The following is a 57671-nucleotide window of genomic DNA, read 5'->3' as shown; positions in this document are numbered from 1 at the left end:
GTCATCGGTATTGGTGCCATCCGAAACAAATCGGACCTCCTCTCGGCAGGCCATCTCTGACAGGAGTGTGTAAAGGTCATTCTTGCAGAGGTAACATCGATTTTGACTGTTTTCGGTATAACCGGGGATGGTCAGTTCATCTGAGCGCACAAAAAGATGTCGAATCCCGACCGAAGCGGCAACCGCCTTCGCCTCTTCCAACTGGGAACCGGCAAAGGTGGGAGAAATCGAGGTCCCCGCAACCGCGGCCGAACCCAGGGCGTCAAACGCAACCTTCATGACAAGGGTCGAATCAACCCCCCCCGAATAGGCCACCAGGACGGAACCCATTTCCTTCATGATCCCATAAAGACGGTTGTAGTCATTATCCGTTTCCATAGGCTCTACTCTTCCAATCTGATTTCTTTCTGCTTTCCGACAAGAACCAGGACATATTGGTCTGGATGTAGGTACTTTTTTGCCACACGCCGGACATCCGCTACGGTAACACGATTGATCAATTCCGCATACTCCTTGAGGTAATGAAGGCCCAGGTTGTGAAATTCGATTTGTGGAAGGAGCGATGCGACCTTCCGTGTCGTATCAATCCGGAGGGGGAAACTTCCCACCATGTAGGCCTTCGCTTCGGAAAGCTCCTTCTTGCTGACATCTTTTTCTCGAATCTGATTGATTTCAGACAGAACCCCCTCAATGGCCTTCGGGGCATTGCCGTTTTCTGTCTGAAAGGTCACAGAAAAAGGACCGGGATCCTGATTGCCTGAAAACCTGGAATAGATGGAGTAGACCAGACCCTGATTATCACGGATCTCACTCATCAACCGGGAAGAGAAACCACCTCCACCCAGGATGTAGTTCATCACACGGACGGCGTAATAGTCGTCATTGCTGCGTTTGATACCAACATGTCCCAAAATCACGGTCGCCTGACTCAGATTCTTCTCAATCTTCCTGATCTTTTTTGATCGAAGCGGTTTCGACGGCTTAAATTCCAGCGAGGGAACCGTCCCCTTCTCCCATTTCCCGAAATACTTTTTAACCAGAGTCTCGGCCTCTTGAACCGTGACATCCCCCACAATTGAAATAATGGCATTGTTCGGACGATAGTATTTACGATGGAAGGCAACAAGATTGCTCTGCTTGATCTCATGCAAGCTCTCCTTAAACCCTTTTACGGGATGATGATAAGGGTGGCTCCCAAATGTTATTTCTCGAAAGGCCTGGCGGGCAATTGCGTGGGGTTGATCTTTTTCGGCCAGAATTTCTCCAAGGATGATGGTCCGAACCCGTTTTACTTCTTTGACGTCAAAGACCGGATGAATCAATATATCGGAAAGAAGATCAAAACCGGTCTCGACATCCTTTTTCAAAACCCGTAGACCCGTCGTGACATAATCGTAGCTTGTACGGACGGAAAGACGTGCCCCGACGGCAGCGATCGCATCAGAGATCTCCACGGCGCTTCGCCCCGCCGTTCCCTCATCCAGCAGACCCGCGGTGAGGTTGGCCAGGCCGGCTTGTGCGGTCGGATCATAAATCGACCCGGAACGCACAAGGACCTCCACACTCACGATCGGAAGTGAGTGCTGCGTCACAACGAGCAAGGTCATCCCATTTGGAGTGACCACCCGAATCGGCTTCAGTTCAGCCCTGAAGGACTCATGGGGAAAAGAGAGAGACAGGAAAGAATAAAAGACCAGTATAAAAAAGAGACCCGCGGGAGAATATTTTTTCCAAGGCTGCATCAGGACCCCCCATTCGATTTAACAGCAGGGGTAAGGGAATTCAAGGGGAGAAGAATTCCGACGTTTCGGGTGTCTCCTTTGAGGTATTTTCGTGCAATCCGCCGGACATCGTCTGAGGTGACTTTCCGGATGTTGTCGACATAGTCCAGGACATACTGATACCCGGCACCCACCGTTTCAGCCGTCCCGATCTGCATCGCCCTGAAAAAGTTGGAATCAGAACCCATAATGTATTCCGCCTCGATCTGGTTTCTGACCTTCGCCATTTCAGATTCCGGAACCAGATCCGATTGAAGCCGCGCAATTTCATGGTCAAGCGCCTTCTCCACGATCTCTGGTTTTTCCCCAGCCTGGGCCGTTGCATAGAGATAAAAGATCTCCGGATCAGTCGTCAGGCCATCGTAATACCCGCCGGCTTCAAGTGCAATCTCTTGCTCGTACACAAGGCTACGGTAGAGGCGGGAACTCTTTCCGGAGGAGAGAATTCTGGAAAGAACCGTCAAGGCATATGTATCCGGGCTCCGGTAGTTCGGAGCGTGGAAGCCGATGAAAACAAAAGGGAGCTGGGCCTCACGCTTCACGACGATACGCCGCTCCCCCTGCTGAGTGGGTTCTTGTGAAACCGCCTGAGGCGGATCCGGACCCTCTGGAATCTTTCCGAAGGCCTCGCGGATCTGCTTGATGAGTCTCTCCGACTCAAAATCTCCCACCATAACGATGGTTGCATTGTTGGGGACATAATACCGTTTATAGTGCTGAACAACATCTTCCCAGACCAGGGCGTCCAGGTCGCTCATCCAGCCGATTATAGGGAACCGGTATGGATGGACCAGAAATGAGACGGCATAGAGGCTTTCCATCAGATACGAATAGGGATCGTCGTCGGTGCGTGTCCGCCGTTCCTCTTTTACAACGGCACGCTCCATTTGAAATTCTTGCGGGTCGATCAGCAGGTTCTGCATCCGGTCTGACTCCAGCTTGAAGGAAAGCGCGATGCGATCGGCAGAAAAATTCTCAAAATAGGCCGTAAAATCGTTTCCGGTAAAGGCATTCTCCGTCCCGCCGTTCTTTGCGACGATCCGGGAGAATTCCCCCTTTCCGACCTGGGAGGTCCCTTTGAACATCATATGTTCTGTGAGATGAGAAAGGCCGGTTTTTCCATTCGTTTCATTCCGGGAACCGACCTTGTACCAGATCTGAAAGGTGACAACCGGGGCCTTATGTTCCTCCAAGAGAATCACAGTCAAGCCATTGTCCAATTGAAACTTCTGGATCTGGGCAGCGCCCAACGCAGGGGTGATGCCCCCAAAAAGAGCGAACAGGACAAAAAGATAAATAAAACGATGGCAAGATTTCAGTTTAAGACGCATGGCTGATCTAAAAAATAAGGTGTTCATATTATCAGATGGTGAAAAAAAGTGTCAAGAAAATCGGGCTGCTTGCTCCCTTCGGTTGTTTTGGATATTTTGTGAGATTTGACATCATTATTCGGGAAAACTTATAATTTCACACAATGAAAACAAGAATTACAGGAACCGGAGTCGCCTTCCCGAAACGGGCCGTATCAAACGCCGAACTCTCAAAGCGGCTTGGACTGAGTGAAGGGGAGATTGTCAGGCTTACCGGGATAGAAACCCGGTACTGGGTCGGAGAAGGAGAGACCGCTGCGACGCTTGCAGTAGAGGCAGCAAGGTCAGCCCTCGACGCGGCAGCATGCTCCATAGATCAGATCGACCTGATTGTCGTCTCGACAACATCACCCAATATGTTCTTCCCTTCAACCGCCTGTCTGGTTCAGAGAGATCTTTCCGCCAGACCCATTCCGGCCTTTGATATCAATGCCTCCTGCACCGGCTTTCTCTATGCGTTGTCCGTCGGAGACAACGCGATCCAGAGCGGTTCAGCCGCTCATGTCTTGATTATCTCGACCGAGGTAAAATCCCCCTTTCTGGACCTGGATGATCCTTCGACCTCCATCTTATTCGGTGATGGGGCCGGGGCGGTCGTCTTGTCGCCCGGGAAAGGGGGTATCCGCACCATTCGACTCTTTTCCGACGGATCGAGACACAAACTGATCCACCTGCCCGCCGGAGGTTCGCGCCAGCCGGCAACACAGGATTCACTTCGACAGGGATTGCACACCATGAAAATGGAGGGAAAAGCACTCTTCCGGATGGCTGTCAAGAAAATGGAGTCAGCGCTGACAGGCCTTTCCGAAGAATGCGCACTTCCCTTATCAGACATCGACTTTTTTATTTTTCATCAGGCCAATTTAAGAATTCTGGAGGCCCTGCTCAAAAGGAAGAAAATTCCTCTGAATAAAACCGAGATCACCATTCCCCGATTTGGAAACACCTCTTCTTCTTCTCTTCCGATCGCTCTGGACAGTGCAGTGCGTCAAGGACGATTGAAGAAGGGCGACACCCTGGTTCTCTGCGCTTTTGGCGGAGGAATGACCTGGGGAATCGCCTTGCTGGATTGGGAATGAAGGCAGATTGCCGCAACCAAAGCGGCAAGTCGCATTGTGACCTGCTGATTCGTCCGTGGTCCTGATACGAGACCCCATTCGAGGAACGTGGAATTTAGGGGGCTTTACCAATGATCCGTTTTCCAATATGAATCTATTGGTGATATAACTATGTGAGTGAGTCTTATCGCTGTCCAAAAGGCTTTGGATTTTTGACTCTAGCAAACAAAAAAGAACCCCTCTCTCTTTAAAACCTCAAGTAGGAGAACTGAATCAAATGCAAAAAGAAGAACAGATCTCTGGCGAATGCTGCTGGTGCAAACAGACGCTAAGTACAACGATTTATGGAATTGGATCCAGTTACTCAGAGACGGTCCCATCGGGTGAAACTTTCCATGAAGTTCCCCTCCCCAAGTCAGACCGCTCCATTTACGGTGCAATACTCAATAAGCGTTCTCAGGCCTTCACCGCAGGTTTTCACTTGATGTTCGCCACGTGCTCAGAGGCTTGTACGCAAGAATTGAATAAGGCGTTGACTCTTGAAAAGAGCCGTTTCCCAAGGCGTACTCCGTTGAATGTCGACAGCTAAATAAAAGTCACCTCTCGCGAACACCCCCTAAAAAGGACGGAGATTACGTTCACTCGCGGAAAAATCCTGGAGAATTACGTGCTGAATCGTTACGGTCAGGCGAGAAAAATTTTGTCCCGTCCCATCACCTTGGCTCGATACATCGCCTGGTCTGCAAGACAAACCAGATCGGTCTTATTCTTGGCCTGGTCCGGGAATCCTGCAATACCAAAACTCGCGGTGAGGTGAAGGGATAATCCTTCCTTCTTCAGAAACTCATACGAATGGATGGCGTTTCGAATACGGCGGGCAATACGGCCAGCGATTTCCACGCTGGTCTCGGGGAGAACAACCACGAACTCATCGCCGCCATATCGGGCAACGATGTCGATTTCTCGTAGGCTGTTGTTCAGAATATTGGCAACTTCAACCAGAACCTGGCTTCCCATGAGGTGGCCATGTTGATCATTGACCAGCTTAAAAAAGTCCATGTCCAGAAATATGAGAGAAAGCCGAATGGAATATCGTCTACACCGCTTGATTTCCAAATCCAGGATATGGTCCAGGTAGCGAATGTTATAGAGGTGAGTCAGATCATCCGTTGACGCAAGATCCGCCATTTTTTTGTAAAGGTCCGAACGCTCAATTGCCAAAGTAGCCTGGTCGCCCAGTTTAGACAATAGACTCAGATCGTTTTCATCGAATGGCGTCTCATCCGCACGATTGACCATCTGAATAACACCGATCACCTTTTTCTTGCTGATAATCGGCAGACAAAGGGCCGTCCTGGCCCCGACGTGGGGATAAAACTCCTTGGGCTGGAACTGCCATTGGCTCGAAAAATCGGAGATAAGAAGCGGCTTCCCTTGTTCTGCAACCCAGCCTGCAGGACCTTCTCCCATTTTGTAGCGAAGCTTTTTTGCCACTTTCATCGTCGGCCCTTTGACCATCTTAAAATAGAGCTCTTTTTTTGACTCATCGACCAGGATTAGAGACCAGGACTCGCACCTGAGTATCTTGCGAGCCGTATCCATAATGACCCGAAGGACCTTCTCAAACTCAAGGACCGAGGAAAGGGCCTTCCCAAACACGATAAAGGAGGAAAGTTCCTTGGTTCTCCGACGAAGTTCTTGCTTAAGACGCGTGTTTTCTTTGCGAAGATGACTCAGGTCGCTACCTTTACGCGCCGGTTTTCGCTCGTTCTCCGTTTTGATCTTTTTCATTTCTTATCTTCCACAGCATTTCTTATATTTCTTACCGCTCCCGCAAGTGCAGGGATCATTCCTGCCAACCTTTTTCCCTTCACGATGCACCGTCCGGGGCGGCGTTGACTCACCGCGATTCATCTGCATCTCCTGCTCACCCGGAAAAAAGGCCGCGATCGGCTTCCTTTCCTCTCGGACAATCTGAACACGGAAGAGTTGTTCTATCGTGTCTCCTTTTATCCGGTCAATCATTGCGGTGAACATCTCAAAACCTTCCTTCTTATACTCGCTGAGAGGCTCCTTTTGACCGTATCCGCGTAAACCAATCCCTTCTTTTAAGGAATCCATCGCAAGAAGATGATCCTTCCAGTGGGAATCGATCATACGAAGAAAGATCTGCTTCTCCAGTTGATGCATTAATTCTTTGCCAAATCCAGCTTCCTTCTGACGAAAAACCTCCTGAACATTCTGGAGAATCCCCTCTTTTAGGGCATCCCTGCCGATATCGGGAAAGCCGAGCGCCTCTTTTGTAACACTCAAAGAGAAGTGATGCGATAGGGCCTCTGTCAAACCCGCTCCGTCCCATGCCTCGGAATAGGCCTCTTCCGGGCAATATGCCATCAGGAGATTGTCGATCAATTCATCGATTAGTTCTTGAATATCTTCTTCAATCCCCTCATCGGAAAGGACCTCTCTGCGTCGGGCATAAATGGCGGTACGCTGCATATTCATTACATCATCATATTCAAGAAGTTGTTTCCGAATATCGAAGTTATGAGACTCCACTCGTTTCTGAGCGTTTTCAATGGCACGGCTAACCATGCGATGCTCAATCGGAACCCCCTCTTCCATACCGAGACGGTTCATGAGTTTTGCAATACGGTCCGACCCGAAAATTCGGAGGAGATCATCTTCCAGAGAGAGGTAAAAGCGTGAAGACCCCGGATCTCCCTGACGACCTGAACGGCCTCTTAATTGATTATCAACCCGCCGGGATTCGTGCCGCTCCGTTCCGATAATATGGAGCCCCCCCAGCTCGATGACCTCTTTCTTCCCACGCCCAACCTCCTCGATGATCTTCCCTTCTGCATTTTGGAGGTCCTCTTCAGATGTGTCAGGATGCTGTTTTTTGTATTGGTCGAATAAAAACTCTGCATTGCCTCCCAAGAGGATATCGGTCCCACGGCCAGCCATATTGGTGGCAATCGTCACGGCCCCTTTGCTTCCGGCCTGGGCAATAATAGCGGCTTCCTTATCATGATGCTTCGCATTGAGGACAGAATGTATGATCCCTTTACGCTTTAAAAGGGCAGAGATTAGTTCGGAGTCTTCGATCGAGATCGTCCCAACCAGAGTCGGATGTCCGACCTCATTGAGTTCAATAATCTCCTGAACGATCGCCTCAAACTTTTCCTTCTGAGTGCGATAAATCACATCTGAAAGATCTTCCCGGATCATGCTGCGATTCGGTGGAATAACAAGGACTTCCAGGTTATAGGTCTTTGCAAATTCGGCCGCCTCGGTATCCGCGGTACCGGTCATTCCCCCCAATTTATGATACAGCCTGAAATAATTCTGAAAGGTAATCGACGCCAGGGTTTGATTTTCGTTGGCGATTTTCACTCCCTCTTTTGCTTCCACGGCCTGGTGAAGACCGTCACTCCATCTCCGGCCCGCCATCATCCGCCCGGTAAACTCGTCGACGATGACCACCTCTCCGTCCTTGACTACATAATCAATATCCCGTTTGAACATGACATGGGCCTTTAAGGCCTGAAGCACATGGTGAACCAGGGAGATATTGGCAAGATCATATAGGTTATCGACCTCCAATAAGGCCTCTACCTTGACGTTTCCCTCCTCTGTCAGTGTGACCGTCTTAGACTTCTCTTCGAGCGTGTAGTCAACCTCTTTCTTTAGGGATGGGATGATCTGATTGACCCGGTAATAGAGTGCCGTTGATTTCTCGGCAGGGCCTGATATGATGAGCGGGGTACGCGCCTCGTCAATTAAGATACTGTCGACCTCGTCAATAATGGCATAGTGGGGATCGCGCTGGACAAAGCTCTTTGGATCAAACTTCATGTTGTCGCGAAGATAATCAAAACCAAACTCGTTATTCGTCCCATAGGTCACATCCGAACCATAGGCGGCTTGCCGTTCCTCATCCGTGGCATCATGCCGAATGCTTCCAACCGTCAGGCCAAGAAATCGATAAACCTTTCCCATCCATTCGGCATCCCGTGTGGCCAGATAATCATTGACGGTAACAACATGCACCCCATTTCCAGCCAAGGCGTTCAAATAAACCGGAAGCGTCGCGGCCAAGGTTTTCCCCTCACCCGTCCTCATCTCGGCAATTTTCCCTTCATGCAGAATAATCCCGCCTAAAATCTGGACATCAAAATGGCGCATACCGAGAACTCGCTTTGACGCTTCCCTGACAAGCGCAAAGGCCTCCGGGAGGATGGCATCAAGTCGTCTCGCAAGTTCCTTCGATCGCTCAACCGCCGCCCCCTCTTCTCGACCCTCTTCTTCCGCATCACTGGCAGTTTCCTTGTCCTCTGTAGAGATAAGAATCTGCGCCTTAAAAAGATCAGTTTTCTCCCGCAACTGTTGATCAGTCAGTTTTAAGAAGGATTCCTCCAGGGCATTGACTTGAGAGACAAGGGGCTGTAAGCGCTTCAATTCCCTGTCATTGCGGCTCCCAATAACTTTTCTTACAAGATTCCTTAACATCCCGGCTCCATAAAATTCTTATTTCTCATTCGACCCTGATCTTGAAGAACCCCACCCCAGAAGAAGGAGGATTACACTCACTAGGAGTATTCATCCCTTGTAGCGAAAACAAGCTGATTTTATCATAAAACTGTCATCCCTGCCATTGCAAAAACCCCGGCAAGAAGATCCTTGTCGGGGTTTTTGCAATTCCACATTCAATTAATTGTTACATCGATTTCTGAATATCAGAGGCCTGAGGACCCTTCTCTCCCTGGGTCACTTCAAACTCAACGGCATCCCCTTCAGCCAAAGTCTTAAAACCATCCCCCGCAATCGCTGAGAAGTGGACAAAAACATCTCCACCGTCTTCCCTTTCAATAAATCCATACCCTTTTTTTTCGTTAAACCATTTCACCTTACCTTTTACCGCCATCGGACCTGTAAACCTCCTCCTACCCGGTAAGACCGACCGCGTGGGCGGCCATACCAGCGTTGATAATCCGGGAGAGAAAATGGTGAACCGCCCTTTGCTCTCCTCCTTATTGCAGGAAAGAACCAACCGCTCCTGCAAACTGACCCCCACCGTCCCTCATTATTAATTGGATAAGTTTGAAGCGACTGATCGTGAGACCCTTATTTAGTAATTTGAACGAAGTTGCTGGAAAGTCCACATAGGCATAGAATCAGTTCAGGATGTATTTCATCGGATCAACGGGTATTGAATTTACGAAAACTTCATAGTGAAGGTGTGGACCGGTCGAGAGGCCTGTGTTACCAACATAACCAATGATCTCCCCCCGTTTCACCTTTTGACCGACCTTCACCGATGCTTTTGAGAGATGACCATAGTGTGTAACATACCCATAGCCATGATTCAGTTTTAAAAACTTACCGAAACCCCCATTAAATCTGGAATAGGAAACAACCCCCCCCGCCGGAGCAATAATAGCCGTTCCCGGCCGTGCGGCAATATCAATCCCCTTATGCCGTTGAAATCGCCCGGTAAAAGGAGAAATTCGCTTTCCAAACGAAGAGCTGACCCATCCGTCTGTCGGCCAAACTGAGGGGGTGGAAGCCCATAGGGCCTGGCGGCTGCGGACCGCCTCGGCAAGCTCCTGGAAACTTTTCTCTTGCCGAATCGACTTTTCCCTGAGTTCCCCCAAGTCTGACCGGATGGAAGATGTTGTCCTCAACATAGAATCAGATCCAAGCATTGCATCGCGTGGATCCTCTCCGCTTTCGGGCCCACCACGCCCAAGAGAACTCCGACTCTCCTGACCAAAGCCGATATCCGTAATCACACGTAACTTACGGTCAAACTCAACCAAACGGGTCATCTGCTTCTTCAGGGCATCGATGGTTCCGACAAAACTTTGGATTTGTATTTTCTGAGCTTTGGTTTCTCTTCGAAGGTCTTTAAGGTCAGAAAGCTGGTCCAACATCAAGAAGTATCGTGCAAAGAATAAAACCAAAAGGAGGACAAAAACAGAGGTAAATCCAAGGAGGGCTTTTAATATCGTTTTTCTTAAAGTAAACCGGTAGGGTTCCGACGTCGGACTCGGGAGGACGACAACCGTGTACACTTCTCGCTTCTTCCCCATCCACTAACTCCTAACGCCGGAGGCATGGTAGCATATGACTCCCACGCTGTCAAGCTTCTTATACCGAACAGCCATCTTCAATGATTGCAAAACAAGACCTCTTTTATAAGGTACGAAACCACCTCGATTTTCCTAAATCCTAACAGGTTTCTTCACATTGTCAAGTCCCACAATACCGACAAGGAAACATTATTTAAATTCTGGAGGACTGACCTCACAGGACCATCTTTACAGTAGAATTAAGGGCGATTCGGAACAGGCGGGCCAGGCGACATCTGTGGAGGCATTGAGATCTTGCGATACCCTTCGGGAACTTCGAAGAGGGCCGGATCAAGTTTTTTTACCGTAATGTTGGCCAATTGTACCAGAACATGCTCATTTTTATTGAAAAACTCCTGGCGGATCGGGGCATTGTTGAGGTCAATCAACTCCCAGGCAAAACCGCTTAAGCGGCTGCCATCCTTGTCTTTCCAGACGAGCTTAAACTTGTTCGTCATTCGGCCAGCAACATGTTCCTTCGTGACAAAGATCTTTTCAATGCCCATCCTTGATCCAGGGTCCATCGGGTTTCCTTCCCCCTCTTTTCCCAGGGTTTCCATGTACATCTTTTCATTCGGCATCAATACCCACATGACGGGAGGGCTCTTGTCGCCACGAGAGATATTGATCGACTTCCGCCCTCCAATCGTCGTTTCCATGCGCAACTTCTTGCCCTGGGAGTAGATCTTGGCTTCCATGATCCGCCGATCTCCCCCAAACTCACCGTGAGAGATCGTAATATACTGATCGGCCATATAATCAGCCCAGACGCTCGAAACCGCGAGTGAGGCGACGAACAAGGCAACCAAAATGATGAAGGTTGCACTCCGGGGCGTATCTCGTTTCAACATTATTTCTCCTCTTATCAGGTAATCATTCAGCGTGCCTGGATAAGCCTTCAGGGCAAGGCACGAGGAACACAGAACCGCAACGTATGTCCATACGTGAGGATTCGAGTACCGCAGCAACACAGCCATGGGGGCTTAGATGGGTATGCTGATGGTTACCTTGGAACCATAGCATTTTCAACCTTACGACGCAACGGGGTCAGCATGCTCTTCAGGAACGGTCGAGGAGTCAACAGGCTTCTTCCACTGAAGATAGCCCAGGAAAAGGGTTTCAAAAGTCATCCACCCGGAACAGGCGGCCATAAGGAGTCCAAAATCGATTGAAGGGCTTAGGTTCACCAGAAAAACCTTTCGGAGGAGGTAGGCCCATATCAAAAAATAGGTCAAGGCCATCGTGAAACCCGGCCAGATGAAAAACCGAATCAGCACCGGAAAACCGGGGGGTTCTTCGAGTGACCAGGTATAGGCAAAGGTCGCGACGATGCCGACGATGGTCCCGATGGCCACCGCCTGATGAAGCGTGTTTGGGAGAAGCGGTCCAAGAAAGGCGCCTGTCACTCCCCCTCCGATTATAACGGTAGACAGCAGGGCAAAGATTTTCGCCGGAGCAACCGGAAAGAGCTCTGCGATCGAACGGTTATCCGGGAAGATCGAGATCTGATCCTGTGCTACCGCTTTGGCCCTATAGTAGCCGATTTCAAACCCATCTCTCGCTGCCGCACTCGCAACAAAACTAATCAGCGCCGCCCGGAAGGTGTCATAACCGAAGAGAAACTCAACAATCCCCAGAATCATCCAGTAGAGGGCAAACCCGTAGAGAAAGCCTATCTTGATGGCCAGGTATTTCATCTCATTGGGGCGTTCCCGCCAGAGGTCCGCCAGGGGACGACCGTATCCTTTCGCATAAGCATAGAGCACAACGGGAACACAAGATAGAGACGACAGAAAACCGATCAAGACCAGCTCCATCACACCAGGGTCAGTCAGCAGAAAATAGGTAATACCCATAAATGGAATCAGTACGGCAAACCCGGCTTGTAAGATTATTTTCAATTTGAGCCGTCGTGCGACTTTGTCTTTTGCGATGTCGCCTCCATAAACAACCCGTAATTTCATTCTGTGAAGCATTTAATTTCGATCTCCCTATTGATTCTGTTTAGAGAGTGCCTTTCCCCAGGCCACAACCATGGCCCGGAGGACATCCACCAGGATAATTTTTTGAATCGCATTTCCCTGAAAAGCCGTCATCTCATCGATCATGGCCTTGGCAGCGGCGTCCGGAGAAACCCTTCCGACACCGGTCCCCAATCCGGGAAACCCGAGACAAGAGATCTGTCCTTTTTCTGCAAGATCCAGCGCAGCACGGGTCACTTTTCTCACATTCTTAACTGGAATCGCCTCCGCTGGCCGAACCATGGTCGGCGCATGAATGATCCCCTTGAACTGGCACTTACCCCCACCCGTCAAGACGGCCATTCCCACTAAAATTGGTGCCTGCTTCATCGCCTCAAGCTCGACCACCTCTCCAGCCGCCCGGCGGATGACACCTGCAACCCCGCCGCCCATCTGTCCCCGGCAATTCGCCGGATTGACAATAACATCGGCCCCGCAATCCAGAAGATTCCCTTCAATGATTTCTATCTTTATTGATCTTCCAATAGCGTCCAAGCCCCTTTTCTACGGACCCACTTCAATCTGCTCTACCTTCCCCAGAGTCGACAGGGCCTGATCAAATTGAGTCTCGTCGCCAACCGCCAGGATCACCAGTCGGTCGGGATGAAGATATTCCCTGGCAACCCGCAAGACATCCGATTTTGTGACCTTTGCGACATTGTCCCGGTATTGTTCCAGATAATCTGACGGGAGACCGTAATATTCCAGCGACATCTGCTGACCCACAATCTGTGCCGGACTCGAGAAAGAAAAAATAAAAGAGTTAAGAAAGGCATCCTTGGCTCGCTTCAGCTCTTCGTCCGAAACAGGTTCCTTTCGAATCTTTTCGATGTGCTCTATGATGGTCGAAATGGCTTGATACGTCGACTCGACCCGCGTCCCGCTATACGCGAGGAAGACCCCCCGTTCCAACTTTCCGGGCCGAAAAATAGATCCGACAGAATAGGCCAGGCCCTGACGGCTTCTGATGTCTGAAAAGAGCCGGCTGGCCATCCCCCCGCCCCCGAGCACATCGTTCATGATCGACAGAGCGAAAGAATCGGGGTTTACCTGCTTGATCCCGAGATGGCCGATGCGGACCTGAGTCTGTGTAATCGGTCGTTGAATGTGGTAGACACCCCCTGCCTTCCGTGTACGCACCGGCAGAACTTTCGGTAAAAGGACCTCTCTCTTTGGCCAGCCCGCAAAGGCTTTCTCAATTTTTTCGATCATCACTCTTTTATCAAAATCACCGGTAACCCCAACCATGATATTGTTCGGCACAAAATATTTTTCATGGAAGGCAATGAGATCCTCCCGATGAATCGCGTTGACCGTCTCTTCCGTCGATTCTCTGGCATAGGGATTGTCCTCACCGTAGAGCTGTTTCCAAAACTCCCGGCTCGCTATCGAAGAGGGGCGGTCATTGCGTCTACGGATTCCCTCCAAGGCCCTGTTCTTTACAAGAGTAAGTTTTTCTTCCTCAAAGGCGGGATGCATCAGGATGTCGGCCAGCAATTGAAGTCCGAAGTCAAAATCCTTCTTCAGAACATCCAGGGAGGCCCCTCCTGAATCCGTCCCGATCCAGACCGACAAACCGGCGGCAATCTGGTCCAGCGCCTCATCAATCTCATCTCCGCGAAGTTGGCGGGTTCCTCCGGTCCGCATGACGGTTCCCGTCATGCCCGCTAGGGCGATCTTGTCCGCAGGTTCGTAGAGATCCCCGGTCCGTATCTTCATCTGAAGATTGATCAGGGGAAGTTCATGGTCCTCCAACAAGTAGAGAACCATGCCGTTTGAGAGGGTCATCCGCTCCGCCTTGGGAGGCTGGAAGGGTTGGGGAGGGAAAACCAAAGTTCTCGGGTCGGATAATCCTTCGGCCCCCGAATGCTGCACCTGATGAAGCGGGAGACAGGCCGAATAGAGGAAAACAACCAGGGTGAGCAAAACCATCTTTTTCATCTTTGCCCAACTCATTGCGCTATCTCCTTGTCATTTGATTTTTTTTCCTGTTGAACCAGGGTAGCAACGGTCCGGCTTTTTTTTATGAAGTAGGTCCGGGCGACACGCATCACATCCTCGCCGGTCACCTTTGCGATGGCATCCCGGTTTCGAAGGGTATACCGCCAATCATCGGCCACCGCTTCAAAATAGGAAAGCTGGGCCGCCAGACCGCTATTCGACCGGAGAGAGCGGATCAGGGAGGCGTCGATGTTTGTGATGACCTTTTGAAGCTCTTTTTCAGTGGGCGGTTCTGTTTTCAAGCGTTCCAGCACGGCATAAATCGCCTCCTCTAATTCCAGGGTGGTGTGCGGAGCGCGAGGAGTCGCGGAAATCGTAAAAAGACTCGGATAACGCGCGCCAGGGCTTCCGGCCCTGCTCGATACGCTGACCGCAACCTTTTCTTCCTTGACCAGTTTTTTATAAAGCCGGGAAGTCCGCCCCATGGAGAGGAGGGAATCGATCACATCAAAAACGGCATCATCCGGGTGATGCAGGTTGGGTTTGTGGTAACCGATGAGCAGTCTGGGGTTTGACTCATCCTCGACCTCTACCCGCCGTTCACCCCGCTGCGGGGGCTCTACCGTCACCACCTTTGGAGGGAGAGGACCGGAAGGGATTGTTCCGAAAGAAGCCTCTAGAAGGGGAAGAACTTCCGCCGCCTTAAAATCACCGACCAATGCAATAATCGTATTGTTTGGCGCATAATAGGTCTTGAAAAAGAGGGCCGTTTTCGTGGCAGAAAGAGAGCCGACATCTGAAGGCCAGCCAAGTGTAGGATAGCCGTAGGGATGGGCAACAAAGGCCGTTGAGAGAAAGGTCTCATACAACTTTCCGATCGGGCTTGTCTCGACGCTCATTCGGCGTTCTTCCAGAACGACATCTCTCTCCTTGTAAAATTCACGCAGGACCGGATTGGCCATCCGGTCCGATTCTATCGCGATCCAGAGAGGAACCCGGTTTGCCGGGAGGCTGACAATATAAGAGGTTACATCACGGCTGGTGGAGGCATTAAAACCAACCGCCCCATTCCGATCGTAGATCTCTCCGACTTCATTTGGTACAACCCATTGTCCTGCCTCTTCTTGGAGCAAAGTAAATTTTTCCTTCAATACCTCTAGCCGTCCCGGCTCTGCATTGCTTCCCTTCCTTTCTTCCAATACAATCATATCGTTCAGCTTTTCAATTTTGGCCAGAACCTTCTCTTCTTTCTCAAAATCAGATGTGCCGAGCGTCCGGGTCCCTTTAAATGCCATATGTTCATAGAGATGGGCCACGCCGGTTATCCCACTGACTTCATCCGTAGAACCAACGTTGTAAACAATACGGAAGGAGACCGTTGGCACCTGATGCCGCTCGACCATCAGGACCCTTAGGCCGTTTGAGAGCGTATACTCAATGACACGATCAGCCAAGGTCTGGGCCCCAACCCCGCTTGTTGTCAAAATCAACCATGGAACAAAAAATAAAAGTTTCTTCACATCGGCTCCTTTATACCTGCGCCAATATGTATTAGCGCAAATGGCAGTACATGAGAGATTATGTCCCTTCTGAAAAGAGGGTCATTAAGGCCTCGCCCGTTTCTACAAAGAAGTCGGGGCTTTCAGAAAGAAGTTCATCGGCATTCCCAAAACCGTAGGCGACGGCACACGATCTCACCCCGGCGGAACGGGCGGCATAGATATCGTTAAGCGAGTCGCCGATCATGACGGCATCCGATGTCGGCGTGTCGAGTACCCCCAATGTTTTCAGGATCATTTCGGGGTGAGGCTTCAACTGTGTATCCGGCTCACTTCCGATAATAAAGTCAAATGCCTTGTCCACTCCCAGCCCTTCCAGAATTTTTTTTGCATAGACATGAGGCTTGTTGGTCACAAGGGCTATTTTCATCTGGTTGTAATGGTTAAGGACCTCACGGATACCCGGATAAAGCCTTGTTTCGTCGAGAAGATGTTCCAGGTAATGCCCCCTGAATATTTCGAGTGCCCGGTCAATCAGATGCGCATCCGTACTTTCTACCGCATCCAGGATGAGTTTCCGGACCCCGTTCCCCACATAGCCGTAGATAGTTTCATTTGGCTTTTCGGGAAGACCAAGATCCCGAAAGGTGAGATTGACCGACTTGGCAATGTCCCGCTTCGAGTCAATCAAGGTCCCGTCAAGATCAAAGATCAGAAGCCCCGCGTCAACCACAATGCTCATCCTCACCATTAGCACCCAAGCTTGCACACATGGTGGCTACTATAAGAGATACAGAGAGGATTTTCAATCCCTGAAACCGCAGATTCACCTCCTTATACTGAGTGATGAGGTCTTGAAGAAGGGTAGAATCCTTGACATGGCAGTGGAAAACGGATACGCTTTAATCGGTTCACTTCATAGGATAATCCATTGGAACAAAAGACCTTTTCCATGCACACCCCTCCCCAAAAAAGACAGACCGGCCTGAATTTCTGGGTAAAATGGAGCCTCCTTACTTTCCTTTTCTTCCTGCTGGTCGGCGCAGGTGCTGTCGGGGGGACGATATACTATTTTTCCAGGAATCTTCCCTCTTTAGGAAATCTCGGCACCTACGAGCCGAGTCTCGCGACCCGGATCTATTCAGATGACAACAAGGTCATCGGTCAGTTTTTTATCGAAAAACGGGTCTTCGTCCCCCTATCACAAATGCCGAAGGTTCTCATCAATGCCTTCCTGGCCGTAGAAGATTCCCGTTTCTATCAGCACAAGGGCTTTGATACGCTTCGGATTATGAAAGCCTTTATCAGAAATGTTGAGAGCATGAAGATCCGTCAGGGGGCGAGCACGATCACACAACAACTGGCCCGTTCTCTTTTTCTGACCCCTGAACGGACGCTAACACGGAAACTCAAAGAACTCCTCATGGCCCGAAAAATGGAAAAAGCCATTGAAAAAGATCGTATCCTCGAGATTTACCTGAACCAGATCTACTTTGGACATGGTTCCTATGGCGTTCAGATCGCCGCCAAGACTTACTTCGGAAAGAATGTGAGAGAAATCAATCTGGCTGAGGCGGCCTTCCTCGCGGGCCTTCCCAAAGCCCCGAATCATTATTCGCCCTACCGGCATCCCGAAAAAGCCAAGTTTCGTCAGAGAGTGGTCTTAAAAAGGATGGAGAGCGAAGGCTACATTACAAAACAAGAGTATCGCGAAATCTATGCGGAAGATCTTTACTTCCAGAAACGACATTCCAGAAAAGATGATATTGCTCTTTATTTCAAGGAACATATCCGACAATATTTGATCGGAAAGTACGGGGATGAGGTCCTTTACAGAGGAGGGCTGAACGTCTATACCACACTCAATGTACCCTTTCAGCGCATGGCCGAACGCGCTCTTCGCGATGGACTTGAGCAACTGGACAAACGGCAGGGCTACCGCGGAGCGATAGGAACATATAGCGCGGAGACAGAAGAAGCCTCCCTTACGAAAAAGAAGCCCCAGTCCTTAAAAGTCGGGGAAATTGTCAATGGTCGGGTCTTATCACGAACCGACCATTACGCAAAAGTCGAAGTCGGTGATGTTGTTGGAAAGATCCTATTGAAGGACATGCTCTGGGCCGCGCGGCAGTTGAAGGGAGAACATTTGCGCGATGACAGGGTCATCATCAAAAATCCAAAACCATACGACATCGTCAATCTAAATGACATCATTCTGGTCAAAGTGAAGCAAGTCGGCTTAGAGGGTGAAGACATCTTGTTCGGTCTTGAACAGAAACCTCTTGTTCAAGGGGCCTTCATCGCCCTTGATCCGTCGACCGGAGCGGTCAAGGCACTCGTGGGGGGCTATGATTTCAGGAAAAGCGAATTTAACCGCGCCCTCATGGCCCGACGACAACCCGGCTCAGCGTTCAAACCCATTATCTATGGAACGGCCATCGAACAGGGATTCACGCCGGCGACACTCTTGGTGGACAATCCCGTCATTTTTACAGACAGCGAGACGAACAAAGTCTGGAAACCTGAGAATTACGAAAAGAAATTTTATGGGCAAATCACAATGCGCGATGCACTCACGCACTCAAGAAATCTGGCAACCGTCAGGTTGCTCAAACAGGTTGGTATTCCCAACGTGGTTAACTTTGCACAGCGCGTCGGGATTGACACCCCCTTAACCCGCGATCTCTCTCTTGCGCTCGGGTCTTCGGGCATCAGTCTGATGGAGATCACCTCCGCACTCGGCGTCTATGCCAATCAGGGGGTTCGACTTAAACCGACACTGATCCTCTCAGTGACCGATAAAGACGGTCGTGTCCTGGAATCCCACGAGTTCTCGCCGGAGCAGGCCATCTCCAAGGAAACCGCTTATGTGGTGACCAATATCCTTGAAGATGTAATCCAACGCGGAACCGGAAGACGAGCGCGCGTCATCGGCCGCCCCATTGCCGGAAAGACGGGGACAACAAATGAATTTACGGATGCCTGGTTCGTAGGATTCACGCCGAATCTGGCGGCCGGCGTTTGGGTCGGATTTGACGACAACCGCTCTCTCGGAAACCGGGAATCCGGCGGTCGCGCCGCCCTGCCTGTCTGGGTCTCATTTATGAAGAATTCCCTCTCTCTCCTGCCGGTTGTATCTTTCTCTATCCCTGAGAAGATTGTTTATGCTAGAATTGACCGCGATACGGGACTCTTGGTCTCTGAAGATGAGGACGGTGAGGTCGAGATCTTTGTAAAAGGGACAGAACCGAGAGAATTTAAAATGGCCGCTTCATCCCCGAATCAGTTCTTCAGATTTGACGGAGGCGGTGCTTTTTAGGGGGTTCAGTTGGCAGTACGTGTTGGAATAAATGGATTCGGCCGGATAGGGCGGAATCTCTTTCGAGTTGCGTTTAGCGACCCTGATATCGATATTGTCTGCATCAATGATTTGGCCGACGCCGGGACCCTGGCGCACCTGCTCAAATATGATTCAGTCCATGGGACGTTTCCACATGAGGTTGAATCCAAGGAAGATGCCCTCCTCGTCGGGGATCGATCGATCCGGATGACCCAGGAGAAGGATCCCGCTCATCTCCCCTGGAAAGAGATGGATGTCGATATCGTTGTGGAAGCGACCGGTCGCTTTGTTGACCGCAGCTCGGCCCAAAAGCATATCGCGGCAGGCAGCCGAAAGGTGATCATCTCAGCCCCTGGAAAATCACCAGATGTCACGGTGGTTCTGGGGGTCAATGAAGATCACTATAATCCCAAAAAACACCATGTCGTTTCCAATGCCTCATGCACAACCAATTGCCTGGCGCCGCTTGTAAAAGTTCTCTCCGATCACTTTGGGATCAAACGTGGGCTGATGACCACCGTCCATTCTTACACCAACGACCAGCAGCTTCTCGATCTTCCCCACAAAGATTTAAGAAGGGCACGCTCAGCCAATCTTTCAATGATCCCGACAACAACCGGTGCGGCAAAGGCACTCTCCATCGTTCTTCCGGAGCTCGAAGGCAAGTTGGACGGGATGGCCATCCGGGTCCCGACACCAAATGTCTCGCTCATCGATCTCGTTGTCGAGCTAGAGACAGACGTCACTGAAGACTCGGTCCGGGCCTTACTTTCCTCCGCTGCTCAAGGAAAAATGACCGGTATCCTTCAATATACAGAACTGCCCTTGGTCTCGGTCGATTTAAGAGGAAACCCCCACTCATGTATCGTGGATGGAACCCTGACCAAGGTGATCGGCGATCGAATGGCGAAAGTCATCGCATGGTATGACAACGAATGGGGCTATTCCTGTCGCGTTCGCGACCTGATCCGATTCATTACCGGGAAACAATAACCCCCCCTTCGCTTTACCCATTTAAAGAGGATTTCCCTTCATGTTCCTGAACAAAATGACGATTGAGGACACCCCAATTAAAGGGAAACGTCTCTTTATTCGGGCCGACTTTAATGTCCCGCTCGACCGCGACCTGAATATTACGGATGATTCGAGAATCCGCTCAACGCTCCGGACCATCAATTATGCTATTGACGAAGGTGCCTCAGTCATCCTCGCCTCCCATCTCGGCCGACCAAAAGGGGCAGACCTGCGTTTTTCACTTGCACCCATTGCGAAGCGACTCCAACGCCGCTTGGGCAAGGAGGTTAAGTTTGCACCCGACTGTATCGGGCCGGAGGCGAAGAAGATGGCGGAAAGACTTAAGCCGGGAGATGTCCTTCTTTTAGAAAACCTTCGTTTTCATCCGGGAGAAGAAAAAAATGACGACACATTCTCAGAGGCCCTGGCCGGTCTTGGAATCGATGTCTATATCAATGACGCCTTCGGAACCGCCCATCGAGACCATGCCTCGACAACGGGTATTACTAAATTTGTCAAGGTCAAGGCCTGTGGGCTCCTGATGAAAAAAGAGATCACCTATCTGGAAGGAGCGGTCGCAAATCCTGCACGCCCTTTCGTCGCAATATTGGGTGGAACAAAGGTCTCCGGAAAAATTGGTGTGATTGAAAATCTCGGGAAAAAAGTCGACAAGGTAATCATCGGCGGAGGAATGGCCTTTACCTTTTTGAAGGCCACTGGAATCGATGTCGGGAACTCACCTGTCGAAGATGCCATGATCCCCATTGCGAGAGAGATCAGAAAGAATGCCATCGCGCGCGGCATCAAATTTTACCTCCCGGTTGATTGCGTCGCCGCACCGAACAAAGATCCTTCCGCAGAAGCCAAGAATGTCCCCATACAGGAAATTCCGCAGGGCTGGCTCGGACTCGATATCGGACCAGCCTCCGTTCGGCTCTTTATGGAGGTCCTGGCAAATGCCAAGACGATTCTCTGGAATGGCCCGATGGGTCTTTTTGAAATGGACGCCTATTCACGCGGAACCTCCGCCGTCGCCCAAGCCGTTGCGAATGCCTATGCCCTCACGATTGTCGGGGGGGGGGAGACCGCCATGGCGGTTCATCAGGCAGGTGAATCTGAAAGCATTTCCTTCATCTCCACAGGTGGCGGGGCAGCCCTCCAGCTACTGGAGGGAGAAAAGCTTCCCGGCTTGAGTGTATTGCCGGACAAACCCTTTTAGGAACTGGAACAGTCGGATGTCAACACCCTGTTTTGTAGCAAACTGGAAGATGTATAAGGGGATCGCCGAGGCCCAGTCTTATCTGCAAACCCTTGAGAAACGCTCAGCGCAAGGAACCGCCTATGCCTCTCTTTTTGAAACGGACCGTGCCGAGATAATACTCGCACCTCCCTTTACGGCCCTCTCTTTCGTATCTGAATTTCTGAAGCGGTCTTCTTTAAGGGTTGACCTTGCCGCACAAAATGTTCATTATGAGGGGGAAGGGGCCTTCACGGGGGAGGTTTCTCCATCGATGTTGCGTGATGTGGGGTGTCGATATGTCATCATTGGCCACTCAGAGAGACGTCAATTCTTTGGAGAAACGGATGCTGAGATCCATCGTAAGCTTAACGCAATTATTAAATGCGGCCTCAGGCCGATCCTTTGTATCGGAGAAACCCTCCAGGAACGGCAAGATGGAAAGACTGGGTCCGTTCTGGAGCACCAACTGAAACAAGCCTTCGGGAAGTTTCTTCAAGGTGACGAGGAGGCGGCAGGTGTCCCGGAGTGGATCATCGCCTATGAGCCGGTCTGGGCGATTGGAACAGGTCAGACCCCGACGCCGGGAGAGGTCGGGTCGGTTCTGCAACAAATCGGGAAGTCTCTTTTTGAAGGCTTGAAAAGTAGAAGACCCCGCGTTCTTTACGGCGGAAGCGTAAATGAGGGCAATATCGAAATCTTCATGAAAGAACAAGCACTTGACGGAGTATTGGTCGGCGGAGCAAGCCTGTCGGCGGATAAATTCCTCGAGATTATTAAACGAGGCACCTCGGTCAAGAAGGACTAAGGTACCAGCGCACGCCATCATAGTGGAGGAGAAAGAAAAAAATGTTTACCTTTGTTGTCGTTATTCATCTTATTGTATGTTTTGTCCTGATCGCAATCGTCATGCTTCAATCCGGTAAGGGTGCCGAAATGGGAGCCGCTTTCGGGGGATCCAGCCAAACCATTTTTGGAAGCCGCGGGGCGACAACTTTCCTGAGCAAGGTCACAATCGGGGCAGCCGTTTTATTCTTCGTAACCTCCATGACCCTTTCTATCATGGGTCGGGAGCGCTCAGTCGTCTCAAGGGTCGTCATCCCCAGCCCAATAGAAGAAGTGGAGACAACAGAGGAGTCCGCCCCTTCGGCAGGAGAGCCTGAAGAAAAATAGTCACATGCTGAACCATTACAAACCCGTCTATCTTGTTGTCCTCTTGTTCCTAAGCAGCCTCAGCGGGTGTTCCGGTTCATCTCTCAATAATCCTTATCCCAAAGAGGATGAGGCCCTTACCATCTTATACAGTTCTTTCAACCAGCGGCCGAAGCATCTCGACCCGGCACAATCCTATTCTTCGAATGAGATCACCTTCACTGGCCAGATTTACGAGCCCCCCTTTCAATATCATTACCTGAAAAGGCCCTACACCCTGATTCCGCTGACGGCAGAGGATGTCCCGTCCCCGGTCTACTTCGATCAAGACGGAACAGAAATCACAGGGGAAAATCCAAGTGAAACGGTCGCCTTAAGTGTCTACACCATCAGGATTCAAGAAGGGATACGCTATCAGCCCCACCCCAGCTTCGCCCAGGATGCCGGGGGCAAGTTCCTCTACCATAACCTGAGCGATCGGGCCATGGAAGAGATCAATACCCTCTCAGATTTTCCGGAAACCGGAAGCCGTGAGTTGATCGCTGAAGATTATGTTTACCAGATCAAACGCCTCACCCATCCGAAAATACATTCTCCAATCTATGGCTTTATGTCGGAGTATATCCTTGAATTAAAGGCCTTTGGAACACAATTGAGAGAAGCCCAAAAGAAGGGATCGGCCTTCCTGGATCTCCGAGACTTCCCCCTTGCGGGCGCGGAAGCGGTCGATAAATACACCTACCGGATCAAGATTCACGGCAAGTATCCACAATTTCTCTACTGGCTGGCCATGCCCTTCTTCGCGCCCGTCCCCTACGAGGTGGACCGTTTCTATTCACAAACCGGCCTGGCAAAAAAAAATATCACCCTCGATTGGTATCCGGTCGGCACCGGCCCCTACATGCTGACCACCAACAACCCCAATCTTCGGATGGTCCTGGAACGTAACCCAAACTTCCACGGAGAACAATATCCCCTCGACGGGGAACCGGGAGATCGGGCTTCGGGGATCCTCGAAGACGCGGGGAAGCCGCTCCCCTTTATTGAAAAGGTCGTCTACAGTCTTGAAAAAGAAGATATCCCCATATGGAACAAATTTCTCCAGGGGTATTACGATAGCTCCGGCATCTCTTCAGACAGCTTTGACCAGGCCGTGCGGATCTCAGAGGGGGGAAACACCGACCTGACCGATGGGATGAAGGCCAAAGGGATACGCCTGCTCACCAGCACGGCAGCCAGCACCTATTACATGGGCTTTAATATGCTTGATCCCGTCGTCGGCGGAGACCGCCCCTCGGCTCGCAAGCTGAGACAGGCCATCGCTATTGCGATCGATCAGGAAGAATCGATCTCCATCTTCCAGAACGGCCGCGGCATGGCCATGCAGGGACCACTCCCTCCGGGAATATTTGGATTTAAAGAAGGTGAGGCGGGGATTAACCGCCATGTCTATGACTGGATCGATGGAAAACCAAAACGCAAATCCATCGCGGTCGCCCGTCAACTGCTGGCGGAGGCAGGCTACCCTCAAGGACGCGATGCGGAAACAGGCCAGCCGCTTATTCTCCACTTTGATACGACCGGAACCGGACCGGAGGCCAAGGCAACCTTCGACTGGCTGCGAAAACAATTTGAAAAAATACAGGTTCAGCTGGTCATACGCAATACAGATTATAATCGCTTCCAGGACAAGATGCTTAAAGGAACCGCGCAGATCTTTCAATGGGGCTGGAACGCCGACTATCCCGATCCGGAAAACTTTCTATTTCTCTTATATGGTCCCAACGCCAAGGCGGGAAAGAATGGTGAAAACGCAGCGAACTATTCAAACAAGAAGTTTGATGCCCTCTTTGAGCAGATGAAGAATATGGAAAATGGGCCCGAGCGTCAGGGGATCATCGATGAGATGGTCGAGGTCTTTCGGCGGGATGTCCCCTGGGTCTCCGGTTTTCATCCGCAGCGCTTCGGTCTTTATCATGCCTGGTATCAAAATATCAAACCGAATCTCATGGCCAACAATACCTTGAAATATACCAGGGTCGATTCCGGCCTCCGCGCCCGGTCGCAAGGAGAGTGGAACAGGGCCGTCTGGTGGCCGCTCTGGGTGGGTGGGACGGTCCTTCTTTTGGGAACCCTGCCGGCCATCCGGTCCTACCGACGCAAAGAGCGGGGAATCGGACAACCTTCCTCGCAAAGGGATCTGTGATGACCGCCTATATTGTCCGCCGACTCCTTTACGCCGTCCCGATATTGGTTGGGGTCAACCTCCTGACCTTTCTTCTTTTTTTTGTGATTAATACCCCTGAGGACATGGCGCGTCTTCACCTCGGGGGAAAACGGGTCACCCAGGAAGCCATTGAAAAGTGGAAAGAGGACCACGGGTATAATAAACCCCTTGCGATTAATCTTTCCGCGCAGGGCTCCGGAAAACTAACAGAAACGATCTTCTTTGAGAAGTCTCTTCGGCTTTTTCTCTTTGATTTCGGACGCGCCGACGACGGCCGGAACATCGGGGCCGACATCCGTGAACGCATGTGGCCGAGTCTGGCCATCGCGATCCCCGGACTCATTGTCGGGCTCTTTGTCAATGTAACCGTCGCAATGCTCATCGCCTTCTTTCGCGCCTCCTATCTCGATACATGGGGGGTCATCGTTGCCGTGGCAATGATGTCGATCTCATCCCTCTTTTATATCATCGGCGGGCAATTCATTTTCAGCAAGATGCTTCGCCTTGTCCCCATCTCCGGCTATGACGGCGGTCTCAATGCAACAAAATTTCTGATCCTACCGGTCATCATTGGTCTGATCGCGGGGGTCGGCTCGGGAACGCGCTGGTACCGGACCATTTTCCTGGAGGAGATCGGAAAGGATTATGTCCGAACCGCACGGGCGAAAGGACTCTCTGAACTCAAGGTCCTCTTCGGCCACGTCCTTCGAAATGCCTTGGTCCCGATTTTGACCGGGGTCGTGGTTGTGATTCCCCTTCTCTTCCTTGGGAGCCTCATCACGGAATCTTTTTTCAGCATTCCCGGTCTAGGAAGCTATACCATTGATGCCATTAACAGCCAGGACTTCGCGATCGTGAGGGCCATGGTCTTCCTCGGGTCCTTTCTCTACATTATCGGCCTGTTATTGACCGATATTTCCTATACATGGGTCGATCCCCGGGTCAGGTTGGACTAATGCCAGATTTCCTCGCGAAGTTCATCTCCTTCAAACCGGTCCTCCTGTGGACCGATATACTCGTGCTTCTCCTGGCGGCGTCCATATTCTTTTTGGGACGGTACGCCTCCGGGAAAGAACATCTTCTCGCACCCTTGCGGCAGGTCCGTCGCCGCGCACTCGCCATGGCGGCCCTCACGGTCCTGCTCTCCTATATCGGGATCGGGCTTCTGGATTCACTCCATTTCAGGCAACAACTTCCCCAGACAGAGGCCGGACAGAAAATACAGTATTCCCCGGAGGTCCTCTCCCTGCTGGATGTAGTCGTCTGGCGACTCCGAAAAAATGTGGAACGGACCTACTCCGCACCTTTGGCAACGCACTCCTTCGCCAAAGAGATGGTTGAATTTCCGGGCGGCGTAAAAAAGAGGGTCTTTCCCCCGCTGGCCTATGGCGGCGCCCACCTGACAGACCCACTGACCCAAAAAGCGGATATACTGCAGACCCTTCTTCTCGGGGGTCTGTTTGGCATCTTCCTGGCATTTATCCTTTGCCTTACATTTTTGTTCCTCTTGAGTCGCTATCACCGTTGTTCGTGGAACGAGACGTTCCACGCCATCCGGCGAGGTCAGTATGAAACGGCCTGGGGAGCCATCCTCATCACCTTGAGTTTGATCACCGTCTTGGTTTCCATCGCCGTCCTGCTCAGCGGTAAATACCATCTTTTCGGAACCGACAAGGTGGGCCAGGATGTCCTTTATCTCGCCATCAAGGGCATCCGCACCGGGCTGGTCATCGGAGGACTGACCACACTGGTCATGCTCCCTTTTGCCATCTTCCTCGGGATCGCCGCCGGCTACTTCAGGGGATGGGTTGATGATGTTATACAATACCTCTATACCACCCTCAGCTCTGTTCCGGGGGTATTATTGATCGCCGCTGCAATCCTGATTCTCCAAGTATATATGGACAAACATGCCGATTCCTTCTCCAGCATCACAGAACGGGCCGACATCCGCCTCCTCTTCCTTTGCCTGATTCTCGGGATGACCAGCTGGATTGGCCTCTGCCGCCTCTTACGCGGTGAAACACTCAAGCTGCGTGAATCTGAGTACGTCCAGGCCGCGATCGCTCTTGGAGTCAGTCGGCCCCGAATTCTCATCCGGCATATTCTCCCGAATGTCATGCATATCGTCTTGATCTCGGTCGTTCTCGATTTTAGCGGCCTAGTCCTGGCCGAAGCAGTCCTGTCCTACGTCGGAGTCGGCGTCGATCCGGCAATGATCTCCTGGGGGAATATGATCAACAGCGCTAGGATGGAGATGGCACGTGAACCCATTGTCTGGTGGTCGCTCAGTGCCGCCTTTATTTTCATGTTTGGCCTGGTCCTGACAGCCAATATTTTTTCTGATGCCGTCCGGGATGCCTTTGATCCACGCTTGAGGAGCCGATGATGAACGATCCGACGGAAGCGCTCCTTCAGGTACAGGACCTAAGAACCTGGTTCTACACCGAAGAAGGGGTTGTCCGTGCAATAGACGGGGTGTCTTTTGAGGTCCACCGGGGAGAGACTTTTGCCCTCGTCGGAGAATCCGGCTCCGGAAAATCGATGACGGCCCTGTCCATCATGAAGCTTGTTCCGGAACCGGCCGGGCGAATCATCTCAGGAAAAATCCTCCTGGAAGGCGAGGACCTCTGCCAGTTTCCTGAGATGGGGATGCGCCGGCTTAGAGGACGACGAATCTCTATGATCTTTCAGGAACCGATGACCAGCCTGAATCCCGTCATGACCGTCGGTGCTCAAATCACGGAGACATTGCAACACCATTTTTCCATGAAGAGCACTGAGGCCAGGAGGCGGGCCTGTGAACTTCTTGACCTTGTCGGCATCCCCGACCCCATCGCCCGTTACAGTGAATACCCCCATCAGATGTCGGGGGGGATGAAACAACGAATCATGATCGCGATGGCCCTTTCCGGAGAGCCGGATCTTTTGATCGCCGATGAACCCACCACGGCACTCGATGTCACCATCCAGGCCCAGATCCTTGAACTCTTGAAAAAACTGCAAAAAGAGCGGGGAATGGCTCTCTTGCTCATTACGCATGACCTGGCCGTTGTCTCTGAAATCGCCGAGAAGGTTGCCGTGATGTATGCCGGACAGATTGTCGAGATGTCTGATCGCGATCCATTTTTCGACCACCCGCAGCACCCTTATTCGCAGAAATTATTCAACGCCCTTCCCCTTAAGAAAAAAAGGGGGGAACGCCTGGAGATCATTCGAGGAAACGTTCCCGCTTTAAATAAACCCTTTTCCGGCTGCCGCTTTGCCAATCGTTGCGATGCGGCCTGGGATCACTGTGAACAAGTGGTCCCACAATGGATATCTCTTGAAACCGGCGGGGTCCGATGTCATCTGGCATCGCCCAGAGACGCGGCAACCCGACCGATTGCATCAAAAGTGGTCCGAGAGTCTGAAGCGATTGAAACCCAGGTCTCAATAAAAAACGAGACCCTTCTTAACATATCAGACCTCAAGGTCCATTTTCCCATTCAGAAGGGACTCTTTAAAAAGACCGTCGGCTACGTCAAGGCGGTTGACGGGGTTTCACTGGCGATTGACGCGGGAAAGACGCTTGCTCTGGTCGGAGAATCGGGGTGCGGAAAAACCACGACGGGGAAGGCCATCCTCCAATTGATCCAGCCAAGCGCCGGTTCTATTTTCTTTGACGATGTCGATCTCACACAACTGACGGGGGAAGATCTTCGTAAAAAAAGAAAGGATTTTCAGATCATATTCCAGGACCCTTATTCTTCACTCAATCCACGGATGATGGTCCGCGACATCATAAAAGAGGGGATGGACGCACAGAAGATCAACCGTGAACACGCAGGGCCTCCCATGAGCCGCGACGAAGAAGAGACCACCATCGATCGCTTACTAGATGCGGTGGGTTTGCCCTCCGAGGTAAAAAACCGCTATCCACACGAGTTCTCAGGAGGACAGCGTCAACGAATTTGCATTGCGCGCGTCCTCGCGGTGAATCCGAAATTAATCGTCTGCGACGAACCCACCAGCGCGCTTGATGTCTCCGTCCAGGCCCAGATACTCAATCTCCTAAAGAGTTTGCAGGAGAAACTCGGCCTGGCCTACCTCTTCATTACCCACAATATCTCCGTCGTTGAATATTTCGCCCATGAAATTGCCGTGATGTATCTTGGACGCATTGTTGAATACGGATTGGTCGAGGAGGTCCTGGAAAATCCGAAACATCCCTATACCCGGGCCCTCCTTTCGGCCGTTCCCCAGGTTGATCTCGAACAAAAAAGAAGCATCATCCGCCTCGAGGGGGATCTCCCCTCTCCGATTTCACCCCCGCAAGGCTGTCATTTTCACCCCCGCTGTCCCGAGGCCCTGCCCATCTGTCGGGAAAACTACCCTTCCCAATCCTCTTTCAGTGCCAGCCACAACACCTGCTGCCACCTTTATGAGACCCCCCCCTCAAGTCGATTAGACATATCACTATATCCATACTTGTATCATAATTGAACGTTTAGATTGAATACCCATGTTCCATTCAGACGCTAACGTTTCATTCATGAACGTTTATTTGTTCAACTATGAAACAGTTTTATTATTCATAAAACAAAATAAACACTAACTCATTGATATTATAATAAATATTAAATTGGCACACAGTTTGCTATAGGCTAAGACAACATCAACAGTTTGTCCAGGGAGGTGAAGCATGATCAACCTAATTTTAGTATTTGGCATCGGGATCCCAGCCGCCTTTGTGCTGGTCAATTTCATCCTGTTTCGCACCTATACAGCCTTTAATTTACGGTATACGGGCGAGTTCAGGGAAATCACAGCCGATTGGCAGAACTTTATGGAACGAGGCATTCCAGTTCCTACGGATTATGTCAGAATTGAACAACCCTTTGAGGCACAGCCGGTTCTGATCCAGCCCAATTTTGAGATCGAAAAGGTGGAGACTGCGGTATAATGAACCGTCTGGGAATTTTCACATCCATTTCGACGACCTGTTCTCATTCCTTATCGCGTCACTACTTGTCTCTCCTCTATCCGTGTCTGGAGTCAGACTCGAAGAAATCATCATGAGCAGATTCAGCCTGTCTCCCCTTGAACTTTTCCCGGAAATGTTGTCCCGGCTCCCACAGCATCCCTGCCTAAAATTTAGTCTGTATAAGAATACCTCTGACCTGTCCCTCAGATTACGATAATCACCGTAAATACCGTCCTTGGAACATCGAAATAATACTCTCCGTTGTCATCCTTTCAGACATCCGATATACTGACCCTCTTATTTTATAAGGATGAAAACTCTTGGACAATTACAAAATTGATCTGGTCCGGGAGAAACTAGAAAATTCTGCTTTCATTACAGTCCTGACCGGAGCGGGCATCTCTGCCGAAAGTGGCATCCCGACTTTTCGCGGTGACGAAGGGCTCTGGAAAAAGTTCAAACCAGAGGACTTGGCCACGCCTGAGGCATTTCGCGACACACCCGGCATTGTTTGGGAATGGTACCATTGGAGAAGGGAGTTGATTTCAAAAAAAATCCCGAACCGCGGCCACGACGCCCTGGTAATACTGGAAGAAAAAACGCAGGGATTTACCCTGATCACTCAGAATGTGGACGGCCTCCATGTGCTTGCGGGAAACCGTAACATCATCGAACTACACGGAACGCTCTGGAAGACAAGATGTACAGGATGTCACCGTGTCATTGAAGACAGGTCGCTCAAGATGCCGCTCCTTCCGACTTGCGACTTGTGTAATAAGAGGCTGCGTCCGCATGTTGTCTGGTTTGGAGAGGGAATTGATCCGCTTGATCTGGAGGGCAGCCTGAAGGCCTGCCGGGAATGCGAGGTCTTCCTCGTAATCGGAACTTCGTCGGTTGTTCAGCCCGCCGCCTCATTCGCGGCGCTGGCAAAAAGCGAAGGGGCCTTTATCGTCGAGGTCAATGTGGAACCCGCTCTGCAAATAAGGCCGGATGTCTCCCTTACTGGAAAAGCAGCCGAGATACTTCCTCTACTTCTGAGCTAGGGAATCGCAAAGATGAAAAAACGATAATCCCCATCAAGAGATGATCCATAAGCCGCTTGGAGAAGGACAAGGGGTTCCAAAGCGATTCCTAGAATCTGAAGTAAAGTAGACCATTCAGGATGGCATCCTACTTATTAAAATGAGTGGTTATTGAGATTTTCGACATTCTCTCATTTCTTTTTTTGGGGAATCTCTTCTTTAGAGTTTTTATTATGAATTATAGCTTTGGTCATTTTTCCAATTGCAATAATTAAGTCGCCATTCCCTCGGCTATTATTCTCGTCCATCTTTTCAAGCAACTTTATCTGATGTGCTTCCCATTGCTTGCTAGTATTTCTATTTTCAGATGATACGGATAATGCGCCATAGGCAACAAATAACGACCCTATGGCTACCACCAATAAAATGATACTGACACAGAATGACGATTTGGAAATCCTCTGATTTTCTCTCATTTGTAATTCTTGGAAACCTGATTGTATCTCGTTAATGGCCCGTTCGTGGGCCTCCGCAGTAAAACTACGCTCAGCAATATATTGTATTTTTTTTCTGAATCTCGTCCTTAAGCTCTTTTTTCTTCTTGTAGCCACAAGGGTAAATCTGTCGACCTTTCATTGCATTGTCACTCATACTGCTTCCCCCTTAACCCTACGAGAAATGAAATATCACCAGCTTGAGTCCACTTCAACCACACTGGACCACTGCAGTACTCGCTACAGGGTACTTGCTTTCACAGAATTTCGGTGACATCTATACTCAATTCTATGTCCTTCGTTACGGTCACAGCTTTTAACGATGAAGTCGGGCCCAATGTTCTTTGAAGTTCGGTAACGACAAGTCAATGAAGGTGAGACTTCCAAAAGTTCGCCATCCCGATCTCAAATTCTCTATCCCACCCAAGATCCGAGATTGGATCTTGGGACAAACCGTCAAGTCGTCTGAAAGACAAGACCAGAGGTCATATCATGAGTTATAACTGAAAGTGGTGTATGGAGGACTTGAAAAAAAGCGGCGTATCTGGTTGATTTCAATCTGCGAAGAAAACAAATAACCGAAAGGATACGCCACCATGAATAAGAATACCGTTATTTCTTTAAAAGATCGAGAAGATATTTCAGATCCGTTCAGAGATTTACTGAGAGCTGGCGCTCGAAAATTGATTGAGCAGGCCATTATATCAATATTCCGGACAACAAACCGAGGAAGGTTATGCTGCGGTTGTTCTAAATGGCTCCCTTCCGGAGCGATCCATTCAGACGGACAAATGTTACATATGATGTTTAAACTCAGCCAATGTGCTGAGCTTAACTGGCGCAAGTTACGTGGATTTAACTACCTCGCCAAAGTCATTGAAGGAGTTCCATTTAAAAATGGAATTGAGATCAACAAATCAGATCAGGTCGCCGCTTAATGAAGATCTCATACACCAGATTTGACAATAACTCGAGGTCATAAGGGCGACGAGGCGTACTCACTCGTACGTTGAGGAACCCTTATGTCCGATAACGCAGTATTTCAGACGAATCGGCGGTTTGTCCTTTCGCGATTGCGGAAGGAGGGTCACAACGCGGGCTTGCGGTCCAGGCTTCGGTACTGTACCGCTTCAGCGATATCTGCTTTTGTGATCTGTTCGCGCTGCTCCAGATCGGCGATCGACCGACTGACCTTTAAGATCCGGTTATAGGCCCGTGCAGACAGACCCAATCGTTCCATGGCCATCTCAACCAGTTTTTTTGAAGCTTCGTCGATCTGGCAGTACTTTTTCAATTCCCTCTGCCGAAGTTGCGCGTTACAGCGTATCCCTTCTTTTTTGTATCGGGCGATCTGGAATTCTCTTGCCACCTGGACTCTCTTACGAATGGCCTCCGAACTCTCATCCCGGGCCTCCATTGTCAGGTCTCTAAACGGAACGGCGGGAACCTCAATATGGAGATCGATACGATCGAGGAGCGGCCCGGAGACCTTGGACCGATAGCGCTGGATCGCCATCGGTGTGCAGACGCAGTTCCGGGTCGGGTCTGAAAAATAGCCGCAGGGACAGGGGTTCATCGCGGCAACCAGCATGAACCGGGCCGGATAGGTCAGGGAGGCTGCTGCCCGCGAAATTGTCACTTTCCCCTCTTCGAGGGGTTGACGCAAAACCTCCAGCACATTCCGTTTGAATTCAGGAAGTTCATCCAAGAACAGGACCCCATTGTGGGCGAGACTCACCTCTCCGGGACGCGGGATCTGCCCCCCGCCAATCAGACCCGCGTCGGAGATGGTGTGATGCGGGGAACGGAAAGGACGAGTCACCAGGAGAGGTTGATCATTACTGAGCAGGCCAAAGATACTGTGGACCTGTGTCGCCTCAAGTGATTCGTCAAAAGTGATTGCAGGGAGGATGGAGGGAAAGCGCTTTGCGAGCATCGTCTTGCCAGAGCCGGGCGGCCCGACCATGAGAATATTATGGCCTCCAGCCGCCGCAATCTCCAGCGCCCGTTTCGCATGGGCCTGCCCCCGCACCTCTGAAAAATCGTCCTGATAGACCGATTTCCGGGCAAAAAGAAGGTCAATATCGGTCTTGATCGGCTGCAGATCTAATTTCCGGTTCAGATACTCAACCACCTGGGGAAGCGTCTCCACACCAATCACATCTATTCCGGAGACAACGGCCGCCTCGGGTCCATTCTTCGTCGGAAGAATAACACCCTGCTTACCAAGCCGCTTTGCGAGAATCGCGATAGGGAGCGCCCCTTTAACCTCTTTGATACGGCCATCCAGGGAAAGTTCCCCGACAATCAAATAGTCCTGAAGGGAATGATCCTTGACAACCCCTTCTGCAGCCAAGACGCCTAAGGCCATCGGAAGATCAAAGGATGAACCCTCTTTTTTAAGATCGGCCGGTGCCAGATTGATGGTGATTTTCTTAACAGGGAAGTGAAATCCGGTGTTCTTGATGGCGGAACGGAGCCGGTCCCTGCTCTCCTTGACCGCAAGATCAGGGAGACCGACGATTGAAAGAATGGGAAGACCCTGGCTGAGGTCAATCTCGACATCAATGGGATGGGCCTCAACCCCATGCAGCACCGCGCTAAAAACCTTTGAAAGCATCTTCCAAAACCCTTTTGGCTGTGTAGGTGGAGTGAACCCTATCGAGTTCTCATCTGAGAGTGCGCACTCTGGATGATTTTTGAAAAACGCTTTTCGTCCGGCGGATCAGCGACCCATTGGCCAAGCTCGAGTGTAAAGGCCTCCTGCTCCATGGTCAGGTTCAGCTGGAAAGGTTTTTTCCTGGTGAGATGACCGATGAGCCGACTTCTCCTCACCGGCGTTCCGATGATTATTCCCACCTTATGAATTTTCCAGGTGGTCTGAAAGAATCCGCCTTCTTTATCTGCGATTGCGATCTGTTCATAGTGGATCAGCCCCGTACGCAGGGAGGCCTTCCACGATTGGTCATATGAAATGGGTGAACCGGCCAGAGAGGTCTTGAGGGTCCCTGTCCGGACACAAGCAGACAGAAGGGTGAGCGCAAAGAGAAATAGGAAGGAACGGGAGAAGGAAGCCCGCCTCATAAAAAACCAACTGGGTGGGCTTTGCGTCTTCAAGGCAAAGGTTCTCTTAAAAAAGATGAGATGGCCTTTTTCTGACGACTGCTCACCCAAGAATAAAGGGAGGGCTGTTGCTCTTGGTCGATATAGTCTAAAAACTGTAACCCGTAAGCATTCCCGTCGGGGCTGAGATGGGTAACGACAATTTTTCCAAGTACAATTTCACGAAATGACTTCCCGCGATGCGTCCCACTAATCTTGACCGTTAATTCTTTCCCGAGGTCGAAGCGCTTTTTTGCATGGAGAAGAAGACCGCCAAGGCTCATGTTGCTGATCGTCACCTCGACAGAACGGGTTTCAGTCGATACCTTTGCCTTTCCAGTAAACGGAACACGATAATGTTGTCTCTTATCCATAGCCTGTGCTTATAGCATATCCGGTTAAGATTAACAATCACAACCTCTCAGGAGGGGGGATTGAGACGCTTGACAGTAAACCACTTAATTTTTATATGTTGAATTACCATCGGTCTCAATTTGAACCCGATCCCGGCTGGCATGATGAAAAAGGTCATTATCAATATAGGTCAGAGAATATTCCAGAGTTGTCTCATCATGATCTGCCTCAAGAATCAGTCGCGTCTTCCCATCATCCCAGAAAAAAAGGTCAATTCCCGGCAAGGCAGTGGTCCGGGGAGGACCGTGACGATGCGTCGATTTCCGAGTCATTTCTGGAATGGGAGATAAGGACTTATCAACGGGCCTGAAGTTGATTTCAACACGATACAACTTACCCCGATAAAAATCGGCAATAACACTGTCGACCTCTGAACGGAAGGCAGCACTCTCCATGCGGTAGCGCCGCTCATGTTTGAACTGTCCCTTTACAACCGGTTCTTCCTTCCCGTGAACGGTCTTTAGAAAAAGGTCAAGGGCCATACCCAGGGAGACCGGTCCATGTTTGCGCTGAATGGCTTCGCCCTCTTCAAAAATGGCATGGATCGCAAAAAGAGGGGCCGAGTTCAGCAAGAGAAAAAAAAGGGAAAACAATAAAACCATTTTGTAAACAGGATCTTTTAGATTACGCATAGAAGACCTTTAAAACAAGATAGACGATCCAGACTTCAACAGTGTGTGCTGAGATTGAGGAGAACAGGTTTCCTGTTTTGAGGAGGAGTGCTCCCCATATAATCCCATCGGTCAGCGCCAGCCAATGGTAGCCCTTGAAATATACGACCATGAAGGGATCAAAAGAAAAATAAAGCGCCGACAACAAAACAGCCCAACAGGACCCTCCTCGCGTCGACCGGAACACGCTCAGAAACCGCCCCAGAATCCACCCCCGGAAGAGGATCTCAATGAGAAAACTGATGAGGAGGATACCAAAGGGAAACATTATCCATAAAGACAGATCGGCATGAGGGGTTTCTCTAAGAAATTCATTGGAATACCCGAGCCACGGTGTGAGTTTTACGATCACAAAGAGATTAAAAAGCCCCAGTCCGAGGCCACCGGCAATGCCAAGGAATACCGCACGAATCGCCCCCTTTTTACGGAGACACAGGTCCTCAGACCTCTCCGAATTCCGGCTAAACCAAAGACCCAGGGTAACGATAGAAACCATTAAGGGAAGAAAGACATGGTGAAGACGAGACGAAGGGAAGAGGAAGATATAATAAAAACCCGTCGAGAAAAATGGAAAAAAAAGGGGCCAGAACGCCCTTTTCTCAACTATTCCTAGAATTTCCACTGCCGCAGCATTGCCGCAATAAAGATGACCACAACCCCAACGATCAAGGTAACTTTTGTAAAAGTATAACCGGGAAGATTCCCGTTGCTTGTTTCATCCCTTTTGATTTCTTCGTCATCCCGTGAGCGAACAAGTTGGAAGAGGGGGATTGCCGCCATCGCACAAACAAGAAATACCTTAACCCCCAATGCCGAGATATAGCCTGGAGGAATTTCATCGATTCCGGCCCGCCTGACCCCAAAATTTATTCCGCCCGTAATCATTAAGATGAAAAGAAGCAGAATCACCATCCGCTGGTAGCGCTTTGAGATCTTGACGTAGACCTCATTCGAGACATCTTTTGCAGCAAGAAGAGGCGCCATGATAAAGACCTGAAAGCCAGCACCCCCAAGCCAGAGGACCACGCAGAAGAGGTGCAGCCAATGATTGAAAACAGCGAAAAGTTTCATAAACGCCTTATCCCTTTACATTTTCTTTTTGGAGGGGTCCTTCAGGTAATCTTTCATTTTGTCGAGCATTTCTTCATCAATCAGACCGACCGTTCCCCGCTTTCCCATGTAGGACTTGATATCGTCCAATCGCTTTTCCGCTTCGGGATTCTCTTTAAGCCGGCGAATCTTTCCTTTTGCGTCTTCAAAGGCATCAAAGGTCATTTCTCTGTAGCCAAAGGCGCGAATACGTTTCATAGCCTTCATCATGGCCTCATTGCGATATGTCGTCAGAAGTTCTGAAGTAATCTCGGTGATTCCCATTTTTCGCGCGCGGCGTTCCGCAGCCTTCTTAATACCGCTGCGGACAAAATCAGGTGAGGTCATCAGGCGTTTATGCGCTTCCTCCGACCAGACCACATCACTCTTCGGGGCATCCCATATCTGTGTCAGTGCAGCCATGTCAATGCGTTCCAGGCCCAATTCCCTTGCCAGATCTTCTGCATCGTTCTTCAACATGCCCTGGACAAACTCACGGGCCATCTCCGGCGAATCTGCAATTTTTTGTCCCAGTCGTACCTTTGCCGCGTCGGTCCATGGAATCTCAGGGAAAGATTCTTCTTTTTTCTCATCTCCCAAGGCCTCCGCTTTTTCAAGAAGCTCAAGATCCACCTCAAGATGACCCCGCTCGAGAGCAACCTCTTCCGCGATTTTCCGGATCATTCCTCTCATAAATTCCGGAACGGTTTCAAGCCGCTCCGTTGCCTCACGGGTCCAGGCCAGGGCTTTCGTTTCAACCCCTGCTTCCGCATGGGAAGCACCCACACCTGCACCTGCCATGGGATTCATCATTTTATCTTTGAACTTTGCCAGAACCTCTTCGGTAATCAGCGTGATCCCCTTCTCTGCCGCCTTCTTCTCGGAAAGTTTTCGGACCATCCCTCTCAGAAAAAAAGGGGCTTTCTTCAGACGCGCCTCCGCCTCAGGCGTCCAGGTGACTGTATTACCTTCTTGATCTTTCTTTCCCATACATAACCTCAATTATTTTGAAGATCCTCACCGTAGAACGGCGAGAATTCTCCGACGCAAGAAAAGACGTCAATTGTCTCCAGGGGTTTTTACGGGGACGCTTCGGCTGAATTCGGTAAAACTAAAGCTTCGACCGCGCTTGGCCTCCGCTTTCTCCCGCACGATCTGCATAACTTCCGGTGTAATCAGGGTAATATTGTTCTCTGCGGCATAACGTTCCACGCCCCGGGCCACCATTCCCCGGGCAAAGGATGGAAGTCCTTTCAAACGTTCCTTGGAAGCCACACTCCAATCCATCGTAAATTTGACCTCCAGACCGAAGGTCTGATCGGCGGTCAATTGAATTTTCTTCCCCCCGTACTGGCCCGGCTGATAGTCACAGGCGGGATCTTCTGCCAGATAATCTCCAGTGGCCGCATAAGCCCGGCAACGACAGCCGCCACACATCTCAGAAAACTCACAATCACCGCAACGTCCCCCGAGTTGGGGGTCCCTCAGATCATTCAAAACCGGCGAAGTGTTCCAGATTTCATCAAATGATTTTTCCCGGAGGTTTCCTGCGCTCACGGGCATATAAGGGCAGGGGGTGATGTCCCCTTCAGGAGTAATCCGGCAATAATATTTACCGGCAGGGCAGCTTCCCTGGGAGTAATTCTTTAACAAAGGCGAATCCGGATCGAGTTCGTAAATGATTTTCCTGAAGTGGGGTGCACATTTTGCGCGAAGGATTAAACCATAACTCTCCCCCGCAGGAGAGGTCCAGGGATCATCAAATTGCCCGAGCAATCCGCCTCCGTTGGTCACCTCTTTCGGCCCGACACCCTGTGCGCGCGCCAGATAGGTTAGGATCTCACGATACTGACTGGGCTGGATATCGATCAGGTTTTCGCCTCGACCGGTCTGAATCAGAAAAAAGAAATTGAGAACCTTGGCCCCGACTTTTTTGGACAACTCGATCATCTTGGGAATCTCAGAGACATTCCAGGACATCACGCTCATATGTATCGAAAAGTCGAGCCCTTCGCCCTGGAGAAACTCCATGCCGCGAATGGCATTCTTCCAGGAATGGGCCAGACCGCGGAATTCATCATGTTTCTTCGGATCAACAGAGTCAAGACTGATCGAGGCACCTTGAAGACCGCTTTCACGCATCTTCCTCGCCTCAGTACGACCAATTAAAACCCCGTTTGTCCCGAGAACACAGGTAAAGCCCTTGTCTGAGCCATAGGCGGCAATATCGAAGATATCTTTTCGAACAAGCGGCTCGCCACCGGTGAGAATCAAAAAGACATTCGGATTCACCTTCTCGATGCCATCCATCACCTTAAAACATTCTTTCGTCGTAAGGTCCTGTGAAATATCGGCATTCGGAAACGCACTCATATAGCAGTGCGTACAAAACAGGTTGCAGCGTTGGGTGAGATTCCATGAAACAGAATATGCTTGATATGCCATTGAACTATTCAGCCCTTAAAAGGGTTTTCCAAAAATGCCACACACGACCATTCAAGACCAGAGGTTAAAACCCCTGGGAACGCATCGCCTCGGCCCAGCGTTCGGTAACCTGATTTAGAATTTCAGCGCTCACACGCTTGAATCCTTTTTCATCCGCATAAGATTCAATTTCGCTGACGACTGTCCCCCGAACAAAGGAGGGAATAAGAGCCATCCGGCGTTCGGCATCATCATCCCAGGGAAGATGCCGCTCAACTTTTCTCGAAGCACGGCTCCAATGTTCATACTTCGCATTGATGACGGCGGGATCAATTTTCCGAATCCCTTTTTTGCGCGCATCGGCCTCTATTCTCCAGGAGGTCATCTCCCGCATAAACCCTTCTGGAATTTCGTTCATCCGGGCCTTCGCTTCATCTGTCCATGTAATCGACGCAAAGGCCTTTTCGATACCCGATTCTTTCCGTTCCATTTTCTTGTAATATTCTCCACCGCCTCCACAGAGGGCACAGTGATCCGGGATTTTCTGATTCACCACCTGGCTGCAGATCAGACAGATGAAATAGTCAATGGCCTCTTCCATGAGGACAAACCGCAATTTCTTCGCCTCACAGACAGGACATTGCTCCGGAACCTGTGCGACCACATGGCCGCAAAGCCCGCAAAAGTGGAAGGTTTCTTCCGGAGGGGTCGTCGCCCCTGTCGCCATAGAGGCAAGACGCTCCCTGATGTCATCAAGGCTCGCTGCGCCTGACATCACCGCTTCCATCTCTTCGGTCGCCTTCTTAATCCCGGCCTCAGCAACCTCCAGGGTGATATGATCAATCGAATTGGAAAAAGCATGATTCTCGATATGCTGTCGCGTCGCGTCCCGCATGAATCCGACGGGGACCCGATCAACACGCTCCTGGGCTTCAGGGCTATAGGAAAATTTGGGAACGGGAGCCGCCTTCACGCTTTCTTCCTTTTCCTCTGCGACCGCCTTCGCCTGTGAAGCCACAATCGTTTTTGAACTCATTTCGACGTCTTCGTCTCCCTCGCCGGCTTCAATTATTCGAACAACAAACTCTTTCGTCAGGGTCTGCAGGCCCATCTTGCGTGCCGTCTTTTCAACCTTGGCCTTGGCGCGCCGACGCTCAAACCCGGCCGGGACCTTCCGCAGAATATTTTTCGCATCTTCGGTCCAGCTCAAGGGAACGCCATCGTAGCCGACTTCCTTACTCAACTCACCTTCAGCCTTGGCCGCGGCGGTAAAGAGCGACTTGTCGAGAAACTGAAAAATCTCACCATCGGCGTTGCAGATCGGACATTTTACCGGCTTTTCACCCTTTGCCGTATACCCGCAGCCGCCGCAAATATGAAAATCGAGCTTCGCCTTTTTATCATAACTGGCCGCCCGTTCCGCATCGCGATCTTGGACGATATCCACCATCATTCCAGCCATCCCACTCCCGGTGCCAAGCGTCTGGGCCACACTGTCGGATGCGGTCATCTTATTCCGGTCAATCCCCTTCTCATCAAGCTCTTTCCCCAGCCGTTTCATCGCGTCAATCGACGACTTCGGAAGAATATCTCCCATTGCGGCGTCCACGACCGAATTGCTGATAATGGTAAAGCCCTTTTCAATGGCATAGCGATAAACGGCTGTTTTGGCAACCCCGCGCGCGAAGATCGGAACCTTTTCCATTCGCTTGGCCGCCTCTTCGGTCCAGGCCACGGTATATTCGGCAATGGCATCAATCGGAGGAATAAATGTTTTATTTGAAACCAGGACATTACAAGGCGCCATCCGGATAAGGTTTTCAGCGTTGCTCCCCACATCCATCTCTTCATCAGAGTGCACACCCACACGACCGACGACCAAGAGCCATGGACGCTCCTTCCTGACGTATTGAATGACCTTTTCAAAGGGCTTACCATCCAACAATGCCGTCTTGATCTTTACTCCCTCGGTCTCCGCCACAGTCAGACAGACCTCCAGGTGAGATTGGTAAATCTTCGCAAGCCCGGAGTCGATGACATCCTCATGAAGCTTCTCCTGCTCTTTAAAGCGGAAGACCTTTCCGGCTTCTTCGTTCAATACCCCGGCGATCGAATTAAAAACAGCATAATGATAATAGGGGTCAAACGCGGAAACGACAACCATCTCAAGGTCGTAGGCCTTGGCCAGCCCCAACGCGGTCTTGAAACCACCAAAGGAGTGATGACTTCCATCCACGGCAACAACAATCTTCCCCATTTTTCCCAGAACGGGCGGCTCGGTCTCCTTAACAACGAAGATGTCGGACTTTCGGACGCGGCGGATTGTTCGCTCCGTGACACTGCCGATCATACTTTCTTTTACGGCACCGACACCGAGTGCGCCGAGGATAACCAGGTCGTAACCATTTTTCACAATATCTTCAACAAGGACCTTGTAGTTTTTCCCTTCCAGAGACCTGCGCTCCATTGGGACATTGCTCTCACTCGCTTTTTTATCGATGATGTCAAGATAGGAATCTGTGATGATCTCCAGGCCGCGCGTGATCAGAGAATCATGAATCTTCCGCTGACGTTCAAGTTCATTTTCATCATGGTATTCCTCGGGAAGCCCCGCTTCCATCTGCTTAAACCGCTTATCATGCAGCTTTGCTGCGTACGCGTGACTTCCGACGACTTTTGATCCGAACTGTTTCGCCAGCATAATCCCAATATCAATCGCCGTATTCGCATAATCTGAATTGTCCACCGGGATATAAATTGATTTATACATTATTGAATCCCCCCTTAAACTTAATTAAGACCGATCTCTCGCTCAATGTAAGGAGCAAACTGCCTGAAAACTAATAAAAATTCTTCGAATTATACCATCCCTCCTCTCTAAAGACAACATTTTTTTCATTTCCGGGACCCGCATCGGAACCTGGAAAACTTACCCGTTTTCCGATGAAGACGAGGTCAGAGACCCTTTCTGAATACTAAACGGCACAACCCAAAAATAAGAAAATAACATTGTCTAATCAGGTGGATGGGAGAAACGACTTTGTTTTTAAGGCGCTCGCTATGGGCGTTCAAACTGCAATCGCACATTCGGGTTCCCGAGGATCTACTCCGAAACAACCCCTACGCCTCCCCCTTCTGTATCAATCACGGGCATTGATTTATTGCAATGGGGGCATTTCACATAGACAAGATTATCAAAGAGGCCGATGCTGTAGTGGTTGACCAGGAGGTCGAACTCCTTTTTACAGACAGGACAGGCAGTAAGATACCGCTTAAGGAAAAGATTAACCTCCGACTGGAGGCCCTGGAACTGATCCTTTAACTGAAGGACTTCCGATTCAAGTCGGTCTATCCGTTTTTCAAGGTGGTCAGACATGGGGCCGTATCATATGATTAAAAATAGGTCATGTCAAACTCTATTAACCCAAGATCGGAGATTGAATCTTGGGGGAAAGCGCATAAGTCGCCTGAAAGACAAGGCCAGAGACCATAAGGGCGAGCGAGGCGTACTCACCTGTACGGTGAGAAGTCCGCTGGCCGATAACGCAGTAATTTTAGGCGAATCGGCGGTTTCTAATTCCGAAATCTCGGAATTAGGGATTAAATTCAAGGGTAACTCCAGGTCAAGTTGAGCGCCTCGCCCTTTTTGTCTATAGTTGTGATAGGGTGTAGGAAGTAACAATAAACAAGGGGGAGGGAAGCGATGAAAAAATGGAAGTTTTACATGCCAGTTCTGTTCTTGATTGCGTTCTTTTTTTCAACAAATACGGTAGTTTTGTCCCAAGAAAGGAGTCCGCATCCAGGGAGAGAGGGATCAGGAGAAAGGGTGGAAGACGCCCACCGGCGCTTTAGAGGGGGAACGAGCGAGCGGGGAAAAAGACACTCTCCTTTCTCCATTCAAGGAATGAAAGAATCACTCCACCTTGACGACACACAGACCCGGAAGATGCGCGATCTGTTTCGCGACTACCGCAAGGACGTGATCCTGAAAAATGCGCATCTTAAGATCGCCCGAATTGAGTTGGAAGAGGCGCTCTCTGATGACAAGTTTGTTTTGTCCGATATTGAGAAAAGGGTGAAGGCAAAGGAGGCCGTGGCAACGGCCCTCGTCATGATTCGGGTCCGCTCCCTAGCAAAAGCAAAAGGATTCTTGTCTAAAGATCAATTCAAAAAATTCATGATTGGGATCGCTCACCAGATGAGAGGGAGACGTCAGGGCATGTCCGGTCGTCATGGGCGTTCCGGAAAAGGCCCTCACAGCCGAAAAGGAAAAAGACACGGATTTGGCGAATCGGATGAATATGATTAATCCGGTGTCATCCGTAATCGATCTTGGGAGAGGCCGCTCAGTTGGCCGCAAGCGGCCAGAATATCTCCCCCCCGGCTTTTTCGGATGGTCGTTGTCAGGCGGGCCTTGAGGAGAAGATTCTGGAACTTCAGCATCTGATCATCGGGCGTCCGGCGGTAGGGTGAACCGGGATAAGGGTTATAGGGGATCAGATTGATCTTGCATCTGATGCCTTTTGTCAGTTGAATCAGCCGCCCTGCATCTTCGAGCGAATCATTGATTCCGGAGAAAAGGACATATTCAAAGGTGATGCGCCGTCGTGATGGAAGCGGGAAAGATCTGCAGACGGACATCAGTTTTTCAAGAGGATAAAGCCGGTTGATCTTCGGCATGATCTGATCCCTGAGCACGTTGGTGGTTGCGTTTAATGAGATAGATAGGTTGACCGGTACCGGCCCCTTCCACAGCGCGAGAATCTGGGGCACGAGCCCCGCCGTCGATATCGTCACCCGACGGGGGGAAAGGCCCAGCCCGATGGGCGAGATCATCTTGATGACGGCCTCTGTCACCTGCGGAAGATTCGCAAGCGGTTCTCCCATCCCCATCAAGACAATATTGGTCACCCGTTTTCCTTCAGGGAGAAGGCTCTGAATGGTCAGCACCTGATTCACAATCTCATCGGCCTTGAGGTTTCTTTTCAGACCCTCTTGTGCCGTGAGGCAGAAGGTGCAGTCCAATGTACATCCGGCCTGCGAAGAGATACAGATGGTCAGGCGCTCCTCATCCGGAATCAGGACTGATTCGATCTCCCGACCATCTTTCAGCCGAAAAAGAAATTTTTCTGTTCCATCGACGGACCTGAGCCGGGTTACAATCTCCAGATGGCTGAGTTCTGCCCGCGAATCGAGAAGAAGGCGATCTTCCTTCGAAAGATCCGTCATCTCTTCAAAACCGGCCGCGTGCCGCTCATAAATCCATGCCAGGATCTGTTTCGCTCGGTAGCGCTTCCACCCAAGCCGGGCAACGAAGGCCTCGACCTCCTGGAAACCCAACGCAAGAAGATTAGTCTTTTTCATAGGGCTAAACTTAGCACACCGATTTCCATCCACGCAAGCGATGGCCCTGCCCCAAGATCAGCGATTGATCTTGGGGCAAACCGTCAAGTCGCCTGAAAGACAAGGCCAGAGGCCATAAGGACAACCGAAGCGTACTCACCCGTACGGTGAGGCGTCCGTTGGCCGATAACATCAGGCGAATGGGTCTCGCGCCAGCCATCGGCGGTTTCTAATTCCGCAATCGCGGAATTAGGGCCTTACCTGCGACCCTATGGAAGAGTGTCACAATTCGGACGCCCCTACTCCTTGAAGCCCCATTCGGAATATGATAACTTGTCTCAATTATTATGGGAATCTATCCGTCACAGAAGAAATACTTTGAAGAAGCCTACCGGACCGGGGACCATGGCTGGCCGGTTGAAGGACCCTCAGAACCTGTCGTCCGGTTTTTAAAACAATTTAAAAAAGAGAAAAAAACAGGCCGCGTCCTGGATCTGGGATGCGGGGAAGGGAGACACGCCGCCCTTTTTGCGAGTGCCGGCTATCAGACTATCGGCCTGGATTACCAGGCCCAGGCCCTCGCGCGCGCAAGCCGTTTATGCCAAAAGAGCCGCTCTCGTCTTCATTGGATCCAAGGAGATCTCTTCCGTCTCCCCCTTACTCCAAACAGCTTTGACCTCTTGATCGACTACGGCTGTTTTCATCACGTTCGTAAAGGGGATACGGCATTCTATCTCAAAACCGTCCTCTCCCTCCTGAAACCCGGCGGGTACTTTCTCCTCTCCTGTTTTTCCATCCGATTTAAACATCACCCGAATGAAAAAAGGAAAAGGGACTGGCTGGTTCACAAAGGGCACTATGACCGCTTCTTCAAAAAAGGCAGCTTTCGATCGATCTTTGGAAAGTCGTTCAGACAGCTCCACATCGAAGAAGAACAACAGGCGCTTTATGCTTTTTTCCACGTCTGGATGCAGAAAAAATGAACGCCTCCGTACTCGAAAGAGCAAAGGTACAATAAATGGCCAACATTGCTTTTGTGAATGGAAAGTGGTCTCCCCTTTCCGCTGCGACAATCTCTATTGAAGACCGCGGTTTCCAGTTTGGAGATGGGGTCTATGAGGTCATTCGGACCTATCACAAGCAACCCTTCCGCGTTGAGGCCCATCTCGCTCGCCTCAAGATCAGTGCAGATGCAATCGGGATCGCCATCCCATATTCATTCAGTGAGATGGAAAAAATCATCCGGTCCGGATGTCAAAAAACCCAGTTCAGCGAGACGCAGGTCTATATTCAGATCACCCGGGGTATGGCCCCGCGAAACCATCGCTTTCCGAAGCGAGTAAGACCCACCGTCGTCATGACCTTTCGGAAATGCAAGACTCCATCCCACAAGATGCGGCGCGATGGAGTCTCTATTGTCACCGTGACGGACACCCGATGGGCCCGCTGCTATGTGAAGTCCCTGAACCTGCTCCCCAACGTCCTGGCACGGGAACGCGCATTGAAGTCGGATGCCATGGAAGCCATTTTTGTTCGTGAGGGGAAGGTCATGGAGGGCGCGGGGAGCAATCTCTTTGCAGTCTTTGGACGAAGCGTGATCACTCCTCCCGATGGCCTCCACATCCTCTCCGGAATTACAAAGAGCATGGTGATTCAACTCGTGAAGAAGCAAGGACTCCGCATGCAGGAGAAAACCTTAACGCTTCGCCGTCTCGCGACCGCCGATGAAATATTCCTGTCAGGAACCACAATCGAAGTCCTGCCGGTCACCCGGCTCGACGGAAAAATCGTCGAGTCAGGCCAACCAGGACGGATCACCAAGATTTTGTATGAGGCCTTCCAGGAAGAAATCCTTCGCGTCTAACAGGTGATTTAAAACCCAATACACAAATAGGAGAAAAGAGGGGGTGCTGGATCGTTACACTACCCTTTTCACATCTGGTCACGAAGCCTCTGAATCTGAAGCTCCACCGCATGGATCTGTTGGGACGCACCGGTTTTTCTAAAAAGCGCCATCGCGCTTTCCATGTGGCGAACAGCCTCAGCCAAATCCCCCTTCTTCTCATAGATGGTCCCGATGGTCCCTTCCGTATGGGCCATTCCGTTTGTATCCCCCAGAACCTCCCGGATCTCAAGCGCCTCCCCGGCCCTTCCCAACGCCTTTTGAAACGCGCCTTGTTCCCGGTAAATTAAGGCTAGGTTGATGAGGGCTTTGGCCTGAGAGAGACGATCACCCAGGCGTTTATAGATGTCCAGGGCTCTTGACTGGGACCTCAAGGCGGGATCAAAGCGTTTTTGATCCTTACCTATCACGCTGAGGCCGTCCAGGGAGAGGGCTTCCCCAAGCGGGTCATCGAGCTTCCGGTAGAGAACGAGCGCCTTGCTGTGATATTTCTGTGCGATATCGAGGGTGTGGTCGAGAATGTAGAGATTGGCCAGCAGAGTCAACTGACGCGCCTCCAGCCAGGGGATCGGAATGGTCTCCGCGATTTCCAGGGCCTCAATATGGGCGGCAGCGCCCTTTATTCTATCGCCTGTCTGATAGTACAAGTCACCCAGAAGGGAAAGGGCCGTGCCTTGTCCCAGCCAATTGTCGGTTGTACGGTCAATTTCCAGAGCACGCGTCAACCAGTCGATGGCTTGTTCCCACGCGCCTTTTGTTGATAGAACGAGACCAAAGTTTGCCATGGCCGCCGCTTTTTCACCGGAGTTCTTTGCGCGGCGGTAGGCCTGTTGATAGGCCGCCACGGCCCCTTCTTTTTTTCCAAGAAAAAAAAGACTGTTCCCGTAGACAAGGAAAATAGCAGCGCTTCTTTCCTCTTCGGGGAAAGCCCGGATCTCCTCAACAACCCCTTTAAACCTGTTTCTATCGTATAACTTGAAAAGAGAGGAGAGGGGAGAAACATCCCTTTTTTTCTCACTGGCAAGACGAAGTTTAAGCTTGAGGGCAGCGATCCTCAGACGGACAAGTTCCGTCTGAGGATCAGGACTTGATTCTTCAAACCGTTCCGCCGCAAAGGTTGCAGCAGAGGAAGGTTGCACCCAAAACACGCCGACAACAAGAAAAAAACCTGCAAGGAGGCCGATAAAAAAATTAAACTTAGTTCCTGATCTCTTCATTTTGAGGAAAGGGGGGGGGCAAGCAGGCGGCGACAAGGTAAACATTGCAGACCGTTCTTACGAGGCCTTGTAATCAATCCAGGGTTCTCGCTCGGCCAAGTAGCGGTCATCACGAAAATTGACCCGGGAGCGAAGCTCGGTGAATCCTTTCTTTTGAAGTTTCCTGATAATATCCTCCAGGACCTCTTCGACAGTGGGATACTCGCTTGACTGGACTTTCAGACCTTCATAGCCGAAACGCCCCGTATAGCCGTTCTCATCAACTTCAACGGTCACATTCCGGCTATACATCCTTAATAATGGATCAAAACCTTCCAAATGGTGAATCTCATAGACCATGCCGAGCCGCTCCCCCTCAGATTCGCCCGATTATAACGAATCCGTTTCCTCCAATCAAGATGTAAATTTATCCAGGTAAAGCTCAGAATTTGATCTCAAGCTGGACCAACAACTCATTATTGTCGACATCCGGGCCGCCCGTCTTCTCATCATTGAAATAGTATTCCGTTTTAACCTTGACTCCTTTGACGATACTGGCAATGAGCGCCACTGTAGTCGCCTGACGATCCCAGGTGCGTGAATCGGTCGGATTCTTTGTCAGATCGACATTGTAGTCTTCATAACGGAGGAGAAATACTACAGCAGTGAGCCGATTGTATCCAAGGGAATATTTGTAGGAAGGCTGGACATACCAGCCGTCTCGATCCATCGCCCCGTCTTTTCCCTTGATGTATTGACCGAAGAAGGCAAAATCCCTTAAGCGATAGTCCAGATTGAGTCCGACCCTCTCTTGACGATTCTGAAGATCTCCCGTCGGATAACTCGTAATCCCCTGCAAGTAGGTGATATCGCCGTCACTCAGCCTGGACCGATAGTAGAAAGGAAGAAGATTAATCGTGTGTCCTTCTTTGAAGGCATGGTCGATTCCCACCCCGAATCCGACCTGTTTGTTGCTGTTCTTTTCCTCATTGTCGTCGTCATCCGTCACGATCGGGAAGACCTCATCTTCTGAGATCCGGCGGTCCTTCAGCCGCCTCCCGTTGGTGATAGAAAATCGCCAATAGAATTCTTTGCCCTCTCCTCCAAAAAAAAGGCCGAGGTCTTCATCCTGCCAGAAGGCATGGCCGACAATTGGATAGGACTCTGTTTTCCGACCCGGCTTCATGAAAAGATCGTCCAGGCCAATTGTTACCCAGGAATTAAACGGAAGCCCGGGGATCTTTACCCAGGCCTCATCCAGCTTTATTTTTCCATTTGTGCCGACTTCGAGGTCGGCCTTCAAGAGAATCCCCGCCTCCAGATGAATGCGCGGGGTGATAACGAACTTATCAATCGACATTCTCGGAAAGGGATTGGGTTCTTGCTTATCGACAAGGATTCTGCCGTCGGCCTCCGAATCAACGATCTCCAGTTCGAACTCCCCGCCGATCTCGATCTCAAGGCCTCGAAGTGAAAACCTCAACCCGGGATCATCCGCAATCGCTCCCGGAACGTATGCAAGACAGAAGAGGGTGCAAAAGGTAAAAAAAAGAACAAACCCGGCTTTTCTTTTTTTGAATAAAAGTGACCAATATTCCACATGACTCCTTCCAAATAAGATCATTGACGACCCGGGAGTGATCCCGCCCTTTCATCTCTTTCCTCTTTCGCACCACGGGGTGACCCGGTTCTTTCATCCCTCTCCTCTTCCTCTTCCAATTCCTCCTCTCCAAATCGCTCACGTTCCTCTTTCATCGCAAGTTCTTCGTCAAGGGTTAAGAGAAAGTCAACGAGCTTTTCCAAGGCACCAACCGTAAATTTCTTGGGATAGTCCGTCGGCATCCCATCCGAAAAACCCTCTACCACAAAAGCGCCGGGATGCATAATCGACTCCAGTACATACTCTTTCGGAGTGGTCGCCTTCGCCTTCCCGGCGCGTACCGCCTCCTGATATTCTGGAGACGCGATCCGTTTTTGGGCAGTGGTTTTTAATATCAGCAAGGGCCCAATCACACCTATTCTGGCAATCGAGACGCTCGGAATCTTATGACAGACAAAACAACCCATTTTTTCGATCATCACATCTGGCGTGTCCATCACCAGTGCGGTCCTTTTAAGCGCCTCCTCATTCCCGGGAAAACCGGCGGGTTCTTCCTCCGGTGGAGGGAGCGCCTTTCCGAAGTAGTGCTCCCAATCCTGCTTTGCCGTCACTTGAGTATAATCTCCCGGGGTGTCCTTTTCCTGAAGGTAGGCCACAACAGAAACAATCTCATAATCGCTTAATGCCATAGGCGGGTTGGTAATAATCGGCATGGGACTTTTCATACCGACGGCCCCTTTTTCACCCAGACCCTCCGGCATATAGCAGCTTGGACAGTAGAGTGATTCGATAAGATACTCTCCTCCAGACACGGCATGAGGCCTTATCCCGGTCTTTGGCTCTCCAGAATCGGCATATTCCCGGACGAAGGACCGATACCGATCCTCTTTCGGTCGTTGATGAGATCTCGCTTCTACATTTCTTAAATCGGGGCATCGGTCCGTTTTCTGGTTTGCGACAAACAGATGACAGAAGGCGCACTGTCCCTTCCCGACCGGAAGCCTCCCAGATGAATTCAAGACCGGCTGATCTGTTCCGAAAATGATATTTTTGCCGAAGCGCACCAGAGATTCCGGAGAAAAGTGCTCCTCCACTTCCTCCGCCGGCAAAGGCGGATCATCCTTCGGGGTGCAAGCCGAAAACAGGAAAAAGAGGACCAGAAAGACCCCCCACTTCATGGAAACTTTTCGAGACATACCCCTCACTTTCATGTAACGATTATGCACTCCCATCCTTTCCCTCTGATTGCTGCGTTCGGTAGCGTTTCGTTGGCAAAATATCCTCTCAGTGCCACAGACGCTATGGCTCCATGCTCCTCACGCCTTGCCCTGAAAGAATGGGTCTCGCGAAGCCAAATCAAAACATGCTAAATCGTTACCGTTATTTTGCATTTTATGGGCTTGGTAAATACGCTGTTTCGTGAAATAAATCAAGATTATGGACAAAACAGCGGATATCTTATAGAATTAAATGTATGCTTTTGCTTAGGAGTCTGCCAGCCCTTCTCCTTTAGGAATTAAGGCCCATCTGGTCAAGGCAACCTTTCGTTAAGGGGGATCTCTGAACATCATGAAAACAACCTCAGCCGGGATTACGGATGTGGGATGTGTCCGTCTCTCCAACGAAGACAGCCTTGGCTTATTCCCTGAATTCAACCTCTATGTCGTCGCGGACGGGATGGGAGGGCACGCCGCCGGTGAAATCGCAAGTAACATGGCCACTGCTGAGATGAAAGCGTTTTTCACAAATCAGCAGGGAAGTGCCCACAACATGAATGACGCGTCGACCAAGCCCTCAAGAGAAGCCCTCATGTCCCAGGCCATCTCCAGTGCGAACCAGTCCATTTACAAGGCTGCCTCACAGGATAGCTCTTGTAAAGGAATGGGAACAACCATAGTCGCACTTCTGGCCGACCCGACTGAATTGATTATTGGTTTTGTCGGAGACAGTCGCGTCTATCTCCAGAACAAAGGTCGGATTGAGCAGCTCACACAGGACCATTCACTTGTAAATCACTATGTTCAACAAGGCCTCCTCTCGCCTGAAGCAGCAGAAACCCATCCGCTCAAACATGTCCTGAGCCGCGCCCTCGGAACCAATGCGGAGGTTAAGGTCGAAACCCTCCGGCGGGTTCCTGAGCCCGGAGACCTCTTTATCCTTTGCTCGGATGGGCTGAGCAATAAATTGACGCCGCAGGATATCCATACAATCTTAACGGAAGCTGCAGATGACCTGAAAAAGGGAGGGATGGCACTCGTTGAACGCGCAAAAAAAAATGGAGGGGAAGACAACATTACCGCCATCCTCCTCCGTTACGCCTGATGAGAAAATGGGCCAACCGGGACTAAGGAGTCCCTAACAGTTTTTCGACATACTTTCCGATGAGATCGCTCTCCAGGTTCACAGAGGTGCCCACGCCCTTTTTTCCCAGGGTCGTGACTCTTGCCGTATGAGGAATCATTGAAACCGTCAATGTGCGCTCGGTCAAACCATTGACCGTCATGCTGACGCCATCAATGGTAATCGACCCTTTCTGGATTGTATGCCTTAGAATTTCAGCGGGGGCTTCAACCGACAGGATCACTGCATTTTCCTCATCTCTTTTCGCACAAATAAGACCGATCCCATCGATATGGCCGGAAACCAGATGACCGTTCAAGCGATCGCTTAATCTCATTGCCCGTTCCAGGTTGACGGCCTCTCCGGCCTTCAAGGCTCCCAGATTGGTGACACGAGCGGTTTCCGGAGAAATATCGACTGCAAAATGGTCCGGCTGAATATCAAGTGCCGTCAGGCAAGCCCCGTTCACGGCAATGCTCTCTCCTTCCGAGAGTCCTTCCGTCACTTTCGCCGCGCTAATGATCATTCGGATCGCCTGACCGCTTCGGGTAAGCTGATGGACTGACCCCATTTCTTCTATGATTCCTGAAAACACGGTCTCTCTTCGCTCCTTGTCTCGCTCAAAAATTGTCTCCGGCCAATCACGCATGTTATTTTGGGACAGACCCTAAGGGGACGACTCCGTTTCAGACAAGTCAATCGTGAGCCCGGCGGTATAGTAGGCCCCGCGGTCTTTACGGCGTTTTGCCTCATTCAGCAAAAAATGGATATCCTCTGAGAGCATCCCCTCAAAACGCTTCTTCCCATTGCTGATCACAACGACCGGTTTTGAGAAATCAATGAGGTGTCTGTTAAAAAAAAGGGTATAGCGGTGCACGCGATTGCTTTGTACCTCAACACGATTGTTTTCCACATGGGCGGTCAGGGTCGAGAATAACCCTTTCCGGACCAGTTCCACCTCTGCGTTCGTTAAGATCGACTCTTGAACATCGGCAACCTTTCCAATCGTCTCATCGATCTCTGTCCAGTAGAAGGGTTCCAGATGAACACGATCCCGAACAGAAACAACGTGTTTGGGATAGGGATTTCGAAGCTGTTTCTGGAACCAGGTCACGAGGGCAGGAAGTTCTTCGCGCGGGAAGAAGTGCCCTCCGGCAACCGGATGCTCCCGGTCATGCTCCCGATAGATATAAGAAATCTTCTCTTTTTTCAGGTAGTTGCTGACATCTCTTGAAAGAGCGACCGGCATGACCTGATCCTTCGAACCATGAATGATATAGATACCGGTTGAAATCAGGTTCTTTAGAAAAGGAAAGATTTCCTCCGGAATGCCACCCGCCATCGGAGAAATGGCTGAAAACCGGGAGGCATTAAAGATACCGATCAGATAGGTCCCGATCGCTCCGTTGGACATACCGGTCAGAGAAATCCGGTTTGGATCCACATGATATTTTGCCTGGACGGCATTCATCACAGCCAGAACAAGTTTCTCTCCCAGCGGCGACCACCAGGGACCCATCTGAAGGGTCGGACAAACAAGAATGGATTTCTCCCCCAGCCGCGTCTTCCAGCGGTCCAGGTAGGAATCTCCCATAAAACCGGCACCATGCAGGCAGACGATCAGGGGGTAGGCCTGCGCCGGGTCATAATTCTCCGGAACATAGAGGGCATAGCCCATTTTCCTCCCGCCAATGCGGACCGAACGGTGAAGTGAGCCCACTGCGGGATCAGGTGGATACAGCACCCCATTTTCAATCAAGTTCTCCAGTTTTTCAACCGTGACCCCTTCCGTCTCCTTGATCTCTTTCAACAGACGGTCAGACTGTTGCGCATCCTGAGAGAGCATAAACTGCTGCACCAGCAGATTCATATGCTCGTCCTGATGGACCGCGTCCGACCGCCCGGCCTCTCCGGCATAAAGCAATGATCCAGACAACAGACCCCAGATCATAACCACCCCAAAAACGGCCAAAAACATCCTTCTGATTTTTGCCACTGAATGACTCAACGAATGCCTCAACTTTTCCCTCCCGGGCCCTGTTCCTGCGGTCGCAGCCCTTTTTTAATATCAGCTTCTATCCTTAGATCCTCTCCTACCCGGCCTATCTTAAAATGATCCAGTTCGATCGCGTCAGAGAGGCGCGGGATGGACCGTCCGGAAACCACGGCTCCGGCATCCCCTCCGCACAATAGTTTGGGTGCAACATAGAAGACAAGCCGATCAACCTCTCCAGAACGAAGGGCAATCCCGTTGACTCGGCCTCCTCCCTCGACAAGAACACTCGTGATCCCCCTTTTCCCCAGGGCCTTCAAGATCAACTTGAAGGGAATCTCTCCCTTTTTTAAAGGAAGGGAGAGAATACCAACTCCCATCGCTCTGAGTTTATCCACCTTTTTCACCGGGGCAGCGGATGTGGTCAACAAAAGTGTTTCGGCCTCCTTGAGAGAAGTCAGCACCCTGGATTTCAAGGGCGTTTTTAAAGAAGGGTCAATCACAACGCGCAAGGGATTCCTGGCACGCTGAGCATGCACGGTCAACATCGGGTCATCTGCCAGAAGCGTTCCGACCCCAATCATCACCGCATCCACACCTGCTCTGAGGCGATGCACTTCCTTCCGTGCCGCCTCACCCGTAATCCAACGCGACTCTCCTTTTCCCGTCGCAATCCGCCCATCAAGCGTCATCGCCGCTTTTAGGATGACCAGCGGTTTTTGCGTGGTCATGTACTTGATAAAAGCCGCATTGAGCCGCTCGGCCTCTAGGCGCATCAGGCCTTCGCTGACTTCAATACCGGATTCACGAAGGGTCAAAAAGCCCTTTCCAAGGACAAGGGGATTGGGATCGGACATTGAGGCCACCACCCTCCGAACACCGCTCTGAATAATTGCCTTGGTACAAGGCGGAGTCCTTTTTTGGGTATGACAGCAGGGCTCCAGATTGGTATAGAGCGTCGCGCCTAAGGAATGCCTCCCCGCCTGGGCCAGCGCCAGAACCTCGGCATGCGGCTTCCCCGGACCCGCATGGACCCCTTTTCCGACAACGACACCTTTCAGCACAAGAACCGCGCCAACCATCGGATTCGGAGAGGCCTTTCCATAGCCCCGCCGCGCGAGGCCTAGAGCCTGTTTGATATAGACAAGATCCTGCCTCTGTAACATATATATCACTATATAAACGGGGGGCAGGGATGTCAATCTCCTAAAGTGTCACTCCATCGAAATTGACCCCATCCGCGAACCCATGTTACTATATGTTCTCGGATCATAAAGTAAGTGGGACACGGGGCAATCATCACCCGTACACGCCAATTACGGCACGTATCTGTCCAAAGGGGAAGGAGATCTTCAGACATGATTCAGGTCACTGACATCGCAAGAAAGAGAATCGACACCCTGGTAAAAGATCAGGCGACCCAATTCCAGAAAAAGATCAAAGGGGTACGGCTGACGACAAAAGGGATTCTTCCGAACGTGGAATATGCCCTCTCTTTTGTCGAAGAAGGGAAGGAAGAGGCCGGAGACGTCTCGGTCGATGCCGCAGGCATCCAGATCTATATGGAATCGAAGAATGCCTCCTTCCTCGAGGATGTAAAGGTAGATTTCATCAATAATCTGGATAAGACCGGGTTCAAGGTAGACAACCCCAAGGTTGTTATGCCTGAAACAACCCTTCCGGATACCCCGGCGAATCTTACTTCTCCCGAAGCCAAAGCAGTCCAGAAGGTACTCGACGAGGAGATCAATCCTGCCATCGCCTCCCATGGCGGAATGATCAGCCTGGTCGACGTCAAAGAGAACATTGCCTATATCCAGCTCGGCGGCGGCTGCCAGGGATGCGGCATGGCCGATGTCACTTTAAAACAAGGCGTGGTCGTTGCCATCAAGAAGGCCATCCCGGAAATCCAGGAAGTTCTGGACGTTACTGATCACGCAGGGGGGGAAAACCCCTACTTCACACCGGGGAAATAGCCCGCGACCGGAAAATGCCCTTCAGGAAGGTAATGGACCGTCTCCTCCTCCTCATTCCGAGCCGTTCCTATCGGGCGGCGGACTTCCTGAAGGCCGCCGCAGAGATCGGTGTCGAAATCATTACGGCTTGTGACAAACGACAAACCCTGGAAGGGATCGTCCCCGGAAGAATGCTCACCCTCGACTTTCCTGACCTGGAACGATCCCTCGAAAAGGCAGTCCTTTTTTCTAAAAAATACCCCTTTCAGGCGGTCGTCTCCGCCGATGAGGATGCGACTGTTCTGGCCTCCATGATTTCAGGCGCGCTTTCTCTCCCGCACAATCCTATTGCTGCAACCGCGATGGCAAAAGACAAGGAAGCGCTCCGAAAATGCCTCCTGTCCCACAACGTCCCCACACCCTCTTTTCAGATCTATTCTATTGAAACAGATCCGGAAGAACTCGCGCCTGAGATCGATTTTCCGCTGGTCTTGAAACCCACTTTTCTCTCTGCCAGCCGGGGAGTGATCCGGGCAGATAATCGAAAAGAACTGATCCAGGCCTTCCTCTTTCTCAAAAAGTTTTTAAAAGACCCGCAAGTCAAAAAACAAGGGGGCGCGGCCGCAGAAAAGATCCTGATCGAAGAATATATTCCCGGTGTAGAAGTCGCCCTGGAGGGTTTGCTCCGGAATAAGCAACTCTCCTGCCTGGCCCTCTTCGACAAACCCGATCCCCTGACCGGTCCTTTTTTTGAGGAGACGATCTACATTACCCCCTCCCGCCTCCCGCCTGAGATTCAGGAAGAGATTATCGCCTGTACTCAAAAAGGATGCAAAGCGCTTGGCCTGAGTGAGGGGCCGATTCATGCAGAGATCCGTGTGAACGACAAAGGCCCCGCAATTATCGAAATCGCCGCCCGATCCATCGGAGGACTCTGTTCCCGGACACTGCGCTTCGGCACAGGGCTTTCCTTGGAAGAGATCATCCTCCGACAGGCCTTGCTTATGCCGATTCAGTCCCTCAAACGCCGGGAAGTGGCCACAGGCGTGATGATGATCCCCGTTCCGAAAGCCGGGGTTCTAAAAGAGGTTTACGGACTTGAGGCGGCAAAGAAGGTTCAGGGTATCGAAGAAATCACGATCACCCTTCTCCTGGGACAAAACGTCATCCCCCTGCCCGAAGGAAGAAGCTATTTGGGCTTCATCTTTGCTTTGGGGGAAACGCCGAACCAGGTCGAAGCCGCCTTGCGCGAAGCGCATCAGAAGTTACAGTTTGATATTATGTCCCCTTCTCAGGCCTTGCCTTGAGAAAGGATTGCCCCTATAATCCGACGAAAATATAACATTAAACAGGAGGAACATCATGGAGCTTTACGAACGTACAAAAACAGAAACAGATGTTCAGGATGACCCGGCGGCAAAGGCCCTTCTGCGGCAGGCCTTTGAGAAGACCTCCCGTTGGGGAGATGATTTCCCCGGATTTAGCGCAGACCTGATCGTCAATGATAATGGGACCGAATATAAGGGCAAGGTCAAAATAAAATCACCGAAAGAGGTCGAGGTCAGCCTTGAGGTCCCTTCCGATAAAGAGGACCTTGAAAAGTGGGCCAAAAACCAGATCGGGATGATGGCGGTGCATCGCGCCTCGCGCTCTTTTGAAGAGTCCGATGGAAGATATACCCTGACCTTTGCGGAAGAAGACACGCACCCCCTTGGACGTCAGATTATTATTCACGGCGATGGGATGAACTCACGCTACCGGATCAAGAATGACCGGATTCAGCAGATCCAGCGAAAAATGAAGCATGTTCAATTTACGATTAATATCCAGGAAGCCATGGAGACAAAAGACGGAAAATCTCTCACGACCCAGTATGCCGTCTATTATTTCTCAGGTGACGGAAAGCTCACCGATACGGAATGCTTCACCGACCGGCCCTTTGAGCTGGGCGGGGCCTATCTTCCCGGAACCCGACGGATCATTTCATGCGATGAAGGAGAGGTGGTCGTCCGATTCCTGGAATTCAAGAACCACCAGTTGTTATAAAACAAAAGAACCCCGCCCTGACCAGGCGGGGTTTTACAAACAAATAGGAGGTTCGGTCGGGTTAAACGGTTGTAAGGGGTGTTAATCGGAGGAAGACGCATGAGGATTCGAGCACCACAGCAACGCAGCCATGGAGGCTTAGACGGGTGTGCCGGATCGTTACGAAGAGGCTTGTTCTGATTCGTTAATCATCGCCGTGAGTTCTTTTGTATAGGTCCACTCATCGGGAGTATTTCCCTCCCTCACAGATTTAAAATAGAGGTTTCCCCAAAGGCCCCCAATCCGGTGAACCGCCTCGTGGTGAGTCAGCCCTTGTTTGAGGAGGGCTTGTAATGCCAG

The 57671-nt window shown here is 50.8% G+C and carries 52 protein-coding genes and 1 pseudogene (1 of these 53 running past the window's edge); 21 read left to right on the top strand and 32 right to left on the bottom strand.

Annotation, left to right across the window (positions count from 1 at the left end; genetic code table 11):
* The 3 genes in view from larE to EYQ01_02825 are tightly spaced (at most 5 nt apart) and all read right to left on the bottom strand, a layout consistent with a single transcriptional unit that may run on beyond the window.
* Window positions 1-378: the 5' portion of an ATP-dependent sacrificial sulfur transferase LarE gene (larE, locus tag EYQ01_02835; GenBank protein ID HIE64751.1), read on the bottom strand. Its footprint begins 441 nt before the window's first position; the window shows 378 of its 819 coding nt (coding positions 1-378); its start codon is at window positions 376-378; its stop codon lies beyond the left edge, outside the window.
* A gap of 5 nt (window positions 379-383) precedes the next feature.
* Window positions 384-1742 carry an insulinase family protein gene (locus EYQ01_02830; protein HIE64750.1) on the bottom strand — a complete coding sequence of 453 codons (1359 nt, stop codon included), beginning with the start codon at window positions 1740-1742 and terminating at the stop codon, window positions 384-386.
* Window positions 1742-3112: an insulinase family protein gene (locus tag EYQ01_02825; GenBank protein ID HIE64749.1), complete on the bottom strand. Its 1371-nt coding sequence runs from the start codon at window positions 3110-3112 to the stop codon at window positions 1742-1744. Before EYQ01_02825 ends, EYQ01_02830 begins: the two co-directional genes overlap by 1 nt.
* A gap of 143 nt (window positions 3113-3255) precedes the next feature.
* Here EYQ01_02825 and EYQ01_02820 point away from each other — a divergent pair, with 143 nt between their 5' ends.
* Complete coding sequence (locus tag EYQ01_02820) at window positions 3256-4230, top strand: ketoacyl-ACP synthase III (protein HIE64748.1); 975 nt, start codon at window positions 3256-3258, stop codon at window positions 4228-4230.
* Between the two features lie 256 nt (window positions 4231-4486).
* The gene (locus EYQ01_02815; protein ID HIE64747.1) at window positions 4487-4798 is read left to right on the top strand and encodes a hypothetical protein; all 312 of its coding nucleotides are present in this window, start codon (window positions 4487-4489) and stop codon (window positions 4796-4798) included.
* Between the two features lie 95 nt (window positions 4799-4893).
* Here the strand turns inward: EYQ01_02815 and EYQ01_02810 are convergent, their stop codons facing one another.
* The 10 genes from EYQ01_02810 to EYQ01_02765 all read right to left on the bottom strand — a co-directional run bounded on the left by EYQ01_02810 (window position 4894) and on the right by EYQ01_02765 (window position 16573).
* Window positions 4894-6000, bottom strand: coding sequence for a sensor domain-containing diguanylate cyclase (locus tag EYQ01_02810; protein HIE64746.1), 1107 nt, complete (start codon window positions 5998-6000; stop codon window positions 4894-4896).
* 3 nt (window positions 6001-6003) lie between these two features.
* Window positions 6004-8721, bottom strand: coding sequence for a preprotein translocase subunit SecA (secA, locus tag EYQ01_02805; GenBank protein ID HIE64745.1), 2718 nt, complete (start codon window positions 8719-8721; stop codon window positions 6004-6006).
* Between the two features lie 208 nt (window positions 8722-8929).
* Window positions 8930-9136 (bottom strand): cold shock domain-containing protein, encoded by a 207-nt coding sequence (locus tag EYQ01_02800; GenBank protein HIE64744.1) that lies wholly within the window; start codon window positions 9134-9136, stop codon window positions 8930-8932.
* Window positions 9137-9386: 250 nt separating this feature from the next.
* Window positions 9387-10040 (bottom strand): M23 family metallopeptidase, encoded by a 654-nt coding sequence (locus EYQ01_02795; GenBank protein HIE64743.1) that lies wholly within the window; start codon window positions 10038-10040, stop codon window positions 9387-9389.
* 503 nt (window positions 10041-10543) lie between these two features.
* A complete protein-coding gene (locus EYQ01_02790) occupies window positions 10544-11194 on the bottom strand; it encodes a hypothetical protein (GenBank protein HIE64742.1) in 651 nt (216 codons plus the stop codon).
* A gap of 180 nt (window positions 11195-11374) precedes the next feature.
* Window positions 11375-12319, bottom strand: a complete 945-nt coding sequence (locus EYQ01_02785) for a hypothetical protein (GenBank protein HIE64741.1) — start codon at window positions 12317-12319, stop codon at window positions 11375-11377.
* Between the two features lie 15 nt (window positions 12320-12334).
* Window positions 12335-12838: a macro domain-containing protein gene (locus tag EYQ01_02780; protein HIE64740.1), complete on the bottom strand. Its 504-nt coding sequence runs from the start codon at window positions 12836-12838 to the stop codon at window positions 12335-12337.
* A 30-nt stretch (window positions 12839-12868) separates the two neighbouring features.
* Window positions 12869-14320, bottom strand: a complete 1452-nt coding sequence (locus EYQ01_02775; protein ID HIE64739.1) for an insulinase family protein — start codon at window positions 14318-14320, stop codon at window positions 12869-12871.
* The gene (locus EYQ01_02770; GenBank protein HIE64738.1) at window positions 14317-15825 is read right to left on the bottom strand and encodes an insulinase family protein; all 1509 of its coding nucleotides are present in this window, start codon (window positions 15823-15825) and stop codon (window positions 14317-14319) included. The genes EYQ01_02775 and EYQ01_02770 overlap by 4 nt, the downstream gene beginning before the upstream one ends.
* A 58-nt stretch (window positions 15826-15883) precedes the next feature.
* Window positions 15884-16573 (bottom strand): HAD family hydrolase, encoded by a 690-nt coding sequence (locus EYQ01_02765; protein ID HIE64737.1) that lies wholly within the window; start codon window positions 16571-16573, stop codon window positions 15884-15886.
* 162 nt (window positions 16574-16735) lie between these two features.
* Between EYQ01_02765 and EYQ01_02760 the strand changes: the two genes are divergently transcribed.
* From EYQ01_02760 to EYQ01_02710, 11 genes are all read left to right on the top strand, one after another.
* The gene (locus EYQ01_02760) at window positions 16736-19123 is read left to right on the top strand and encodes a PBP1A family penicillin-binding protein (GenBank protein ID HIE64736.1); all 2388 of its coding nucleotides are present in this window, start codon (window positions 16736-16738) and stop codon (window positions 19121-19123) included.
* Between the two features lie 9 nt (window positions 19124-19132).
* The gene (gene gap, locus EYQ01_02755) at window positions 19133-20137 is read left to right on the top strand and encodes a type I glyceraldehyde-3-phosphate dehydrogenase (GenBank protein HIE64735.1); all 1005 of its coding nucleotides are present in this window, start codon (window positions 19133-19135) and stop codon (window positions 20135-20137) included.
* A gap of 40 nt (window positions 20138-20177) precedes the next feature.
* Window positions 20178-21377, top strand: coding sequence for a phosphoglycerate kinase (locus EYQ01_02750; GenBank protein ID HIE64734.1), 1200 nt, complete (start codon window positions 20178-20180; stop codon window positions 21375-21377).
* A 16-nt stretch (window positions 21378-21393) separates the two neighbouring features.
* Window positions 21394-22203, top strand: coding sequence for a triose-phosphate isomerase (locus tag EYQ01_02745; GenBank protein HIE64733.1), 810 nt, complete (start codon window positions 21394-21396; stop codon window positions 22201-22203).
* A 41-nt stretch (window positions 22204-22244) separates the two neighbouring features.
* Window positions 22245-22568, top strand: coding sequence for a preprotein translocase subunit SecG (gene secG / locus EYQ01_02740; GenBank protein ID HIE64732.1), 324 nt, complete (start codon window positions 22245-22247; stop codon window positions 22566-22568).
* A 4-nt stretch (window positions 22569-22572) separates the two neighbouring features.
* A complete protein-coding gene (locus tag EYQ01_02735) occupies window positions 22573-24753 on the top strand; it encodes a peptide ABC transporter substrate-binding protein (protein ID HIE64731.1) in 2181 nt (726 codons plus the stop codon).
* A complete protein-coding gene (locus tag EYQ01_02730) occupies window positions 24753-25730 on the top strand; it encodes an ABC transporter permease (GenBank protein ID HIE64730.1) in 978 nt (325 codons plus the stop codon). Before EYQ01_02735 ends, EYQ01_02730 begins: the two co-directional genes overlap by 1 nt.
* A 23-nt stretch (window positions 25731-25753) precedes the next feature.
* A complete protein-coding gene (locus tag EYQ01_02725) occupies window positions 25754-27163 on the top strand; it encodes an ABC transporter permease (protein ID HIE64729.1) in 1410 nt (469 codons plus the stop codon).
* The gene (locus EYQ01_02720; protein ID HIE64728.1) at window positions 27163-29259 is read left to right on the top strand and encodes an ABC transporter ATP-binding protein; all 2097 of its coding nucleotides are present in this window, start codon (window positions 27163-27165) and stop codon (window positions 29257-29259) included. The genes EYQ01_02725 and EYQ01_02720 overlap by 1 nt, the downstream gene beginning before the upstream one ends.
* A gap of 199 nt (window positions 29260-29458) precedes the next feature.
* Entirely contained in the window at window positions 29459-29719 is a 261-nt protein-coding gene (locus EYQ01_02715; GenBank protein ID HIE64727.1) for a hypothetical protein, read from the top strand.
* Between the two features lie 356 nt (window positions 29720-30075).
* A complete protein-coding gene (locus EYQ01_02710) occupies window positions 30076-30783 on the top strand; it encodes an NAD-dependent deacylase (GenBank protein HIE64726.1) in 708 nt (235 codons plus the stop codon).
* A gap of 170 nt (window positions 30784-30953) precedes the next feature.
* Here the strand turns inward: EYQ01_02710 and EYQ01_02705 are convergent, their stop codons facing one another.
* Entirely contained in the window at window positions 30954-31373 is a 420-nt protein-coding gene (locus EYQ01_02705) for a hypothetical protein (GenBank protein HIE64725.1), read from the bottom strand.
* Window positions 31374-32038: 665 nt separating this feature from the next.
* Here EYQ01_02705 and EYQ01_02700 point away from each other — a divergent pair.
* A pseudogene (locus EYQ01_02700) lies at window positions 32039-32194 on the top strand (IS256 family transposase).
* A gap of 149 nt (window positions 32195-32343) precedes the next feature.
* On the opposite strand, the gene EYQ01_02695 reads toward EYQ01_02700, so the two are convergent.
* From EYQ01_02695 to EYQ01_02650, 10 genes are all read right to left on the bottom strand, one after another.
* Window positions 32344-33876 carry an ATP-binding protein gene (locus tag EYQ01_02695; protein ID HIE64724.1) on the bottom strand — a complete coding sequence of 511 codons (1533 nt, stop codon included), beginning with the start codon at window positions 33874-33876 and terminating at the stop codon, window positions 32344-32346.
* A 38-nt stretch (window positions 33877-33914) separates the two neighbouring features.
* Window positions 33915-34373 carry a hypothetical protein gene (locus EYQ01_02690; protein ID HIE64723.1) on the bottom strand — a complete coding sequence of 153 codons (459 nt, stop codon included), beginning with the start codon at window positions 34371-34373 and terminating at the stop codon, window positions 33915-33917.
* Window positions 34370-34732, bottom strand: coding sequence for a PilZ domain-containing protein (locus tag EYQ01_02685; GenBank protein HIE64722.1), 363 nt, complete (start codon window positions 34730-34732; stop codon window positions 34370-34372). Before EYQ01_02685 ends, EYQ01_02690 begins: the two co-directional genes overlap by 4 nt.
* 84 nt (window positions 34733-34816) lie before the next feature.
* Window positions 34817-35404: a hypothetical protein gene (locus EYQ01_02680; protein ID HIE64721.1), complete on the bottom strand. Its 588-nt coding sequence runs from the start codon at window positions 35402-35404 to the stop codon at window positions 34817-34819.
* Window positions 35397-36065 (bottom strand): CPBP family intramembrane metalloprotease, encoded by a 669-nt coding sequence (locus EYQ01_02675; GenBank protein HIE64720.1) that lies wholly within the window; start codon window positions 36063-36065, stop codon window positions 35397-35399. Before EYQ01_02675 ends, EYQ01_02680 begins: the two co-directional genes overlap by 8 nt.
* Window positions 36053-36514 carry a hypothetical protein gene (locus tag EYQ01_02670; GenBank protein HIE64719.1) on the bottom strand — a complete coding sequence of 154 codons (462 nt, stop codon included), beginning with the start codon at window positions 36512-36514 and terminating at the stop codon, window positions 36053-36055. The genes EYQ01_02675 and EYQ01_02670 overlap by 13 nt, the downstream gene beginning before the upstream one ends.
* Window positions 36515-36529: 15 nt before the next feature.
* Window positions 36530-37522 carry a hypothetical protein gene (locus EYQ01_02665; protein HIE64718.1) on the bottom strand — a complete coding sequence of 331 codons (993 nt, stop codon included), beginning with the start codon at window positions 37520-37522 and terminating at the stop codon, window positions 36530-36532.
* A gap of 69 nt (window positions 37523-37591) precedes the next feature.
* Window positions 37592-38977, bottom strand: a complete 1386-nt coding sequence (locus EYQ01_02660) for a radical SAM protein (GenBank protein ID HIE64717.1) — start codon at window positions 38975-38977, stop codon at window positions 37592-37594.
* 64 nt (window positions 38978-39041) lie between these two features.
* The gene (locus tag EYQ01_02655; GenBank protein HIE64716.1) at window positions 39042-41726 is read right to left on the bottom strand and encodes a universal stress protein UspA; all 2685 of its coding nucleotides are present in this window, start codon (window positions 41724-41726) and stop codon (window positions 39042-39044) included.
* Between the two features lie 333 nt (window positions 41727-42059).
* Window positions 42060-42332, bottom strand: a complete 273-nt coding sequence (locus EYQ01_02650) for a hypothetical protein (GenBank protein HIE64715.1) — start codon at window positions 42330-42332, stop codon at window positions 42060-42062.
* Between the two features lie 327 nt (window positions 42333-42659).
* On the opposite strand from EYQ01_02650, the gene EYQ01_02645 reads away from it, so the two are divergent.
* The gene (locus EYQ01_02645; GenBank protein ID HIE64714.1) at window positions 42660-43265 is read left to right on the top strand and encodes a hypothetical protein; all 606 of its coding nucleotides are present in this window, start codon (window positions 42660-42662) and stop codon (window positions 43263-43265) included.
* Here the strand turns inward: EYQ01_02645 and rlmN are convergent.
* Entirely contained in the window at window positions 43262-44320 is a 1059-nt protein-coding gene (rlmN, locus tag EYQ01_02640; GenBank protein ID HIE64713.1) for a 23S rRNA (adenine(2503)-C(2))-methyltransferase RlmN, read from the bottom strand. The two genes, EYQ01_02645 and rlmN, sit on opposite strands and share 4 nt — an antisense overlap.
* Window positions 44321-44646: 326 nt before the next feature.
* Between rlmN and EYQ01_02635 the strand changes: the two genes are divergently transcribed.
* On the top strand, window positions 44647-45282 hold the full coding sequence (locus tag EYQ01_02635; GenBank protein ID HIE64712.1) for a class I SAM-dependent methyltransferase: 636 nt from the start codon (window positions 44647-44649) through the stop codon (window positions 45280-45282).
* A gap of 35 nt (window positions 45283-45317) precedes the next feature.
* The gene (dat, locus tag EYQ01_02630) at window positions 45318-46163 is read left to right on the top strand and encodes a D-amino-acid transaminase (GenBank protein HIE64711.1); all 846 of its coding nucleotides are present in this window, start codon (window positions 45318-45320) and stop codon (window positions 46161-46163) included.
* Between the two features lie 68 nt (window positions 46164-46231).
* On the opposite strand, the gene EYQ01_02625 is transcribed toward dat, so the two are convergent.
* From EYQ01_02625 to EYQ01_02610, 4 genes are all read right to left on the bottom strand, one after another.
* Window positions 46232-47464: a tetratricopeptide repeat protein gene (locus tag EYQ01_02625; protein ID HIE64710.1), complete on the bottom strand. Its 1233-nt coding sequence runs from the start codon at window positions 47462-47464 to the stop codon at window positions 46232-46234.
* A gap of 12 nt (window positions 47465-47476) precedes the next feature.
* Complete coding sequence (locus EYQ01_02620) at window positions 47477-47758, bottom strand: hypothetical protein (protein ID HIE64709.1); 282 nt, start codon at window positions 47756-47758, stop codon at window positions 47477-47479.
* Between the two features lie 82 nt (window positions 47759-47840).
* Complete coding sequence (locus EYQ01_02615) at window positions 47841-48998, bottom strand: hypothetical protein (protein ID HIE64708.1); 1158 nt, start codon at window positions 48996-48998, stop codon at window positions 47841-47843.
* 20 nt (window positions 48999-49018) lie between these two features.
* Entirely contained in the window at window positions 49019-50194 is a 1176-nt protein-coding gene (locus EYQ01_02610; protein HIE64707.1) for a hypothetical protein, read from the bottom strand.
* 373 nt (window positions 50195-50567) lie between these two features.
* On the opposite strand from EYQ01_02610, the gene EYQ01_02605 reads away from it, so the two are divergent.
* Window positions 50568-51320: a Stp1/IreP family PP2C-type Ser/Thr phosphatase gene (locus EYQ01_02605; protein ID HIE64706.1), complete on the top strand. Its 753-nt coding sequence runs from the start codon at window positions 50568-50570 to the stop codon at window positions 51318-51320.
* A gap of 22 nt (window positions 51321-51342) precedes the next feature.
* Here the strand turns inward: EYQ01_02605 and EYQ01_02600 are convergent, their stop codons facing one another.
* The 3 genes from EYQ01_02600 to ribD form a co-directional block, all read right to left on the bottom strand.
* Complete coding sequence (locus EYQ01_02600; GenBank protein HIE64705.1) at window positions 51343-51933, bottom strand: riboflavin synthase; 591 nt, start codon at window positions 51931-51933, stop codon at window positions 51343-51345.
* Window positions 51934-52005: 72 nt separating this feature from the next.
* On the bottom strand, window positions 52006-53295 hold the full coding sequence (locus tag EYQ01_02595) for a hypothetical protein (GenBank protein ID HIE64704.1): 1290 nt from the start codon (window positions 53293-53295) through the stop codon (window positions 52006-52008).
* A 59-nt stretch (window positions 53296-53354) separates the two neighbouring features.
* Window positions 53355-54497, bottom strand: a complete 1143-nt coding sequence (ribD, locus tag EYQ01_02590) for a bifunctional diaminohydroxyphosphoribosylaminopyrimidine deaminase/5-amino-6-(5-phosphoribosylamino)uracil reductase RibD (protein ID HIE64703.1) — start codon at window positions 54495-54497, stop codon at window positions 53355-53357.
* Window positions 54498-54689: 192 nt separating this feature from the next.
* On the opposite strand from ribD, the gene EYQ01_02585 reads away from it, so the two are divergent.
* From EYQ01_02585 to EYQ01_02575, 3 genes are read left to right on the top strand one after another with little or no spacing between them, the layout of a single operon-like run.
* On the top strand, window positions 54690-55307 hold the full coding sequence (locus EYQ01_02585; protein ID HIE64702.1) for an iron-sulfur cluster assembly accessory protein: 618 nt from the start codon (window positions 54690-54692) through the stop codon (window positions 55305-55307).
* 14 nt (window positions 55308-55321) lie between these two features.
* The gene (locus EYQ01_02580; GenBank protein HIE64701.1) at window positions 55322-56593 is read left to right on the top strand and encodes an ATP-grasp domain-containing protein; all 1272 of its coding nucleotides are present in this window, start codon (window positions 55322-55324) and stop codon (window positions 56591-56593) included.
* A 55-nt stretch (window positions 56594-56648) separates the two neighbouring features.
* Window positions 56649-57332: a DUF3386 family protein gene (locus EYQ01_02575; GenBank protein ID HIE64700.1), complete on the top strand. Its 684-nt coding sequence runs from the start codon at window positions 56649-56651 to the stop codon at window positions 57330-57332.
* Window positions 57333-57671: the final 339 nt, after the last annotated feature.

Source organism: Candidatus Manganitrophaceae bacterium (assembly GCA_012960925.1).
In the GTDB taxonomy this organism is placed as follows: domain Bacteria; phylum Nitrospirota; class Nitrospiria; order SBBL01; family JAADHI01; genus DUAG01.
The sequence above is the reverse complement of the archived record's forward strand: the minus strand, read 5'-3'. Positions and strand labels throughout refer to the sequence as shown.

What these genes read in the sequence shown, in the direction of transcription:
- EYQ01_02800 (HIE64744.1), bottom strand. Translation starts at nt 9,136, where the DNA reads ATGGCGGTAAAAGGTAAGGTGAAATGGTTTAACGAAAAAAAAGGGTAT.
- EYQ01_02730 (HIE64730.1), top strand. Translation starts at nt 24,753, where the DNA reads ATGACCGCCTATATTGTCCGCCGACTCCTTTACGCCGTCCCGATATTG.
- EYQ01_02620 (HIE64709.1), bottom strand. Translation starts at nt 47,758, where the DNA reads ATGGTCTATGAGATTCACCATTTGGAAGGTTTTGATCCATTATTAAGG.
- EYQ01_02580 (HIE64701.1), top strand. Translation starts at nt 55,322, where the DNA reads ATGCCCTTCAGGAAGGTAATGGACCGTCTCCTCCTCCTCATTCCGAGC.
- EYQ01_02775 (HIE64739.1), bottom strand. Translation starts at nt 14,320, where the DNA reads ATGAGTTGGGCAAAGATGAAAAAGATGGTTTTGCTCACCCTGGTTGTT.
- EYQ01_02660 (HIE64717.1), bottom strand. Translation starts at nt 38,977, where the DNA reads ATGGCATATCAAGCATATTCTGTTTCATGGAATCTCACCCAACGCTGC.
- EYQ01_02605 (HIE64706.1), top strand. Translation starts at nt 50,568, where the DNA reads ATGAAAACAACCTCAGCCGGGATTACGGATGTGGGATGTGTCCGTCTC.
- rlmN (HIE64713.1), bottom strand. Translation starts at nt 44,320, where the DNA reads ATGAAAAAGACTAATCTTCTTGCGTTGGGTTTCCAGGAGGTCGAGGCC.
- EYQ01_02635 (HIE64712.1), top strand. Translation starts at nt 44,647, where the DNA reads ATGGGAATCTATCCGTCACAGAAGAAATACTTTGAAGAAGCCTACCGG.
- EYQ01_02715 (HIE64727.1), top strand. Translation starts at nt 29,459, where the DNA reads ATGATCAACCTAATTTTAGTATTTGGCATCGGGATCCCAGCCGCCTTT.
- EYQ01_02575 (HIE64700.1), top strand. Translation starts at nt 56,649, where the DNA reads ATGGAGCTTTACGAACGTACAAAAACAGAAACAGATGTTCAGGATGAC.
- EYQ01_02820 (HIE64748.1), top strand. Translation starts at nt 3,256, where the DNA reads ATGAAAACAAGAATTACAGGAACCGGAGTCGCCTTCCCGAAACGGGCC.
- dat (HIE64711.1), top strand. Translation starts at nt 45,318, where the DNA reads ATGGCCAACATTGCTTTTGTGAATGGAAAGTGGTCTCCCCTTTCCGCT.
- EYQ01_02735 (HIE64731.1), top strand. Translation starts at nt 22,573, where the DNA reads ATGCTGAACCATTACAAACCCGTCTATCTTGTTGTCCTCTTGTTCCTA.
- EYQ01_02745 (HIE64733.1), top strand. Translation starts at nt 21,394, where the DNA reads ATGTCAACACCCTGTTTTGTAGCAAACTGGAAGATGTATAAGGGGATC.
- EYQ01_02720 (HIE64728.1), top strand. Translation starts at nt 27,163, where the DNA reads ATGAACGATCCGACGGAAGCGCTCCTTCAGGTACAGGACCTAAGAACC.
- EYQ01_02685 (HIE64722.1), bottom strand. Translation starts at nt 34,732, where the DNA reads ATGGATAAGAGACAACATTATCGTGTTCCGTTTACTGGAAAGGCAAAG.
- EYQ01_02680 (HIE64721.1), bottom strand. Translation starts at nt 35,404, where the DNA reads ATGCGTAATCTAAAAGATCCTGTTTACAAAATGGTTTTATTGTTTTCC.
- EYQ01_02790 (HIE64742.1), bottom strand. Translation starts at nt 11,194, where the DNA reads ATGTTGAAACGAGATACGCCCCGGAGTGCAACCTTCATCATTTTGGTT.
- EYQ01_02810 (HIE64746.1), bottom strand. Translation starts at nt 6,000, where the DNA reads ATGAAAAAGATCAAAACGGAGAACGAGCGAAAACCGGCGCGTAAAGGT.
- EYQ01_02695 (HIE64724.1), bottom strand. Translation starts at nt 33,876, where the DNA reads ATGCTTTCAAAGGTTTTTAGCGCGGTGCTGCATGGGGTTGAGGCCCAT.
- ribD (HIE64703.1), bottom strand. Translation starts at nt 54,497, where the DNA reads ATGTTACAGAGGCAGGATCTTGTCTATATCAAACAGGCTCTAGGCCTC.
- secG (HIE64732.1), top strand. Translation starts at nt 22,245, where the DNA reads ATGTTTACCTTTGTTGTCGTTATTCATCTTATTGTATGTTTTGTCCTG.
- EYQ01_02625 (HIE64710.1), bottom strand. Translation starts at nt 47,464, where the DNA reads ATGTTTACCTTGTCGCCGCCTGCTTGCCCCCCCCCTTTCCTCAAAATG.
- EYQ01_02815 (HIE64747.1), top strand. Translation starts at nt 4,487, where the DNA reads ATGCAAAAAGAAGAACAGATCTCTGGCGAATGCTGCTGGTGCAAACAG.
- EYQ01_02650 (HIE64715.1), bottom strand. Translation starts at nt 42,332, where the DNA reads ATGTCTGACCACCTTGAAAAACGGATAGACCGACTTGAATCGGAAGTC.
- EYQ01_02830 (HIE64750.1), bottom strand. Translation starts at nt 1,742, where the DNA reads ATGCAGCCTTGGAAAAAATATTCTCCCGCGGGTCTCTTTTTTATACTG.
- EYQ01_02750 (HIE64734.1), top strand. Translation starts at nt 20,178, where the DNA reads ATGTTCCTGAACAAAATGACGATTGAGGACACCCCAATTAAAGGGAAA.
- EYQ01_02665 (HIE64718.1), bottom strand. Translation starts at nt 37,522, where the DNA reads ATGGGAAAGAAAGATCAAGAAGGTAATACAGTCACCTGGACGCCTGAG.
- EYQ01_02655 (HIE64716.1), bottom strand. Translation starts at nt 41,726, where the DNA reads ATGTATAAATCAATTTATATCCCGGTGGACAATTCAGATTATGCGAAT.
- EYQ01_02825 (HIE64749.1), bottom strand. Translation starts at nt 3,112, where the DNA reads ATGCGTCTTAAACTGAAATCTTGCCATCGTTTTATTTATCTTTTTGTC.
- EYQ01_02670 (HIE64719.1), bottom strand. Translation starts at nt 36,514, where the DNA reads ATGAAACTTTTCGCTGTTTTCAATCATTGGCTGCACCTCTTCTGCGTG.
- secA (HIE64745.1), bottom strand. Translation starts at nt 8,721, where the DNA reads ATGTTAAGGAATCTTGTAAGAAAAGTTATTGGGAGCCGCAATGACAGG.
- EYQ01_02585 (HIE64702.1), top strand. Translation starts at nt 54,690, where the DNA reads ATGATTCAGGTCACTGACATCGCAAGAAAGAGAATCGACACCCTGGTA.
- EYQ01_02610 (HIE64707.1), bottom strand. Translation starts at nt 50,194, where the DNA reads ATGTCTCGAAAAGTTTCCATGAAGTGGGGGGTCTTTCTGGTCCTCTTT.
- EYQ01_02785 (HIE64741.1), bottom strand. Translation starts at nt 12,319, where the DNA reads ATGCTTCACAGAATGAAATTACGGGTTGTTTATGGAGGCGACATCGCA.
- EYQ01_02795 (HIE64743.1), bottom strand. Translation starts at nt 10,040, where the DNA reads ATGACCCGTTTGGTTGAGTTTGACCGTAAGTTACGTGTGATTACGGAT.
- EYQ01_02645 (HIE64714.1), top strand. Translation starts at nt 42,660, where the DNA reads ATGAAAAAATGGAAGTTTTACATGCCAGTTCTGTTCTTGATTGCGTTC.